The 56,270-nt window shown below is 66.0% G+C and carries 50 protein-coding genes and 1 tRNA gene (2 of these 51 only partly in view); 23 read left to right on the forward strand and 28 right to left on the reverse strand.

The features are described 5' to 3' along the window. The 6 genes from mqo to AC3D24_RS01285 all read left to right on the forward strand — a co-directional run. A protein-coding gene (mqo, locus tag AC3D24_RS01260; RefSeq protein ID WP_489027464.1) for a malate dehydrogenase (quinone) crosses the window boundary here: on the forward strand, positions 1-1,463 show its 3' portion. The gene continues 259 nt to the left of window position 1, outside the view; only the last 1,463 of its 1,722 coding nucleotides appear in the window; its start codon lies off the left edge, out of view; it ends in the stop codon at positions 1,461-1,463. Positions 1,464-1,557: 94 nt separating this feature from the next. Next, positions 1,558-2,823, forward strand: coding sequence for a M28 family peptidase (locus AC3D24_RS01265; RefSeq protein WP_489027466.1), 1,266 nt, complete (start codon positions 1,558-1,560; stop codon positions 2,821-2,823). A 258-nt stretch (positions 2,824-3,081) separates the two neighbouring features. Continuing rightward, on the forward strand, positions 3,082-4,017 hold the full coding sequence (locus tag AC3D24_RS01270; RefSeq protein ID WP_489027468.1) for a DMT family transporter: 936 nt from the start codon (positions 3,082-3,084) through the stop codon (positions 4,015-4,017). A gap of 34 nt (positions 4,018-4,051) precedes the next feature. Next, positions 4,052-5,521: a sugar porter family MFS transporter gene (locus tag AC3D24_RS01275; RefSeq protein ID WP_489027470.1), complete on the forward strand. Its 1,470-nt coding sequence runs from the start codon at positions 4,052-4,054 to the stop codon at positions 5,519-5,521. Positions 5,522-5,523: 2 nt separating this feature from the next. Continuing rightward, the gene (locus tag AC3D24_RS01280) at positions 5,524-7,356 is read left to right on the forward strand and encodes a cation:proton antiporter (RefSeq protein ID WP_489027472.1); all 1,833 of its coding nucleotides are present in this window, start codon (positions 5,524-5,526) and stop codon (positions 7,354-7,356) included. Then, positions 7,353-7,874, forward strand: a complete 522-nt coding sequence (locus AC3D24_RS01285) for an OmpA family protein (RefSeq protein ID WP_489027474.1) — start codon at positions 7,353-7,355, stop codon at positions 7,872-7,874. Before AC3D24_RS01280 ends, AC3D24_RS01285 begins: the two co-directional genes overlap by 4 nt. Here AC3D24_RS01285 and AC3D24_RS01290 read toward each other — a convergent pair. The 3 genes from AC3D24_RS01290 to AC3D24_RS01300 form a co-directional block, all read right to left on the reverse strand. Continuing rightward, complete coding sequence (locus AC3D24_RS01290) at positions 7,861-8,808, reverse strand: LacI family DNA-binding transcriptional regulator (RefSeq protein WP_489027476.1); 948 nt, start codon at positions 8,806-8,808, stop codon at positions 7,861-7,863. The two genes, AC3D24_RS01285 and AC3D24_RS01290, sit on opposite strands and share 14 nt — an antisense overlap. 283 nt (positions 8,809-9,091) lie before the next feature. Next, positions 9,092-10,018 carry a glutaminase A gene (gene glsA / locus AC3D24_RS01295; RefSeq protein WP_489027478.1) on the reverse strand — a complete coding sequence of 309 codons (927 nt, stop codon included), beginning with the start codon at positions 10,016-10,018 and terminating at the stop codon, positions 9,092-9,094. Positions 10,019-10,205: 187 nt separating this feature from the next. Beyond that, positions 10,206-10,281 (reverse strand) — tRNA-Ala (locus tag AC3D24_RS01300). Between the two features lie 293 nt (positions 10,282-10,574). On the opposite strand from AC3D24_RS01300, the gene AC3D24_RS01305 reads away from it, so the two are divergent. Beyond that, positions 10,575-11,867, forward strand: a complete 1,293-nt coding sequence (locus AC3D24_RS01305) for a DUF2171 domain-containing protein (RefSeq protein ID WP_489027480.1) — start codon at positions 10,575-10,577, stop codon at positions 11,865-11,867. Positions 11,868-12,008: 141 nt separating this feature from the next. Then, positions 12,009-12,998 carry an NADP-dependent oxidoreductase gene (locus tag AC3D24_RS01310; RefSeq protein ID WP_489027482.1) on the forward strand — a complete coding sequence of 330 codons (990 nt, stop codon included), beginning with the start codon at positions 12,009-12,011 and terminating at the stop codon, positions 12,996-12,998. 277 nt (positions 12,999-13,275) lie between these two features. Here the strand turns inward: AC3D24_RS01310 and AC3D24_RS01315 are convergent, their stop codons facing one another. From AC3D24_RS01315 to AC3D24_RS01340, 6 genes are read right to left on the reverse strand one after another with little or no spacing between them, the layout of a single operon-like run. Further along, positions 13,276-14,244 carry a magnesium and cobalt transport protein CorA gene (locus AC3D24_RS01315; RefSeq protein WP_121885960.1) on the reverse strand — a complete coding sequence of 323 codons (969 nt, stop codon included), beginning with the start codon at positions 14,242-14,244 and terminating at the stop codon, positions 13,276-13,278. Positions 14,245-14,282: 38 nt separating this feature from the next. Then, the gene (locus tag AC3D24_RS01320) at positions 14,283-15,077 is read right to left on the reverse strand and encodes a MetQ/NlpA family ABC transporter substrate-binding protein (protein ID WP_489027485.1); all 795 of its coding nucleotides are present in this window, start codon (positions 15,075-15,077) and stop codon (positions 14,283-14,285) included. 22 nt (positions 15,078-15,099) lie between these two features. Then, complete coding sequence (locus AC3D24_RS01325; RefSeq protein WP_056062682.1) at positions 15,100-15,762, reverse strand: methionine ABC transporter permease; 663 nt, start codon at positions 15,760-15,762, stop codon at positions 15,100-15,102. After that, positions 15,759-16,493, reverse strand: coding sequence for a methionine ABC transporter ATP-binding protein (locus tag AC3D24_RS01330; protein ID WP_489027487.1), 735 nt, complete (start codon positions 16,491-16,493; stop codon positions 15,759-15,761). Before AC3D24_RS01330 ends, AC3D24_RS01325 begins: the two co-directional genes overlap by 4 nt. After that, positions 16,490-17,506, reverse strand: coding sequence for an LLM class flavin-dependent oxidoreductase (locus tag AC3D24_RS01335; protein ID WP_489027489.1), 1,017 nt, complete (start codon positions 17,504-17,506; stop codon positions 16,490-16,492). The genes AC3D24_RS01330 and AC3D24_RS01335 overlap by 4 nt, the downstream gene beginning before the upstream one ends. Next, positions 17,506-18,411 (reverse strand): ATP-grasp domain-containing protein, encoded by a 906-nt coding sequence (locus AC3D24_RS01340; protein WP_489027491.1) that lies wholly within the window; start codon positions 18,409-18,411, stop codon positions 17,506-17,508. Before AC3D24_RS01340 ends, AC3D24_RS01335 begins: the two co-directional genes overlap by 1 nt. A gap of 139 nt (positions 18,412-18,550) precedes the next feature. Between AC3D24_RS01340 and AC3D24_RS01345 the strand changes: the two genes are divergently transcribed. Then, the gene (locus tag AC3D24_RS01345) at positions 18,551-19,192 is read left to right on the forward strand and encodes a peptidylprolyl isomerase (protein ID WP_489027493.1); all 642 of its coding nucleotides are present in this window, start codon (positions 18,551-18,553) and stop codon (positions 19,190-19,192) included. 194 nt (positions 19,193-19,386) lie between these two features. Here the strand turns inward: AC3D24_RS01345 and AC3D24_RS01350 are convergent, their stop codons facing one another. The 5 genes from AC3D24_RS01350 to AC3D24_RS01370 all read right to left on the reverse strand — a co-directional run bounded on the left by AC3D24_RS01350 (position 19,387) and on the right by AC3D24_RS01370 (position 24,853). Then, positions 19,387-20,103: a phosphocholine cytidylyltransferase family protein gene (locus AC3D24_RS01350; RefSeq protein ID WP_489027495.1), complete on the reverse strand. Its 717-nt coding sequence runs from the start codon at positions 20,101-20,103 to the stop codon at positions 19,387-19,389. A 1-nt stretch (position 20,104) separates the two neighbouring features. Then, complete coding sequence (locus AC3D24_RS01355) at positions 20,105-21,196, reverse strand: inositol-3-phosphate synthase (RefSeq protein WP_056050788.1); 1,092 nt, start codon at positions 21,194-21,196, stop codon at positions 20,105-20,107. A gap of 15 nt (positions 21,197-21,211) precedes the next feature. Continuing rightward, complete coding sequence (locus AC3D24_RS01360; protein WP_489027498.1) at positions 21,212-22,072, reverse strand: CDP-alcohol phosphatidyltransferase family protein; 861 nt, start codon at positions 22,070-22,072, stop codon at positions 21,212-21,214. A 54-nt stretch (positions 22,073-22,126) separates the two neighbouring features. Further along, complete coding sequence (locus AC3D24_RS01365; protein ID WP_489027500.1) at positions 22,127-24,220, reverse strand: NAD(+) synthase; 2,094 nt, start codon at positions 24,218-24,220, stop codon at positions 22,127-22,129. A gap of 195 nt (positions 24,221-24,415) precedes the next feature. Further along, a complete protein-coding gene (locus AC3D24_RS01370) occupies positions 24,416-24,853 on the reverse strand; it encodes a hypothetical protein (protein WP_489027502.1) in 438 nt (145 codons plus the stop codon). A gap of 221 nt (positions 24,854-25,074) precedes the next feature. On the opposite strand from AC3D24_RS01370, the gene AC3D24_RS01375 reads away from it, so the two are divergent. Together AC3D24_RS01375 and AC3D24_RS01380 are read left to right on the forward strand one after the other, a co-directional pair. After that, the gene (locus AC3D24_RS01375; protein ID WP_489027504.1) at positions 25,075-25,431 is read left to right on the forward strand and encodes an ArsC family reductase; all 357 of its coding nucleotides are present in this window, start codon (positions 25,075-25,077) and stop codon (positions 25,429-25,431) included. An 11-nt stretch (positions 25,432-25,442) separates the two neighbouring features. Further along, a complete protein-coding gene (locus tag AC3D24_RS01380; RefSeq protein WP_489027506.1) occupies positions 25,443-25,724 on the forward strand; it encodes a DUF427 domain-containing protein in 282 nt (93 codons plus the stop codon). A 156-nt stretch (positions 25,725-25,880) separates the two neighbouring features. Here AC3D24_RS01380 and ypfJ read toward each other — a convergent pair whose 3' ends face one another. Next, positions 25,881-26,798 carry a KPN_02809 family neutral zinc metallopeptidase gene (gene ypfJ, locus AC3D24_RS01385; RefSeq protein ID WP_489027508.1) on the reverse strand — a complete coding sequence of 306 codons (918 nt, stop codon included), beginning with the start codon at positions 26,796-26,798 and terminating at the stop codon, positions 25,881-25,883. Positions 26,799-26,899: 101 nt separating this feature from the next. On the opposite strand from ypfJ, the gene AC3D24_RS01390 reads away from it, so the two are divergent. After that, positions 26,900-27,685, forward strand: a complete 786-nt coding sequence (locus AC3D24_RS01390; RefSeq protein ID WP_489027510.1) for a 3-hydroxybutyrate dehydrogenase — start codon at positions 26,900-26,902, stop codon at positions 27,683-27,685. Between the two features lie 85 nt (positions 27,686-27,770). Then, on the forward strand, positions 27,771-28,394 hold the full coding sequence (locus AC3D24_RS01395; RefSeq protein WP_489027512.1) for a DUF4893 domain-containing protein: 624 nt from the start codon (positions 27,771-27,773) through the stop codon (positions 28,392-28,394). Here AC3D24_RS01395 and AC3D24_RS01400 read toward each other — a convergent pair. The 3 genes from AC3D24_RS01400 to AC3D24_RS01410 form a co-directional block, all read right to left on the reverse strand. Beyond that, a complete protein-coding gene (locus tag AC3D24_RS01400; RefSeq protein ID WP_489027514.1) occupies positions 28,391-29,041 on the reverse strand; it encodes a hypothetical protein in 651 nt (216 codons plus the stop codon). The genes AC3D24_RS01395 and AC3D24_RS01400 overlap by 4 nt on opposite strands. 56 nt (positions 29,042-29,097) lie before the next feature. Continuing rightward, entirely contained in the window at positions 29,098-30,084 is a 987-nt protein-coding gene (locus AC3D24_RS01405) for a cation diffusion facilitator family transporter (RefSeq protein WP_489027516.1), read from the reverse strand. Between the two features lie 171 nt (positions 30,085-30,255). Beyond that, positions 30,256-30,420 (reverse strand): hypothetical protein, encoded by a 165-nt coding sequence (locus AC3D24_RS01410; protein WP_489027518.1) that lies wholly within the window; start codon positions 30,418-30,420, stop codon positions 30,256-30,258. Between the two features lie 231 nt (positions 30,421-30,651). On the opposite strand from AC3D24_RS01410, the gene AC3D24_RS01415 reads away from it, so the two are divergent. Further along, the gene (locus AC3D24_RS01415) at positions 30,652-32,034 is read left to right on the forward strand and encodes a helix-turn-helix domain-containing protein (protein ID WP_489027520.1); all 1,383 of its coding nucleotides are present in this window, start codon (positions 30,652-30,654) and stop codon (positions 32,032-32,034) included. 10 nt (positions 32,035-32,044) lie between these two features. On the opposite strand, the gene AC3D24_RS01420 is transcribed toward AC3D24_RS01415, so the two are convergent. Continuing rightward, the gene (locus tag AC3D24_RS01420) at positions 32,045-32,971 is read right to left on the reverse strand and encodes a hypothetical protein (protein ID WP_489027522.1); all 927 of its coding nucleotides are present in this window, start codon (positions 32,969-32,971) and stop codon (positions 32,045-32,047) included. A gap of 399 nt (positions 32,972-33,370) precedes the next feature. On the opposite strand from AC3D24_RS01420, the gene AC3D24_RS01425 reads away from it, so the two are divergent. From AC3D24_RS01425 to AC3D24_RS01435, 3 genes are all read left to right on the forward strand, one after another. Next, positions 33,371-34,489 carry a lactonase family protein gene (locus AC3D24_RS01425; RefSeq protein ID WP_489027524.1) on the forward strand — a complete coding sequence of 373 codons (1,119 nt, stop codon included), beginning with the start codon at positions 33,371-33,373 and terminating at the stop codon, positions 34,487-34,489. Positions 34,490-34,646: 157 nt separating this feature from the next. Then, positions 34,647-36,134: an ATPase domain-containing protein gene (locus tag AC3D24_RS01430; RefSeq protein WP_489033008.1), complete on the forward strand. Its 1,488-nt coding sequence runs from the start codon at positions 34,647-34,649 to the stop codon at positions 36,132-36,134. A gap of 1 nt (position 36,135) precedes the next feature. After that, a complete protein-coding gene (locus tag AC3D24_RS01435; protein WP_489027526.1) occupies positions 36,136-38,112 on the forward strand; it encodes an ATP-binding protein in 1,977 nt (658 codons plus the stop codon). Positions 38,113-38,331: 219 nt separating this feature from the next. On the opposite strand, the gene AC3D24_RS01440 is transcribed toward AC3D24_RS01435, so the two are convergent. From AC3D24_RS01440 to AC3D24_RS01465, 6 genes are all read right to left on the reverse strand, one after another. Beyond that, positions 38,332-39,747: a coniferyl aldehyde dehydrogenase gene (locus AC3D24_RS01440; RefSeq protein WP_489027528.1), complete on the reverse strand. Its 1,416-nt coding sequence runs from the start codon at positions 39,745-39,747 to the stop codon at positions 38,332-38,334. Between the two features lie 175 nt (positions 39,748-39,922). Then, complete coding sequence (locus AC3D24_RS01445) at positions 39,923-40,282, reverse strand: energy transducer TonB (protein WP_489027530.1); 360 nt, start codon at positions 40,280-40,282, stop codon at positions 39,923-39,925. Between the two features lie 143 nt (positions 40,283-40,425). Further along, positions 40,426-41,631: an acyl-CoA dehydrogenase family protein gene (locus AC3D24_RS01450; protein WP_489027532.1), complete on the reverse strand. Its 1,206-nt coding sequence runs from the start codon at positions 41,629-41,631 to the stop codon at positions 40,426-40,428. A 23-nt stretch (positions 41,632-41,654) separates the two neighbouring features. Continuing rightward, entirely contained in the window at positions 41,655-42,752 is a 1,098-nt protein-coding gene (locus tag AC3D24_RS01455) for an acyl-CoA dehydrogenase family protein (protein WP_489027535.1), read from the reverse strand. Next, the gene (locus tag AC3D24_RS01460; RefSeq protein ID WP_489027537.1) at positions 42,749-44,287 is read right to left on the reverse strand and encodes an acyl-CoA synthetase; all 1,539 of its coding nucleotides are present in this window, start codon (positions 44,285-44,287) and stop codon (positions 42,749-42,751) included. Before AC3D24_RS01460 ends, AC3D24_RS01455 begins: the two co-directional genes overlap by 4 nt. Continuing rightward, the gene (locus AC3D24_RS01465) at positions 44,287-45,540 is read right to left on the reverse strand and encodes an acetyl-CoA C-acetyltransferase (RefSeq protein ID WP_489027539.1); all 1,254 of its coding nucleotides are present in this window, start codon (positions 45,538-45,540) and stop codon (positions 44,287-44,289) included. Before AC3D24_RS01465 ends, AC3D24_RS01460 begins: the two co-directional genes overlap by 1 nt. A gap of 119 nt (positions 45,541-45,659) precedes the next feature. Between AC3D24_RS01465 and AC3D24_RS01470 the strand changes: the two genes are divergently transcribed. Together AC3D24_RS01470 and AC3D24_RS01475 are read left to right on the forward strand one after the other, a co-directional pair. Further along, positions 45,660-46,214 carry a TetR/AcrR family transcriptional regulator gene (locus AC3D24_RS01470; protein WP_489027541.1) on the forward strand — a complete coding sequence of 185 codons (555 nt, stop codon included), beginning with the start codon at positions 45,660-45,662 and terminating at the stop codon, positions 46,212-46,214. Positions 46,215-46,267: 53 nt separating this feature from the next. Then, complete coding sequence (locus tag AC3D24_RS01475) at positions 46,268-47,887, forward strand: choline dehydrogenase (protein ID WP_489027543.1); 1,620 nt, start codon at positions 46,268-46,270, stop codon at positions 47,885-47,887. A gap of 235 nt (positions 47,888-48,122) precedes the next feature. Here the strand turns inward: AC3D24_RS01475 and AC3D24_RS01480 are convergent, their stop codons facing one another. Further along, on the reverse strand, positions 48,123-48,902 hold the full coding sequence (locus AC3D24_RS01480; protein WP_489027545.1) for an SDR family NAD(P)-dependent oxidoreductase: 780 nt from the start codon (positions 48,900-48,902) through the stop codon (positions 48,123-48,125). Between the two features lie 104 nt (positions 48,903-49,006). On the opposite strand from AC3D24_RS01480, the gene AC3D24_RS01485 reads away from it, so the two are divergent. Genes AC3D24_RS01485 through AC3D24_RS01500 form a run of 4 tightly spaced genes read left to right on the forward strand, consistent with a single transcriptional unit; the run spans position 49,007 to position 54,963 of the window. Continuing rightward, a complete protein-coding gene (locus AC3D24_RS01485; protein ID WP_489027547.1) occupies positions 49,007-50,377 on the forward strand; it encodes a cytochrome P450 in 1,371 nt (456 codons plus the stop codon). 42 nt (positions 50,378-50,419) lie between these two features. After that, a complete protein-coding gene (locus AC3D24_RS01490; protein WP_489027549.1) occupies positions 50,420-52,495 on the forward strand; it encodes a prolyl oligopeptidase family serine peptidase in 2,076 nt (691 codons plus the stop codon). Continuing rightward, positions 52,492-54,600, forward strand: coding sequence for a S9 family peptidase (locus AC3D24_RS01495; protein WP_489027551.1), 2,109 nt, complete (start codon positions 52,492-52,494; stop codon positions 54,598-54,600). Before AC3D24_RS01490 ends, AC3D24_RS01495 begins: the two co-directional genes overlap by 4 nt. Before the next feature lie 48 nt (positions 54,601-54,648). Then, positions 54,649-54,963, forward strand: coding sequence for a hypothetical protein (locus AC3D24_RS01500; RefSeq protein WP_489027553.1), 315 nt, complete (start codon positions 54,649-54,651; stop codon positions 54,961-54,963). A gap of 155 nt (positions 54,964-55,118) precedes the next feature. Here the strand turns inward: AC3D24_RS01500 and AC3D24_RS01505 are convergent, their stop codons facing one another. After that, entirely contained in the window at positions 55,119-56,066 is a 948-nt protein-coding gene (locus tag AC3D24_RS01505) for an aldo/keto reductase (protein ID WP_489027555.1), read from the reverse strand. Further along, positions 56,063-56,270, reverse strand: partial view of a hypothetical protein gene (locus AC3D24_RS01510; RefSeq protein WP_489027557.1) — the 3' portion only. 17 nt of this gene lie beyond the right edge of the window; 208 of the gene's 225 nt are visible here — the last part of the coding sequence; its start codon lies beyond the right edge, outside the window; its stop codon occupies positions 56,063-56,065. Before AC3D24_RS01510 ends, AC3D24_RS01505 begins: the two co-directional genes overlap by 4 nt.

The raw sequence follows: 56,270 nt of genomic DNA on the forward strand, positions 1-56,270 counted from the left end.
AACGGCTCGACAAGGTCGCCGAGGAGAGCTCGAACGGCTGGAACAACGCAGGCACCGGGCACTCGGCGCTTTGCGAACTGAACTATACGCCGGTCAACGCCGCCGACGGACTGGTCGAGATCAAGAAGGCGATCGAGATCAACGAGCAGTTCCAGGTCACACGCCAGTTCCTGAGCCACCAGGTAAAGGCCGGGACGCTGCACGATCCGCGATCATTCATCAATTCGACCCCGCACATGAACCTGGTCTGGGGGGATGCGAACGTCGCCTTCCTGCGCAAGCGGTACGAAGCGCTCGGCGCGAGCCCGCTGTTCTCGGGGATGGAGTTCTCGAACGATCCCAAGCAGATCACCGAATGGGTTCCGCTGATGATGGCGGGTCGGGATCCGAGCATGACACTTGCCGCGACCCGCTCGCCGCTCGGGACCGACTGCAATTGGGGCGAAGTGACGCGGCAATATGTCGCGGTGTTGCAGAAGCAGCCCGGTTTTGCGCTCAGCACCGGCAAGGAAGTGCGGGATCTGGAGCGCAATCCGGATGGAACCTGGCGCGTGACGTACCGCGACATGAAGACCGATGAAAAGCAGATCGTTACGGCGCGTTTCGTGTTTGCGGGCGCCGGCGGCGGTGCGCTGCCGATCCTGCAGAAGTCGGGCATTCCGGAGGCGGACAATTACGCCGGCTTCCCGGTCGGCGGGTCATTCCTGGTCAGCGATACGCCCGGCGTCGCGACGCGGCATCTGGCCAAGGTGTACGGCAAGGCCGCGGTCGGATCGCCGCCGATGTCCGTTCCGCATCTCGACACGCGCTATCTCGACGGCAAGCAGGCGCTGCTGTTCGGGCCGTTCGCGACCTTCTCGACCAAGTTCCTGAAGGAGGGGTCGTATTTCGACCTGCCCGCGTCGGTGACGATCGACAATTTCCGGCCGATGCTGGCGGTCGGCTGGGACGATTTCGCGCTGGTCGAATATCTGGCGGGGCAGTTGATCATGTCCGACGCGGACCGGATGGCGGCACTGCGCGAGTATTTCCCCGGCGCCAAGGATGCCGACTGGCGGTTGTGGCAGGCGGGCCAGCGCGTCCAGATCATCAAGCGCGATCCGGAAAAGGGCGGCGTCCTGAAGCTGGGTACCGAGATCGTCGCGTCGAAGGACGGTTCGATCGCGGCGCTGCTGGGCGCGTCGCCGGGCGCTTCGACAGCGCCGTCGATCATGCTCGACATGCTGAAGACGGTGTTCGCCAAGAATCTGGCGACGCCCGCATGGCAGGCGAAGATCCGGCAGATCGTGCCGAGCTATGGCCTCGCGCTCAACGACCATCCCGAACTGCTGGCCGAGCATTGGGCGAGCACGGCGGACACGCTGCAACTGAGCGTGCCGTCCCCGGCGGTCCATATCGCGACCCAGCCGCGGCCCGCGGCAACGCGCGTCAAGGTCGATCGCAGCCCCGATCTGGCGCTGTAGGCGTGCCCTAGGCGCTGGCGGGGCCGGTGCGCGATCGCTGCGCCGACCCGCTATGAGCGCTTGAGCAGGGGGGCAGGCTGCGGCACAAGGCATCATGCCTGTCCTCATTGCGCTCGCCGCGGCTGCCGCCGCCACCTCATCGCCCTCGACGGTCCGGTTGAAGGCGGACGTCGCGACCATGGTCGGCTTCGGCACTCGCCATACCGCCTCCACGACGACGGATGCCAAACGGGGCATCGGCGCGGCGCGCAACTGGGCGCAGACGCGCTTCGAACAGATCGCGCAGACCTGCGGCGGATGCGTGCGGGTCGAGCGGATCGAGCGCAGCTTCACCGGTCCGCGTGCACCCGGCGGCGTGATCGTGCAGGACGTGCTGGGGATCCAGCCCGGGCGCGACCCCAACCGCGTCGTCATCGTCGGCGCGCACATCGACAGTCGCGTCACCGACGTCATGAACACGACCAGCGATGCGCCCGGCGCCAACGATAATGCCTCGGGCGTTGCGCTGGTGCTGGAAGCGGCGCGCCTGCTGTCGCAGCGCCGGTTCGACGCGACGATCGTCTACGCTGTGTTCTCGGGCGAGGAGCAGGGACTGTGGGGCGCGACCTTGCTCGCCGACACCGCCAAGGCGCGCGGCTGGACCGTATCGGCGATGCTCAACAACGACATCGTCGGCAACACGATCGGGCAGGGCGGCGCGCGCGAGGCAGGCTGGGTCCGCGTGTTCTCCGAAGGCATTCGCGCGTCGGAGGACATGGCCCAGCAACAGGCCCGGCGCGGCAATGGCGGTGAGGACGACGGCCCAAGCCGCGCGTTGGCCAAGGCGATCGACGGTATCGCGGGCCAGCGTCGGCAGGGTCTGGACGTCATGATCGACCGGCGACCCGATCGCTTCGGCCGGGGCGGCGATCACGAGCCCTTCCTGAAGCTCGGCTATCCCGCGGTGCGTTTCTCGGTGGCGAACGAAAACTGGGACGCGCAGCATCAGGACCTGCGTACCGAAAAGGGAGTCGTCTACGGCGACACGATCGACCGGATGGACTTCGGCTATCTAGCCAAGGTGACCGCGATCAACGTCGCCACGATCGATCGGCTGGCTGCCGCACCGGCTGCACCGACGACGGTGACGATGGCCGGCGCGCTGTCACGCGACACGACGGTCAAATGGGCCAGCGTTCCAGGCGCGGTGCGATACCGGGTGCGGTGGCGCCGTAACGATACCGCCGACTGGACGCAGAGCCGCGACGTGACCGGTACCGAGACGGTACTGACCCAAGTGCCGGTCGACGATCATTTCGTCGGGGTATCGGCGCTGTCCGCCGGCGGCGCGGAGAGCCTGGTGACGTTCGCCGGACGCTAGGCGCGCGCGTAAGTTTCTGCGGTATCTGGCGGGCCGGCCTTCACGGGTCGGCACGTCGCGGTTCGCAACCATAAGCTTCTACTGAAAACGTTTTCTGTTGAAAATGGCGTGATCAGCGCCTATTTCCGGAGTCGATAGCCGGCACGTGATTCTCGGGCCGTACAGGTCCCGCGAACGCGATGCAGAACCGGTGTCGCCGTGCCGTGATGTGGTCCTGAGGGCCGCGTGCCTGCCCACGCAAACCCTGAGAGTTCCCCTTTGAGCACCGACACTTTCTCCCGCGGCCATGGCGCGCGCCTGATGGCGATCGGCGGCGTCCCGCTGGCGTTCCTGGCTTACGCGGCATTCGCGTTCAGCGACGCGTCGGTACGGCTGCTCGACGGAGCGCTCAGTCCTTTCCAGCTGACCTTTACCGGTGCGCTGCTCGGGTTGGTGGCGTTGCCGTTCGTCCGCACGCCGAGCGATCGGATGCGCGACGTATTCAGCGCCACGCGGCGGTCGCTGTGGCTGGCGCGCGCGATCGGATCGTCGATCAGCGGCATTTCGAGCGTGGTCGCGTTCACGCGGCTACCCATGCCCGAGGCGTTCGCTCTCATCTTTCTCATGCCGTTGCTGGTGACCCTGTTGTCGATGCTGTTCCTGCACGAGCAGATCGGGCGATTCCGCTGGGCTGCAGTGGGGATCGGCTTCGTCGGTGTGCTGATGGTGTTGCGGCCTGGGCTGCGCGCCTTTCATCTCGGGCATGCCGCGGCGCTGACCTGTGCCCTGTCGAGTGCAATTGTCATCGTCCTGTTCCGTGCGGGTGGGGCGGGCGAGAAGCGCATCTCGATGCTGGGCGCAGGGCTGGTCGGGCCGTTGGTGATCAACGGCGTGATCCTGTTGTGGCTACAGGCGTTTCGCTGGCCCGACGGGCACGAGATGCTGCTGCTCGTCAGCTATGGGTTGCTGGCGATCCTGGGGCAGGCGCTGCTGATGCTGGCCGCGCAACGCGTCGAGGTCAGCCGGATCGCGCCGCCGCAATATAGCCAGATGATCTGGGCAGTCGGGCTCAGTTATCTCGTCTTTCACCAGCACGTCGACGCACCGACCTTTGCCGGCATCGCCGTCATCATCGGTGCGGGGCTGCTGACCTGGGCGCGCGAGCAGGTTCGCCTGCCGTCGTGGCGTCGTCGCTTTGCGCTGCGCCCGCGCTGAAACCTCATTCGACAACCACGGAGATCCTCACGTTTTGACAGATACCAGCCTCGCGACGTCGTTTACCCGACGCAGTCTCAGCGCGCGCAACGAACCGCGCATTCCGGAGCCGCACGCCAATGGCGACCGCGTGCTGCGCACGGCGGCGTTCGTCGCAGCGGTCTGCGGCGCGCTGTACGGCTATGACACGGGGATCATCTCCGGCGCGTTGCTGTCGATCACCGACGAATTCGGGTTGAACCACCAGATGCAGGAGATCGTCACTGCGGCGATTCTGGCCGGCGCGGTCATCGGCGCGCTGGCGACAAGCTGGCTGTCCGAACGGATTGGACGGAAGCTTTCGGTGATGGCGGTCAGCGCATTGTTCACGGTCGGTGCGGTCGCGTGCGCAATGGCGCCGAGCGTCGGCGCGCTGATCGCGGCCCGCGTGTTGTTGGGGATCGCGGTCGGTGGATCGACTCAGGTCGTGCCGATGTACATTTCGGAACTCGCACCGCAGCATCGCCGCGGCAATCTCGTGACGATGTTCAATGTGGCGATCGGCGTCGGCATCCTCCTGGCCAGCGTCGTCGGCTTCGGGATGCACGACGTCTGGAGCTGGCGGACGATGGTCGCGGTGGCGGCGATCCCAGCTGCGATCATCTTCGTCGCGATGGCGTTCATGCCGCGCAGCCCGCGCTGGACCGCGGAGAACATGGGCATGGAGGCGGCGATCGACGTGTTGCGCCACGTCCGCACCACGCGCCGGGAAATCCGCCACGAGGTATCGCAGATCCGCGAGGCCGCCCGCGAAGGCGATCCCGCCGAAGCGGGCTGGCGTGGCATCCGCCAGGCCTGGGCACGGCCTGCGCTGATCGCTGCGCTCGGCGTTGCGTTCTTCACCCAGTGCGGCGGGTTGGAGATGATGATCTACTACGCACCGACGTTCCTGTCGGGCGTCGGGTTCGGCAAGGAATCCGCGCTGCTCGCCAGCCTCGGCGTGGCGATCGTCTATGCGGTGATGACGCTGCTCGGATGTCTGTTCGTCGACCGGATCGGACGTCGCCGATTGATGCTGGTGATGATCCCCGGTTCGGTGGTCAGCCTGATCGGGCTAGGCATCATGTTCGCGATAGGCGCGCATGGCGGCTGGCAGGGATGGCTGACGATCGCGTTCCTGCTCGCGTTCATGCTGTTCAATTCGGGCGGCATCCAGGTGTGCGGCTGGCTGCTCGGCGCGGAAATGTTTCCGCTGGCGATGCGCGGGCCCGCGACCGCCCTGCATGCGGCGATGCTGTGGGGCAGCAACCTGATCGTGACCGGGACCGCGCTGTCGCTGGTCCATGCGATCGGGCTCGGCTTGACGATGTGGGTCTATGCCGGCGTCAACCTGGCGTCGTTCGTGTTCGTGTTCCTGTTCGTGCCCGAAACCGCGGGCGCCAGCCTGGAGGACATCGAAGCATCGCTGCGTAGCGGAACCTTCCGTCCGACACCCGGGCACACGACGATCGCCGCGGCGGCCTGACGATGGAGCATGCCGCCTTCGCGATCGCGGTGATCGGCCTGCTCGGGATCGGTGCGCAGTGGACCGCGTGGCGGACCGGCTGGCCGGCGATCGCCCTCATGCTGGCCGCGGGTATCCTTGCCGGGCCGGTCACCGGGCTGGTCGATCCCGAGCGCGATTTCGGTGCCTTGCTGAAACCCGCAATCTCGATCGCGGTCGCGCTGATCCTGTTCGAGGGCGGGTTGAGCCTCAACTTCCGCGAACTACGCCACGCGGAGGGATCGCGCGGCGCGGTCGGGCGGCTGTCGCTGATCGGTATTCCGGTCGGCTGGGCGCTGGGTGCGCTCGCCGGCTTCTACGTGGCCGGACTGGTGTGGCCGGTGGCGATCCTGTTCGCTGGCATATTGGTCGTAACCGGGCCGACCGTCGTCTTGCCGCTGTTGCGCCAGAGCAGCGTCGCTGCGCGACCGCGCGCGATCCTGAAATGGGAAGCGATCGTCAACGATCCGTTCGGCGCATTGTGCGCGTTGGTTACCTACGAATATCTGCGCCGCTCGGCACAGGGCGTGTCGATGGCGCAGATCGCGGGGTCGCTACTCGGTGCGGCGATCGTCGCGGGGCTGATCGGGTTCGTGGTGGCACGAGCGATCGCCTGGGCGTTTCCGCGTGGCCACGTGCCTGAATATCTGAAGGCACCGATGCTGCTGGTCGCGGTGATCGGCACGTTCGTCGGATCGAACCTGATCCAGCAGGAAACCGGGTTGCTCGCGGTCACGGTGATGGGCGTCGCGCTTGCCAACATGCGGATGGCCGGGCTGCGCAACATCCGGCCGTTCAAGGAGAACGTGACCGTCCTGCTGATCTCGGGTGTGTTCGTGCTGATGTCGGCATCGCTGAACTTTGCCGTGCTAGCGCGGTTCGAATGGCGGTTCGTCGGCTTCCTGTTCGCGCTGCTGTTCCTGGTGCGACCGATCACGGTGCTGCTCAGCCTGGCATTCAGCAGCGTGCCTTGGCGCGAGCGACTCTTCGTCGCGTGGATCGCGCCGCGCGGTATCGTCGCGGTGGCGATCTCGGGGCTGTTCGCGCTGCGGCTGGACGAGCTCGGCTATGGCGACGGCGAGACGCTCGTGTCGCTGTCGTTCGCGGTGGTGGTGGCGACGATCGTCGCGCATGGCTTCAGCATGAAGCCGATCGCGCGCTGGCTGAAGGTGACCGGCCCCGGCGACCGCGGCCTGCTGATCGTCGGCAGCACGCCGTGGAGCCTAGCGCTGGCGCGACTGCTCCGCGAACTCGACGTGGCCGTGACGATCAGCGATACCAGTTGGCTCCGGCTCAGCGCGGTTCGCCAGGCAGGCATCGCCTTCTATCACGGTGAGATCCTGTCGGAAGCGGCGGGGGACGAACTGCACATCGGCGATTTCCAGCTCGTCGCCGTGACCACGGAGAACGAAGCCTATAATGCCCTGGTGTGCAGCGAACTGGCATCCGAACTCGGCCCCGACGCGGTCTATCAACTCGGCGATTCGCCCGATGAGGATCGCCGCCGGCTCGCAGGATCGCTTCGCGGCGAGGCGCTGTTCGAAACGGGCTGGGGTATCGACGACGTGACCGAGCGTACGCAAGGCGGCTGGACGTTTCGCCGGACGCTCCTGACCGAACGCTTCGACTATCTGGCGGCGCGTGCGGCATTGCCAGATGGGGCGGCCCCGTTGCTGCTGCTGCGGCGGAACGGCAGGGTCCGCTTCTTCACGCACGCCGCGCCGCCGAAGCCGGTGCTGGGGGATACGGTGGTGTCGTTCGTCCCGCCGCGCGCGCTCCGGCAGGTCCATCTTGAACTCAGGGAGCAAGACGCATGACCCGGATACTGCACGGCGTCGCGCCGCTTCTCGCTTTGTGCGCCGTGGCCTGCGACTGCCCGAGCCCATCGGAGCCGCAGATCGCGCAGGCCGCACCAGCGATCGCGGCGAAGTCGATCATGCGCCCGGCAATTCAGGCCGAGGCCGCACCGGTTCCGGCGGCACCCGCGGCGCAGACGATGGTGACGATCGCGTTCGCGTATGACGGCGATGCGCTCGACGATGCCGCACGCGCGCGGCTCGACCGGCTGGCGCAGGCGCCGACCACCACGACCGCGACGTCCATCGTCATCCGCGGCCATACCGATGCGTCGGGCAGCGATCGCGCCAATCTGCGGATCTCGATGGCCCGCGCGATCGCGGTGCGCGACTATCTCGCCGCGGCGAAGGTGCACGTGCCGATGACCCTGGTGGCGCTGGGCGAGCGTCGCCCGGTCCGTCCCGGCGCAACCCCGGATGGTGCCGACGACCCCGCCGGCCGCGCCGCGAACCGGCGCGTGGAAATCACGCTCCGCTGACGATCGTCCCGTCGAACATTCGCTGCACCGGATCGCCGTCGCCGCCCGCCATCCGGCCGACCAGCAGCGCAAGCGCGGCATGGGCCATCGCATCGACCGGTTGCGCGACGATCAACGGGTTGGCATCGAGCAGCCGCAACCACGGCGCGCCGTCGAAGCCGGCGAGGCGAACCGGCGCAGCCGGCGGTCGGGTCTTCAACGCGACGGCGACCTCCAGCATCGTCAGGCTGTCGCCGACCACGATCGCGTCGCACCGATGCTCGGTCAGGGCCGTGCGAACCGCCGCGGCTCGGCGCGCGGTCTCGTGCGGCACGCGGGCGATGTGGACCGGCAGGCCGAGGCGATCCAGCGCCTCGGTAAATCCCTGGCAACGCTCGACCGCGGTACTGCCATGGTCGCCGAACAGGCCGAGTATGCGGGTGCTCCCGGCTGCCGCCAGCGCGTCCACGAGTGCGCTTGCGGCCGCCACGTTGTCGAGCCGGACGCTGTCGACGCGCGGCGTCCCCTCGACGCGATCGATGACGACCAGCGGGGTGGGGATCGCCGGGACGCCCCCCGCCTGCGTCGGTGCGAGCAGGATGCCGGAGACGCGTTCCTCCGCGAGCAGATCGAGCAGGTGCGTCTCGCGCTCGGGATCCTCGGCGCTGTTGCACAGGATCACCCGCAGGCCCTCGCGCCACGCATAGGTCTCGACCGCTTGGACGAACCGCACGAAGAACGGATTGGCGATGTCGGGCACGATCAGTCCGACGACGCTGGCACTGCGCGACCTTAGCCTTCGCGCCGCGAGATTGGGGCGGTAGTCGAGCGTTGCCAGCGCGGTCTCCACGCGATGGCGATAAGCGGGGCGCACGCTCTTGCCCGACAGGACGCGCGATACGGTCGCCATCGAGACGTCGGCGAGCGCGGCGATGTCCTTGATCCCGATCGCCACGTCGCTCACCTCTCGCCAAGACACGGCGCCGTCCGGTGCGGATCATCGGCCGTGACGGGACCGCCCCTTACCGTCGTGCGACCGTCCTTGTCGACCGCGAGGTGCCGGAAGGCTGCCGGGCGCAGAGCGCAGGTCAGGCGCAGCGGGTTGCAGCACTACGCTCCGGCCCAACCTGCGACATTCCAGGGCGGTGGAGGATGCGGGCTTGCCTTGGGCACTATGGCGCGCGCGGGCGGGTGGGACCGTGTCGAGCGCGCTACAACCGGACTCGTCTGCGATCTGTTCAGGCGATCGGCGGGCCGAAGACGGACCAACCGGTCCGCGCGTTGAGCATCTCCAGCGCGCGGACACCAAGCATCGAGTTGCCGTGCTGATCGAGATTGCGCGACCACACCGAGATCGAAGCGATACCGGGAGCAATCGCCAGAATGCCCCCGCCGACGCCACTTTTTGCGGGAAGACCGACACGGACCGCGAAATCCCCCGAGCCGTCGTAATGGCCACATGTCATCATCAGCGCCAGGATCGTCCGCATCCGCCCGGCACGGTCGTCGCCGGTATCGGCGGACATGCGCGTGTCGGCCAGATACCGTCCGGCCTGCGCCAGGCCGACGCAATCGACGCGTACCGCGCACTGCCGCGCATAGGAGTCCATGACCGAGTCGATCGACGAACGGACGTTGTCGTGATGCTTCATGAAATGGAGCACGGCCCGGTTGAGGTCGCCGCCTTCGTTCAGCACGTCAGGATCGAGAGTTATCGCCGTCTTCGATGCGGCATCGTCGATCTTGCTACGGACAAGGCCAGGCACGGCATCCAGCGCGGAATCGCCGAAGTTTTCGACAAGCATGTCGACGATGGCGAGCGCGCCGGCGTTAATGAATGGATTGCGCGGAATACCGCGGGTACGCTCCAGGTCGATCACCGAATTGAACGGATCGCCGGACGGCTCGCGCCCAACCCGCTCGAACACCAGGTCGGCGGAAGTTTCCAAAGCCAGGCTCAGCGCGAACACCTTCGATATGCTCTGGATGGGGAAGGGGGCGCTCGCTGCTCCCGCCCGGGCCAGTGAACCATCCGCCATCGCGATCGCCATCCCAAACGGGCCTGGAGCGAGCCCCGGCGTCTTTGCATCCGCCGCGTTCTCGATCTCATGCGCATCGGCTGTGATCGTATCGGCGATTTCGGAGACGATCCGGTGAATGTCCATTGGTGTGTGGCTCCCTGTCATGGCCCACAACGGTTCCGCACCGTTCCGTCTCCCTTGGCCGGTAGCAAATGCGCGATGACCCCGCTGGCCAAGTATAGTCGCCATAGGCACGCGGATTACCGCTGTGTTACCGCACCAGTTGGATCGCATGGGGCGGAAGGATCATAACCATTCCAGTACGTTGCGCTGGTGGAGCCGAAGGGAATCGAACCCTTGACCTCTGCAGTGCGATTGCAGCGCTCTCCCATCTGAGCTACGGCCCCGCGCGGTTGGCCATAGGCCATTATCGCGCCTTAGCGGGTCGGTTTGGGCGATGCAACCGGCTTGGCTGGCGGGCTTTTCCGCGGCTCTCGGGCCGTTCTACTTTCAGCGCAGCGCGGGTTCGATACCCGTCCGGCCCGTCGTCGCAGCGTTGCGTCGTGTCGCCGTCAAGCTACGGCAAACACAGGAACAATCGACCGGCTTGGCGTTTGTAGTCTTCGGAATGTACGGACTTGCGATCGACTAGGGCGATCGACGAGACCGGCAGCCGCAGGACAGCAATTAGGAGGTTCCTATGGTCTACGAACGCAATACCCGGGATCGTCAATCGGGCGATTATTACGGTCGGCCGAACTCGCAGGATTATGGCCGCGACTTCCGCTCCGACGGGGGCGATTACGGTCGATCCAGCGCGCGCGATTACGCAGCAGCCGGCGAATTCGATCGCGACGGCAATCGCGGGCGCGATGACCAGGGGAGCCGCGGTCAATATGGTCGCGAGCAGAACCGCGACCAGGGCAGCCGCGACTATTACGGCGGTCATAACGATCGCCAGCAGCCATCGGGCGGCGATCGCTATGGACACTCGCGATACGGCCAGGGTTCGGGTCAGGGCTACGGTCAGCAGGGCTATGGCCAGCAGGGCTATGGTCGCCAGGATTCGGGCCAGCCCTATGGTCAGCAGAACCAGCGCAGCCAGGGTTCGGGCGATACCGACTATCACGGCAGCTATGCGTCGGACGGTCGCCGCTTCGAAGACGTTGGCCGCAACCGTCATGCGGACGACGACAATCGTAATGCGCCGCGCGGGAACGATCGTGGGTATGGCCGCCAGCCGCAGGGCTACGACTATGACGATCGCGGGTTCATCGCGCGTGCAGGCGACGAAGTTCGTTCGTGGTTCGGCGACGACGAGGCCGAGCGTCGCCGCGAAGCCGATGCGCGCTATGACGAGCGCTCCTACGGCAATTCCGACAACCGTGCGTTCGGCAATCGCTCGTCGAACACGCATGACGACCATTACCATAGCTGGCGCAGCACGCAGATCGCGGCGCTCGACCGTGACTATGATGAGTATCGCAACGAGAACCGCTCGAAGTTCGAAAACGAGTTCTCGTCGTGGCGCAATGAGCGCCAGGGCCAGCGTAGCTCGCTGTCGCAGGTTACCGAGCATATGGAAGTCGTCGGGTCTGACGGCAGCCATGTCGGCACGGTCGACAAGGTGAAGGGCGACCGGATCCTGCTGACCAAGAACGACCGCGATGCGGGCGGTGTGCACCATTCGATCCCGTCGCGCTGGATCAAGACCGTCGACGGCAAGGTGACGCTGTCGAAGTCGGCCGACGAAGCCAAGGCGGCGTGGAAGGAAGAAGAGCGCAACTCGGCGATGTTCGAGTACGGCGATCGCACGGGCGGCGACAAGAAGGATGCCGGCACCAGCGGTTATGCTTCGAGCTCGCAGACGGGCAGCACGCAGACGGGCAGCACCGGGACCGGCACGGCATCGGGCACCGGCACGACGACCGGCGGCACCACCACTGGCACGACGTCGGACACGCTCGGCAAGTCGGGTTCAACCACGTACTAACTGGTTGAAAGCGTTGGCTGGCGTCGCATGATGTCAGCCGAACAGGGGCCCGGGCGGAAACGTCCGGGCCTTTTTGCAGGTTGCGTTGGGTGTGCGTTTCGCCATACCCGCAACACGAATAATCAAGACAGGAGCAAGTTTATGGCCCGTGCATGGAGCCTGAAGGCACGTCCGCAAGGCATGCCGAAGCATACCGACTTCGCCATGATCGATCTCGACCAGGCGGCGCTCGGCGCCGGCGAGGTGCGGATCGCCAATCGCTGGCTGTCGGTCGACCCGTACATGCGCGGGCGGATGAATGACGTGAAGAGCTACGTCCCGCCGTTCGCGCTGGGCGAGGCGATGCAGGGCGGCGCGGTCGGCGAAGTGGTCGAGAGCAACGACGAGGGCATCAAGGTCGGCGACATGGTGCTGCACATGGCGGGCTGGCGCGACGAGGCGGTGGTGCCGGCCGCGCAGGTGCAGAAGCTGCCTGCGCTCGACGTGCCTCCGCAAGCGTTTCTGGGTCAGCTCGGCATGCCGGGGATGACCGGGTATTTCGGCCTGCTTCAGGTCGCCGAAGCCAAGGCGGGCGATACGGTGTTCGTGTCGGCGGCGGCGGGTGCGGTCGGATCGACCGTGGTGCAGGTCGCCAAGGCCAAGGGCATGACGGTGATCGGTTCGGCTGGCGGCGCGGAGAAATGCGCTTGGGTAAAGTCGCTCGGTGCGGATGCGGTGATCGACTATAAGAGCGACGTTCCGGTGGTGAAGGCCTTGGGCCAAGCAGCTCCCAAGGGCATCGACGTGTATTTCGACAACGTCGGCGGCGAGCATCTCGACGCGGCGCTGGCGCATGCGCGGATGCACGCGCGGTTCGCGGTTTGCGGGATGATCGACGTGTACAACAGCGGCGCGGCGACGCAGCTGAAGTACCTCGCGCGACTGATCGGTAACCGCGTGCAGATCCGCGGGTTCATTGTGAGCGACTACATGAATCGCGCCGAGGAGTTCTACAAGGACATGGGCGGGATGCTGGCGGCGGGGACGCTGAAGCGGCAGGAGACCGTGCACGAGGGGCTCGAGACGATGCCGGATGCGTTCCTGGGGCTGTTCTCGGGTGGGAACACGGGGAAGATGCTCGTCAAGGTTTGAGCTGCTCTTCGATCCTCCCCCGCCAGGGGGAGGTGGCACCGAAGGTGACGGAGGGGGAGGAACGCGCAACCACGGTTATCCCTTACCTCCCCCTCCGTCTGGCAAGGGCCAGCCACCTCCCCCTGGCGGGGGAGGATGCAGTAGAGGGACGGCTGCATCCCCGCGTCACCCCGGACTAGTTCCGGGGGGCACCGTGCCGCGTATCGACGGCTGGCGAGTATGCGGATCGGTGGATGCCGGAACGAGCCCGGCATGACGGAGTGGGTGATCGGTTCCGCTACAACCACTTCGCCTGCTTGAACTTCACGTATAGCGCGGCGCAGACGACACCGATCACGCCCAGTACGACGAAATACCCGTATTCCGTTTTCAGCTCGGGCATGTTCTCGAAGTTCATGCCGTAGATCCCCGCGATCGCGGTCGGGACCGCCAGGATCGCGGCCCAGGCGGCGAGCTGCCGGGTGATTGCACCGGTCCGTTGTTGCTCCAGCAAATTGCTGAATTCGAACACCGAGGTCAGCACTTCGCGCAAGCCCTCGACCATCGTCTGGACACGTCGGACATGGTCGAGCACATCGCTGAAATACGGTTTCGCTTCGGTATCGATGCAGGGAAGGTCGAGGCGGACGATCTTGCCCGCGACCTCGCCCATCGGCCCGAGGATACGCTGGAAGCGGATCATCTCGCGCCTCAGCCCGAAGATGCGGACGATCTCGTCGCGGCCGAGGAACGCGTCGATCGTGCGCTGTTCCATCGCCAGCACCTCGTCCTCGATGCTCTCGACGATCGGGAGGTAGCCGTCGACGACGTAGTCGAGGATCGCGTGGAGGACGTAGTCGACGCCGTTGATGAGCAACGTCGGCGCGGCTTCGAGCTGTTCGCGGAGCGCCTTGTGCGAGCGTGCCGAGCCGTGGCGGACGCTGATGATGTGGCTGTGGCCGACGAAAATCGCGGTTTCGCCGTACGCGATCTTGTCCTGCTCCAGCTGAGCGGTGCGGGCGACCACGAACAGCTGGTCGCCATAGACGTCGACCTTGGGCAGCTGGTCCGCCTTGATCGCGTCCTCCACCGCCAGTGGGTGGAGGTTATACTGGTCCTTCAGCGTCCGCATCTCGGCGTCGGTCGGGTCGCAGATGCCGATCCAAACGAACTCGGAGCGATCCGCGGGGCAGTCGACCTTTTCGTCGATCGAGACCGCGCGGACGCGCTTGCCATGGCGATAGAGATACGCGGCAACGACCGTCATGGAGCCTCAGGGATTACGCTAACGAGGCCGCGCCGGTATCAGAACGCCGGGAGGACCGCACCCCGATAATGCTGCTCGATAAAGGTCTTGGTCGCCGGGCTGCGCAACGCGGCGATCAGTTTCACGACCCGCGGGTCCTTCTCGCCACCGGGCAGGCCGACGACGAAATTGACGTAGGGACTGTTCTTGTCCTCGATCGCGAGCGCGTCGCGGACCGGGTTGAGCTTCGCGTCGAGCGCATAGTTGGTGTTGATCAGCGCGAGATCGACCTCGCCGAGCGTGCGGGGCAGGGTGGCGCCCTCCAGTTCCTTGAATTGTAGGTTGCGCGGGTTGGTGGCGATGTCGTTGAGGCTCGACAGCGGATTGGTCGGGTTCTTGAGCGTGATCAGCCCGGCCTTTTGCAGCAGCAGCAGCGCGCGGCCGCCGTTGCTCGGCTCGTTCGGGATCGCGACGGTCGCCCCGTTGGGGATTTGCGCGATCGACTTCCACTTGCGCGAATAGGCGCCGAGCGGTTCGACGTGGACGCCGGCATAGGTCACCAGATGCGTGCCGCGCGAGGCGTTGAACTCGTCGAGATACGGCTTGGTCTCGAAATAGCTGACGTCGATCTGCTTCTGCTCGACCTGGAGGTTGGGCTGGACGTAGTCGTTGAAGACGCGGATCTGGAGGTCGACGCCTTCCTTGGCAAGCGTCGGCTTGATCGATTCCAGGATCTCGGCATGCGGCACGGCGGTCGCGGCGATCGTCAGTGTCTTGCCGTCATTGGTCTTGGTGCCACCGCAGGCGGCGAGCGCGAGCAGCGAGAACGAGGCGAGCAAAATGCGGCGGTTCATGCGAATTCCTAGCGGCGTTAAATCAGCGGCGGGTGAAGTGGCGGGCGAGCGCGTCGCCGGCATATTGGATGATCTGGACGAGCACGACCAGCAGCACGACGGTGACGACCATGACGTCGGTCTGGAAGCGTTGATAGCCAAAGCGGATCGCGAGATCGCCGAGCCCGCCCGCGCCGACCACGCCCGCCATCGCGGTGAACGAGACGAGCGCGACCGCGGTCACGGTGGCGCCGGCGATCAGTCCGGGCAGCGCCTCGGGAATCAGCGCGCCGGTGACGATCTGACGCGTGGTAGCGCCCATCGCCTGGACCGCCTCGATCGTGGTGCGGTCGACTTCCTTGAGCGATCCCTCGACGAGGCGCGCGTAGAACGGCGCCGCGCCGACGACGAGCGGCGGGATCGCTCCGGCGACGCCGAGCGAGGTGCCGACGAGCATCACGGTGAGCGGGATCATCACGATCAGCAGGATGATGAACGGCACGGAGCGGAGGATGTTGACGATGATCCCGAGCACGGCGTTGGCGACGCGGTTCTGCGACAGCCGGCCCCGGTCGGTGAGGTAGAGCAGGACGCCGAGCGGGAGCCCGAACGCGATCGTGAGGATCAGGGATCCGCCGAGCATGATCAGCGTGTCGAGGCAGGCCTGGCCGATGTCCGACCAGTCGATGTTCGCAAAGAAGCTCATGTCGCCAGTGCCGCCAGCATGCGCTGCGTTGCCGGGTGGGCGGCGTTGGCGAAGATGTCGGCGACGTCGCCGGTCTCGACGATGCGGCCGCGATCGAGGACGGCGACGCGGTCGCAGACGTAGCGGACGACGTCCATTTCGTGCGTGATCAGGACGATCGTCAGGCCGAGGTCTCGGTTGAGCTCGCGGAGGAGGGTGAGGACCGAGCGGGTGGTCTCGGGATCGAGTGCGCTAGTGGCTTCGTCACAGAGCAGGATGTCGGGGTCGGTGGCGAGCGCGCGGGCTATGCCGACGCGTTGCTTCTGGCCGCCGGATAGCTGGGCTGGATATTTGGTGGCGTGATCGGCGAGGCCTACGCGGTCGAGCAGTGCGGCGACTTTCGTCTCGCGCTCGGCCTTTGATACGCCCGCGAACACCAGCGGGAACGCGACGTTGGCCGCGACCGTGCGCGACGACAGCAGGCCGAAGTTCTGGAAGATCATGCCGACCCGGCGGCGTAGCGCGCGCAGGTCCGCCGCCGACAGCGCGGCTACGTCGACACCATCGACTTCGACCCGGCCCGAAGTCGGGCGTTCGAGCGCATTGATCAGGCGGATCAGCGTCGACTTGCCCGCGCCGGACTGGCCGATGACGCCGAATACGCCGCGCGCGGGAATTTCGAGCGATACGCCGTCGAGAGCGGACGCGTCGCTTGCCGGGTAGGTTTTGACGACGTCGGTGAGACGGATCATGCGGTGCCCATGACCTGCGCGGCGAACCGCTCCATTTCCTCGGCCTGCGGGCTCATCTGGAGCAGCAGCAGGTCGAGACCGGCCGCCTCATACTCCGCGACGCGCTCCTTCAACTGCTCGGGTGTGCCGACCAGATTGGGGCGCAGGCCGCGGTTGGAGACGGAGTATTCCTGAATCTTCAGCTCACGTTCGAGCTGCGTGCCCGATAGCCACTGGTCGAAATTCGCGTAGCCGGCGGGGAGTTCGGTGACGCTGGTGATGCGGTCGAGCTCGCGCTTGGCCTCCGCCTCGCTGTCGCGGACGATCGCGTAGGCGGCCATGCCGTATTGCATCGGCGCGCCGCCAGCTGCTTCGCGTCGCGCCGCCATGTCGGCGATCTTCGGGGCGATCGCGTCGGCGGGGTCGCCGTGCATGACGTACGCGTCGCACTGCGCGGCGATCATCGCCTTGGCCTTCTCGCTCTCGCCGCCGGCATAGACGGTCGGGCGCTTGGCGGGCTTGGGGGAGCAGATCGCCTGTTCGGTTGTGTAGAACTGGCCCGCGAAGTCGAATCGCTCCTCGGTCCACAGCCCATCGACGACGGTCAGCCACTCCGCCGTCCGCGCGTAGCGATCGTCGTGCTGGTCGAACTGGAGGCCGTATTGCTTCGCCTCGTCCGCCCACCAGGACGACACGACGTTCAGCGCGAGCCGTCCGCCCGAGATCCGGTCGATGTTCGCCGCGGCCTTGGCGAACAGCGCGGGGTGGTGGAAGTTCGGGCGGACCGCGACCATCAGCTCGATGCTATCGGTCACCGCCGCCAGCGCCGCCGCGGTCGACCACGCATCGAGTGCGGGCTGTTCGATGCCCTTGATGTCGTTGAGGTTCAGCTCGGCGATCAGCGTCAGGTCATAGCCCCAGCGCTCGGCATTCTGCGTCAGCGCCTTGGTGTAGGCCCAGCTTGCCTCCATCCCCTCGTTGGGGACGTTGCGAAGCCAGCCGCCGAAGACGGGAGTCCAGTAACCATAGCGCATCAGCGGGCCTTCTCGATCTGTTCGACGAGGTAATCGACGAGGCGGTCGTGCGGATCCCAGCCGAGCACATCCAATGGCTTGGCGACGAAGTTCGACAGCGCGTTGATGTCGTAGAAGCGCGCGACGCCGTCGCGGTCGTCGATCATGACTTCCACGCCGCCGACGTCGAGATCGACCGCGCGGGCGATCGCTTCGGCGGCGTCTTTCAAGGTCTGCGAAGGCTCGACTGCGGCCATCTTGATTCCTGAGCCGGGAACGACGCACGCGTCCGCCGGGCAGAGATCGAACGCGCCGCCGCCCGCGACCTCGATTGCGTAGAGGTATTTGCGGTTGAGCGTTTCGATCCGGGTGATCGCGCCGTCGCGGACGGGGACGTATTCCTGGACCAGCAGGACGCCGTCTACGCTGCTTGGTAGGCCGGCATCGGCTACGGCGGTGCGGAGTTCGTCGAGGCTATCGAACCGGACGATGCCCGCCCCCGATCCGCCTATGTTCGCCTTCACGACCAGCGGAAAGCGGAGCGTCTGCGCGGCGGGGACGACGTCGGCGGCGCGGTGGACCACGCGTGTCTCGGGGATCGCGAGGCCGAGCGAGGCGATCAGCGACAACTGCCGGGCTTTCGACGCGTCGATCGCGAGGACGTCGGTGCCGTTGATCACGCGCGCGCCGGTGCGGCGCCAGTGATCGAGCATCGCCATCGTGTAGAAGATCGGATGCTCGTCGTTGCGCAGGAAGCTCGACATCGCGATGCGGTTGAAGACGACGGGGGCGGGGGCGCTCTGGTCGGCGGGGTTCCAGAAGCCATCGGGCTTGGCGCGGGTGAACGCGACGCCGCGGCGATCGAGGGCGGCGAACAGTGGTTCGAACCAGAGCGGGTGCTCGTAGATAATGGCGAGGTCGGTCATCGCTCTCCGGATACGCATTGCGCGCGGGCGTGCAAACCCAAGCAATAGTTTGCGCCACGCAATTTCGCATCGTGACCGGCTGACGTTCTCGGCTGACGTTCTCGGCTGACAGGGCGCGTTTGCCGCGGTAGCCTTGGTCATGATCTTAAAAACGCTTGGCGCTTCGCTCGTCCTTCTCTGTGCCGTTTCCGGCTCGGCGCAAACCGTCGCTCCGGTCGCACCGGCTACGCCTGTTCCGGCCGAGGCGGTGCCGGCGGCGACCGTCTCGATCGTGATGACGACCAGCGAGGGGCCGATCACGCTGGCGCTGGAGAAGGAGCGCGCGCCGCTGACGACCGCGAACTTCCTGCGGTATGTCGATCAGAAGCGGCTGGACGGCGTGACGTTCTACCGCGCGATGAACCTGGGGCAGGGGACCGGGCTGATCCAGGGCGGGCCGCAGAACGATCCCAAGCGCATCCTGAAGCCCGTCGCGCATGAGGCGACCAGCAAGACCGGCCTGTCGCATGTCGATGGGACGATCTCGCTGGCGCGGTTGGCGCCGGGGACGGCGACGGCGGATTTCTTCATCACTGTCGGGCCGGTGTTGTCGCTGGATGCGAACCCGACGGGGAGTGGGGATGCCGCGGGGTATGCGGCGTTCGGGCATGTCGTCGAGGGGATGGACGTGGTGAAACGCATCCTTGCTGCGCCGATTTCGGCGACCGCTGGGGTCGGGGTGATGAAGGGGCAGATGATCGCCGCGCCGGTTAAGATTTTGATGGTTCGGCGGGCGAAGTAGCTCGCCCGTCTTTTCCACCCCGGCGAAGGCCGGGGCCCAATTGGTAAGGTCGCAGTGAGGTTGGACTGCGCTTCGTTATAGCTGTCCCCCAATTGGGCCCCGGCCTTCGCCGGGGTGGTAATGAGGGTCGGGTAGATTGAGCGGAAACTTGTCTGCTTCCCCGCGGACACGGTGAAACAGAAGACGGCTAAGCCTCAGGCGGCGACGGCGTCCGCTCTCGTCGCCATCCATGCCTCGGCCTTCGCCAGAGCAGGGGCGTCGTCGACATCGATCCAGTCGATGTCGCTGCAATCGACGATCCGGGCTAGGCCTTGCGCGGCCAGCAGGCGGACGCCTTCGGTCAAAGACGGGCTAGCGAGCGTTGCCAGCGCATCCGACAGCGCAGGGCCGATCGCGAAGACGCCGGTGTCGTAGCAGTCGTGGGGTTCGAGGCCCTTGCCGATCGCGACGATGCGGTCGCCTTCGGTGGCGACGCAGGTGACGTCCTCGGGGTCAACCCAGTCATGGCCGAGCCGTCGGTCGATGCCGAGGCGTAGACCACCGCCAGCGCCGGCTTTCGCCATGCGCGCGTAGAGGTCTGGGCTGACGAGGTGGTCGCACATTGCGAGGACTGCTTCGTCCCCGGCCAGGGCATCGCGCGCCGCCAATACCGAGACGCCGTTGGGTTCGCGGTGATCGGCGAGCACAGTCTCGACTGCCAGCGGCCAGCGCCGGCTCGCTAAATACGCTTCGATCGCCTCACGCCCATAGCTCACCGTCACGATCGCGCGTGTGAACCCAGCTTCCGCCAGACCTTCGAGCGCATGCGCAATGAGCGGCCGCCCCGCCACTGCGCAGAGCGGTTTGTACGGAGCGGAGGTGCGAAGGCGGCTGCCTTCCCCGGCGGCGAGGAGGACAGCCGTCTCGATCATCTCAGGCAGCCTTGATGAACCGCTCGACTTCGATCTGCGCGAGATCGTCGGTCATCTGCGTGCGGGGATGCTTGCAGAAATAGGCCGATGCAGGGTCGATCACGCCGGCGATGCCGCGATCCTTGGCGATCTTGGCGCAACGGATCATGTCGATCGCGACGCCCGCCGAGTTGGGGCTGTCCTCGACCGAAAGACGCAGTTCGATGTTCATCGGCACGCCGCCGAACAGCTGGCCTTCCATGCGCAGGAAGCAGACCTTGTTGTCGTTCTGCCAGGGCACATAGTCCGACGGACCGATATGGACGTTGTCGTCGTCCATGCGCTCGGCCGCGACCGACTGGACGGCTTCGGTCTTCGAGATCTTCTTCGATTCGAGACGGCGATGGTTCGACATGTTGAGGAAGTCGGTGTTGCCGCCGGTGTTGAGTTGGTAGGTGCGATCCAGCTTCACGCCGCGCTTGGCGAACAGGTCGGTCAGCACGCGGTGGACGATCGTCGCGCCGAGCTGCGCCTTGATGTCGTCGCCGATGATCGCGACGCCGGCGTCCTCGAATTTCTTCGCCCAGACCGGGTTCGACGCGATGAAGACGGGGATATTGTTGACGAACGCAACGCCTGCTTCGATCGCGCACTCGGCGTAGAATTCGGTCGCTTCCTGCGAACCGACCGGCAGGTAGTTCATCAGCACGTCGGCGCCCGATGCCTTCAGCTCGGCGATGACCTCTTCACGGGTCGGCTCGGCGGCGTCCGAAACGAGGAACGTGCGGTCGTCCTTGAAGTCGGCCATGTGGTCGGCAACGCCGTCCAGCTTCTTGCCCATCTTCACGATCGTGCCGGTGTTGCCGACATTGGGTGCGAACACCGCGGTGCAGTTGGGCTTGGCGAAGATCGCCTCGGCGACGTCCTTGCCGACCTTGCGACGATCGACGTCCCAGGCCGCGACGACCTTGATGTCGCTCGGCTTGTAGCCACCCATGTCGAAATGCATCAGGCCGACCTGGTCGTTGGCGCCCTCACGGTAGTGCTCGAGGCCTTGCACGAGCGAGCTCGCGCAGTTGCCGATGCCGACCACGGCGATCCGAATGCTATTCATTACTGACCCTGTTCCTTACGAAAGATGCATGCGCGACGCGGTCTTTGGTCGCGTTGCGGAGGTATTACGAACGAAAGCCCGCTCGACACGACGGTGCCAGACGAGCCCGACGATGGCCACGAGCGTCAAAGGGACGATCTCGAACCACCAGAAGATGCGTGGGTTGCCCGCGAAGCAGGCGACGAAGATCGCCCATACCCGGACATTCGCGGTAAGCAAGGCCATGAAGCGCAACGGGGCGACGGCGCGAGCCCCGTACAGCGTACCGAGCGCGACCGGATCGCTCGATTGGCCGAGCGTCCGTTCGAACGGCATCGCGATCCGATCGATGCTGCTCGCGACCCCATCGTAGAAGCGGACGAGCGGGTTGCCGGTCGGGACGGGGGGCGCTTCGAGCGCGACGCCCTTGATCCGGCGATGAAAGCGTGAGCGCTCACCCTCGTACATGTTCGACTGCACCGCGTGGGCGCCGCCGGCGGCAAAGGCGAGGATCCAGGCTTCGGGCGTATCGATCGTCAGTGCGAGCGAGACGTAGATCAGTGCGAACACGCCGTGATCGCACAGACCGTCGAGCATCCGGCCGAGCGGGCTGGCGGTCTTGGTCGCGCGCGCGACCATGCCGTCGAGTCCGTCGGCTATGAGCCACCCCATCGACAGCACCAGACCGACCAGCGCAAGCGCCCAATTGCCCCATTGCGTGTAGGCGAGCGCGGCTGCTCCACCGAGGCAAAGCCCCGCCACGGACACCGAATTCGCGGAAATTCCACGCGCCAAGGCGAGCGGCAGAAGCGCACGGCCCGCCGGGTGAATTAGCCAAAGATTCGATGGGATCTCGATCCGGCGATCGCGCGATCCATCCGGTGGAGCCACTGTCATAGGATTTTCATAATGCGCCCGACACGCGGTTTATGCAAGATGGCGCGGCTAACCCTACGGAACGCTTGACCGCAATTCTTCGATCCAAGCGGTTGCAATTCCGTCCGAAGGCGCACGCCAATCGCCGCGCGGCGACAGCGCGCCGCCCGCCGAGACCTTCGGTCCGTTGGGCATTGCGGACCGCTTGAACTGGCTGGTCGCGAAGAAGCGGAACAGGAATTTCTCCAGCCAGTGGCGGATCGTTGGCAGGTCGTAGGCGACGCGTGCATCGGTGGGCAGGTCCTCGGGCCACGCGCCGACGCTCGCGTCGCGCCATGCATGCCAGGCGAGAAACGCGATCTTCGACGGTGCGAGACCGTGGCGGATCACGTAATGCGCGAAGAAGTCGTTCAGCGCGTAGGGCCCGATCATCGACTCGGTGCTCTGCAATTCGCCGTCCGCACCCGCTGGCACGAGCTCGGGTGAAATCTCCTGCGCGAGGATCGTCGCCAGGATGGCGTCGGTCGCCGCGTCATACTGGTCGGTGCGGATACACCAGCGGATCAGGAACTGGATCAGCGTCTTCGGCACGCCGCTGTTTACGGCGTAATGACTCATCTGGTCGCCGACGCCGTACGTGCACCAGCCGAGCGCCATCTCGCTGAGGTCGCCGGTGCCGAGCACGATCCCGCGCCGCTGGTTGGCAAGACGGAACAGGTAATCGGTGCGCAGGCCGGCCTGCACGTTCTCGAACGTGATGTCGTAGACGGGCTCGCCCTCGCTGAAGGGGTGGCCGATATCCTCCAGCATGCGTGTCGCGGCAGGGCGGATGTCGATCTCTTCGGCGGTGATGCCGAGCGCGCGCATGAGCGCCCACGCGTTCGCCTTGGTGCCCTCGCCGGTTGCGAAACCGGGCATGGTGAAGCCGAGGATGTTGGCCCGCGGGCGGCCGAGCCGGTCCATCGCCTTGGCTGCGACGATCAGCGCATGGGTCGAGTCGAGGCCGCCGGAGACACCGATCACGATCGTCTCGGCGTTTGCGGAAACGAGCCGCTTCGACAGCGCCTCCACCTGGATATTGAACGCTTCGTAACAATCGTCGTCGCGCCGTGCCGGGTCGTTGGGGACGAAGGGGAAGCGACGAATGGCGCGCTCCAGCCCTCTCGATCCTCCCCCTTGTGGGGGAGGATCGTACGCTTCAGTCTCGATCTCGGCTTCACGCCCAGCCATGTGATCGAACGCAATCCGTCGGAACCGCGTCTCCGGGTTGCCGGCGAACACCGCAGCGTCGTTGAACGTCCCGAACCGCAGGCGCTCCTGCGTGATCCGCTCGCAATCGACGTCGGCGACGACCAGTTCGGGCTCGGTCGCGAACCGTTTTGATTCCGCCAACTGTTCGCCAAGTTCATGGATCAGGCCCTGGCCGTCCCACGCGACTTCGGTGGTGCTTTCGCCCGGTCCCGCGGCGGAATATACGTACGCGCAGACTGCCCGAGCCGACTGTGCCGCCGCCAGCATTGCCCGTTCGCGGGCCTTGCCGATGACGATATTGGAAGCGGAGAGGTTGCAACAGATCAGCGCGCCCGCGAGAGCGCCTGCCGTGGAGGGCGGGGTGGGCGCCCAGTAATCCTCGCAGATCTCGGCGTGGAACACGAAGCCGGGCAGGTCGCGCGCGGCGAAGATCAGGTCGGTGCCGAACGGGACCTCAGCACCGTCGAGGTCGATCGTCAGCCCGGTCAGGCCGGCGCCGCTCGCGAACCAGCGCTTTTCGTAGAATTCGCGGTAGTTGGGCAGGAACGTCTTGGGCACCACGCCGAGCACGCGGCCCCTGGCGATCGCCAACGCGCAATTATACAGCCGCCCGTTCCGCACCAGCGCCGCGCCGACCAGCAACACGGGCCGTAGCGTCTCGCTCGCCGCCACGACGGTGGAAATTGCCGCGAGGGTCGCCCGTTGCTGCGCCGTCTGCAGATGCAGATCGTCGATCGCGTAGGAAGTGAGGTTCAGTTCGGGAAACACCACGAGGTCGACGCCGCGATCGTCTGCATCCCGCGCGAGCGCGATCGTCGCCTCCGCATTGGCGGCGGTATCGCCCACCGATGCCCTTGGCGTGGCAGCGGCAACCCGGATCAGGCCGTGGCTATGGATGGCGTAGAAAGGATGCGTCATGGTCAACCGATAAACGCCGTCGTCGTGCGGCGCTACCGGCTTGCTGAAAGTGCCGCGTTAAAGCGGTGGTCGACATAGGACAGACGATACGGCACCGGAGTGTGCACCCCGGGTCCTGGACTTGGTGGACTGCGGTCGCACCGTTTCTACCAAGGCGATACGGCCCCCGCCAGCGGCGCGTCGGCGTCGGCGCGTTTACTGTCGAACCTCGGATCGACAGGTCGTCTTGGTGCCCGCAACCGATATGGTCGCACGCTCACCGAGGGCCATCGGCGTGATGGTCCTGCGTCCCTTCCAGGTGAATTTGAAGTTGACGGGGCCGACGAGCTTGCACACCGCGCCCTTGCCTTCAGGCAGGCACATGGTGTCCAGTCGACGATAATCATCCACCGTCGCCGGCTCCACCGGAGACACGCCGACGCCCGTCGCGGCTGAACCACCAACAAGGAAACGCTGGCCGAAGTTCATGGCGTTGACCGTCCAGGAGGTTGGCCCAGCCGGTGTTGGAGCTCGATCGATCCCATTGTCGGCGGCCAGCCTCGCACAGAAATCACCCGTGGCGGCGGAGGGTGACTGTGCTGGAGCGCCGGTCGAAACGAAAACGATCGCAAAATATGCCAACAGCCTCATCATTCTCAATTCTCCGAACCGCATCGCTATCGACAAGGGGATACCATGCGTGAGGACGTCCGCAATCGGGCAAGCTTCGAACGTGGACGACCGGGGAGCGATAAGCTTAATGTGTCTCCGCCGCCGTCCCTGCGAGCTAGTTGTCAACCGCCTCCATCTCGCGGTCTCCGTAGCTCCAGGCTAAGGGGCGGGGCTAGCGTTACGTACGGTTTCGGGAGGCGATTTTGACGATCACGATGTTCGGCATCAAGAATTGCGACACGATGAAGAAGGCCCGCGCCTGGCTCGACGAGCACGGCGTGGCGTATGCGTTCCACGACTACAAGGTCGCCGGGATCGATCCTGCGCATCTGAACGACTGGATCGGCCGGGTTGGCTGGGAGGTGCTGCTCAACCGCGCGGGAACGACGTTTCGCAAGCTGCCTGAGGCGGATCGCGCAGATCTCGATGCGGAGAAGGCCACCGTGCTGATGCTGGCGCAGCCTTCGATGATCAAGCGCCCGGTGCTCGATACCGGCGAGACGCTGCTGGTCGGGTTCAAGCCCGAGGCGTATGACGCGGCGGGTTTGGGACACGCCTGAAGGAGATCGATATGCCTGTCGCTACATGGAATGGCCACGAGATCGCGCGATCGGACGATACCGTCGTCGTCGAGGGTAACCACTATTTCCCCGCGGACAGCGTCGATCCGGCGTTGCTGGAGGATAGCGCGACGCACTCGAACTGCCCGTGGAAGGGTGTCGCGAGGTACAAGACGCTGGTGGTGGACGGGAAGCGCAACGTCGATGCGGCTTGGTATTATCCGGACCCGAAGTCGGCGGCGGCGGAGATCAAGGATCGCTATGCGTTCTGGAAGGGCGTCGTCGTCGCGTAAGGACGCGCGCGTCATTTTGCATCCTCCCCCGCAAGGGGGAGGTGTCGCCGAAGGTGACGGAGGGGGAGGACACGGAGCAGGTGTGACCCTTTCCTCCCCCTCCGTCTGGCAAGTGCCAGTCACCTCCCCCTGGCGGGGGGGATTGAGACGCCCAGTTCAGATCGCGCCCGAGAACGTGTCGCACTGCTGCGGATCGCCGCTCTCCAGCCCGCGCTTCAGCCATGACTGGCGCTGCGCCGACGTCCCGTGCGTGAAGCTGTCCGGGACCACGCGCCCCTGCGATTCCTTCTGCAGCGTATCGTCGCCGATCGCCTGCGCGGCGGTCATGCCCTCCTGAATATCACCCGCCTCAAGCCGCGACTTGTTCGCCGCCGCCCACACGCCGGCATAGCAATCGGCCTGGAGTTCGAGCCGTACCGACAGCGCATTGCCCTCGGTCTCGCTCGCCTGGCGCTGCGCCTGCTGGACCTGCGCGTTGGTGCCCAGCAGCTTCTGGATGTGATGGCCGAACTCGTGCGCGATCACGTAATCCTGCGCGAAATCGCCCTCCGCCTTGAAGCGGGTCGACAGCTCGTTGAAGAAGCTTGTGTCGAGGTAGATGCCTTGGTCGGTCGGGCAATAGAACGGCCCCATCGCCGATTGCGCCGCGCCGCAGCCCGACCGGCCGTTGCCGTCGAAGAAGACGAGCTTCGGCGCTTCGAACCGCTGGCCGTTCTTCTGGAAGATCGCTTCCCACGTGTTGTCGGCCGAGCTGAACGCGTTGCAGGCAGCCTTGCTTTCGGCATTCAGTGAGCAGCTCGACTTGGTATCGGTGCCTGCGCGCGGCGACCCGCTCTGCGTGGTCGGCGCGGAGGATTGCCCGCCGCCGAGCAGGCCGCCAAGGCCGCCCATGCCGCCGAACACCGCCATCAGGATCAGCACGACGACGATCCCGCCGCAGCCAAAGCGGCTGCCGATCATCGGCAATAGCCCCATTAGCAGCCCGCCGCCGCCACCGCCAAAGCCGCCGCCTCCGCCGCCCGAGCCGCGCTGGTCCTCGACGTTAATGTTCGGATCGTAGTCGTCGAGCCGCATGATATGCCCCTTTTCGTTTCTGCTTGGGAACGAAATGCGCAAGGTGGCGGTAGAGTTGCAAGGGCGCAGGCTCGGCCGTGCGATAGCGATAAGGAGGACGCATGTTCCTGAAGGGCAAGACCGCGGTCATCACGGGATCCACGTCCGGGATCGGGCTCGCTTATGCCAAGGCGTTTGCTGCCGAAGGCGCCGCGATCGTCTTCAACGGCTTTGGTGACGCAGACGCGATCGAGCGGGAGCGGGCGGCGTTGGCGGGCACCAGCGGCGCGGTCGCGCTGTACGATCCAGCCGACATGACCAAGCCCGACGAGATTGCGGCGATGGTCGCGCGCGCCGCGGCCGAGACCGGCAGCGTCGACATCGTCGTCAACAACGCCGGCATCCAACATGTCGCGGGGATTGCGGATTTCCCGATCGACAAGTTCGACGCGATCATCGCGATCAACCTGTCCTCGGCCTGGCACATGATGCGCGCCGCGGTGCCGCACATGCGCGCCAAGGGCTGGGGGCGGATCATTTCGACCGCGTCCGCGCACTCGCTGGTCGCGAGCCCGAACAAGTCCGCCTACGTGATGGCCAAGCACGCGATCGCCGGGCTTACCAAGACGATCGCGCTGGAGACCGCGACCGACGGCATCACCGTCAACTGCATCTCGCCGGGCTATGTCTGGACGCCGCTGGTCGAGAACCAGATTCCCGACACGATGGGCGCGCGCGGGCTGACGCGCGACCAGGTGATGAACGACGTGCTGCTGGCCGCGCAGCCGACCAAGGAATTCGTCACGCCCGAACAGGTGGCGGCGTTCGCGCTGTTCCTGTGCCGCGACGAGGCGAAGGCGATCACCGGCGCGAACCTGTCGATGGACGGTGGCTGGACGGCGGCCTGATCAGGCATCGGGACCGGCGGCGGAAAAGCGTTGCCGATCATAGAGATACAAGCGTAGCTTCGGCACGCGGACGAGGGCGAGGGCGATGCGAATTTCAAGAATTGCGGCCTGCGTCATGGTGATGGAATGCTGTGCAAATGCGACGGCTGGGGCGGCACCGTTTCGGAACGACAGCCGGGACAAGGACTGGCGCCAGGTCGCGACCTCGGCGGACCGTGGTCGATTGCGCGGCTGGCGCGGCGCGTGGGTCGATGCGCTTGCCGAAGTCGATCCGCGCGAGATCGCGAAGGAGCCGCAATTGTTCGATCCGGACCATGCGCTCACCGATGCCGTGCCGCCGTCGGGTGCCTATCGATGCCGGACCTTCAAGCTCGGGGCGCGCGCCGGGATCGGCCCGACGTTCGCGGCGTCGGCCGCGTTCGCCTGCCGGATCGACGGCAGCGGTGAGGGCGATGTCGTCAGTCTGGTCAAGCTGGATGGATCGCAGCGACCGGTCGGGACGATCTTCGCTGATACCGACTCGCGCGCCGTGTTTCTGGGCACGATGGAACTCGGCGACGAGAAGCGGCCGATGCGCTACGGCCGAGACGCCAACCGCGACATGGCGGGGCTGATCGAACGGATCGGGCCGAAACGCTGGCGCGTCGTGCTGCCGTATCCGCGCTTCGAATCGGTGCTCGACGTGGTGGAACTGGTGCCGGCGCCCTAGCGCGGCGCAGAGGCGCGCGGTGCGGTCATCTGGACGGGGCGCGCGACGCGGTCGGGCGCAGTAGTGGCGATCGTCGCGACGGGCGTGAGCGGGGGGAGGCTTGCGAGATAGTCCTTGCCGTGTCGGTCGACGATCGTGATGCGACCCGTGTTCGCCGCGGCCACCGCCTTCAGGAACGACCGCGGTTTCTTCATCAGTTTCGGCTGGTCGAGCCCGGTCAACCCGACGCGCCGCGCCGCCTCTTTCACGAACGTAACGCAATTATGATCGGCCAGGCGGTAGACGCTGTCGGGCTTGCCCTCGCTCCACGCGTCGACCAGCGCGAGCACGGCGGTATATTGCGCGTCCGTCATCACCACCGAAAAGTGGGCGTTGCTGCCCGCGACGTAGAATGGCTTGGCGATGTCGAGCTTGCCCGCCACAGGGCCGAACAGCAGCGCCGGCGAGACCGACTTGGCGGTAAACCCGAAGTTCGCATCGACCGGCGCACCGCCGGCATCGGGCACGCCGCGCACCGTGAAGAACGCGTGCGGAAAGCTGTTGCCGAGTTCGTGGCTCCAGAAGGTTATCGTGACCGCAGCCTGCGCGGGAAGGGCGAAAATGCTGCACAGACACAGCATGGCGAGCAGGCGCAGCAACGGTCTCATGCCGAGAAATTATCGAGGAATAACGAGCCTTACCAGCGCTCTAACCGTGATTTACATCAGTTTTGCATGGTATTTTCATCGGTGTGTTGCGCAAATGTCGATGTGGGGGACAGTGTCGCATTCTCGCGCTTTTCGGGGCGGATGTAGATTGACGACAGAGTCGGCACGGCGGTCCGCAACTCGGCCTCCATCGCCTCGATCATCGTCTCGCCTTCGCCCATCGTGACGGCGTCGTCGAAGTCCGCGCTGATTGCCGCGAAGATGCTGTCGGGGGCGGTGTGGATCGTGCGGACGTGATTGACCGCGACGATCGCCGGGTGCGCGGCGACGATTCTCCGGATCGTCGCGATGACGGTCGGGTCGGCACGCTCGCCGATCAACAGGCCCTTCGATTCGCGCGCGAGCAGGACCGCCACCAGCGCGAGGATCACGCCGATCGCGATCGATGCGGCGCCATCGATCCGCGCGTCGTTGAAGGCATGGCTTGCCCAGATGCCGATCCCGGCGATGACCAGACCGGCGAGCGCGGCCGAATCCTCGAACAGCACGATGAAGCCGGCCGGGTCCTTCGAGCGGTGGATCGCAGACCACCAGCCCATCTCGCCCTTGGTCTTGGCGAATTCGCGCATCGCGATCGTCCAGCTGCTGCCCTCGAGCGCGAACGAAATCGCCAGCACGACATAGTTGATCGTCGGGCTGGACAGCGGCTCGGGCGACTGGATATGGCGCCACCCTTCGTAGATCGACACGCCGGCGCCGATCGCGAAGATCAGGATTGCGACGACGAACGCCCAGAAATACAGCTCGCGGCCATAACCGAACGGGTGCGCTTCGTCGGCGGGGCGCTTGGCCTTGCGCTGGCCATAGAGCAGCAGTACCTGGTTGCCGCTGTCGACCACCGAGTGGAATCCCTCGGTCAACATCGAAGACGATCCGGTCAGCCCGGCGGCAACGAATTTCGCCACGCCGATCCCGAGATTTGCAGCGAGTGCGCCATACAGGACGATGTCGTCCTTGATGCGAGCGGTCAGTGTCTTGGCCATCCCGCCGTCCTACACGAGGAAATGGGGTTGGAAAGGGCGGCATAGCAACAGGTTGGCAAAGACCTTGCTAGCCTCCTCCTGACGGGGGAGGATAGGGACTCGCAGGAATGCCCGCCGGTGGACGAACCACCGGCGGGCACCTTTCCTCCCCAGGAAACTGCGTAAGGCGTGTCAGCCGAGCCGGCCGAGGCGGTGGTACAGCGCGCTCATCCGCATCAGCCGCGTGTCGTCGATCGAGGTCCGGCTGATCATCTCGCCGAGAACTTCCTTCATCAGCGCGAAATCGTTGGTCGAGAAGACGGCACGGGCGCGGGGTTGTTCGGTGGTCGTCTGCATGGCTTGCCTCCTTCGATGGTGTAACGTGGCTTGCAGGGTCGCCTTCAAGGCGCCGGCAAGATCATGTTGTCTCTCTCTTTACAGTGTCTGCGTGCCGAGAGAGGCGATGCACGTGTAATAACGAGCAATGTCGGTTATCTGGAATGCTCGCCGGCGATCGGTGAGCGTCGCGCTGTAGGTCGTTCTTGTTATTCAGCTGTCGCTCTGTAAAGATCGTGACAGGAGGCGGCGATGGCAGAGCGGAAATTGCTGGCGGGGCATGCGATCCGCCGATTGCGGCGCGGTGCCGGCCTGACGCAGGCGGCGATGGCCGACATGCTCGCGATCAGCCCGAGCTATCTGAACCTCGTCGAACGCAACCAGCGTCCGGTGTCCGCGACGCTGCTGGTCAAGCTCGCCGAGAATTTCGACTTCGATCCGCGCTCGCTGGCGGCGGCCGAGCCGGGCGGCGGTGCGGAGGGAATCCGACGGCGGCTGGCCGACCCGATGTTCGCCGACCTCGAGATCGATCGTAACGAAGTCGAGGAGTGGCTTGCGAGCGCGCCCGGCGGCGCTGCGGCCTTCGCGCGCGTGTTCGACCGGATCGGCGGTGGTGCGGTGGTTGAGGCGGGCGACGATCCCGTCACGCTGGTGCGTCGCGAAATCGAGCGCTGGCGCAATCACTTCGCCGATCTCGATGCTGCCGCCGAAGCACTGGCGGACGAATTGCGGCTGGGCTCTGGCGATCTGTATGGCGCGATCGCCGAGCGGTTGCGCGCCAAGCATGGCCTGACGATCCGCGTGCTGCCGGCCGACGTGTTGCCCGATACGCTGCGCCGGCTCGACCTGCACGCGCGGCAGTTGCAGCTCAGCGAGGTGCTCGATCCGGCGTCGCGCACCTTTGCCGTCGCGTTCCAGCTTGGCCAGATCGAGGCGAAGGTTGAGATCGACGCGCTGGCGAAGGGGGCGGGCTTTGCGGATCGGGCTGCCGAACGGCTGTATCGACGGCATCTGCTCGGCTATTTCGCGGCGGCGCTGATGATGCCTTATGCGCGGTTTCTGCGCGGCTGCGAGTCGACCGGCTACGACATCGAACTGCTGCAGCGCCGGTTCGGGGCGGGCTTCGAACAGGTCGCGCACCGCCTGACGACGTTGCAGCGCGTCGGCGCGCGCGGGCTGCCGTTCTTCATGATCCGGATCGATCGCGCGGGGCAGGCCTCGAAACGCTATCCCGGCGCGAGCGGCGCGGCGCTGGTCGAGGCGGATGGCCGCTGTCCGTTGTGGCGTCTCCACCACGCGTTCGACCGGCCCGGCAGCCTTACCGTTCAGCTCGTCGAACTGGAAGATGGCGCTCGCTGGCTGACGATGGCCCGCACGGTGAGTCCGCAGGGCCGACTTTATGGTGCGATTCCAGCGGAGTTCGCGATCGGTCTGGGGGTCGCGGCTGCGCAGGCGGGCGTGCTGGCGGTTGCGCGCGGGATCGACCTGACCGGCGAAGCGATGCCGATCGGTCTCGGGTGTCGCGCCTGTTTCCGCAGCGATTGCCCGCAACGCTCGACCGCGCCGGCAGGTCGTGCGCTGCTGATCAACGAGCGCGAGCGACGGACCTCGGCATTGACGTTTGCGGGCGACTGAGGGGAGTTTCCTAAAGCGTCACGTGGTGGTGAGGCGGGTCGGGGGGGCGCGTCGTGGTTCCGGGAACGGTCTTCTTTTCGACTTCGTGGAGCGCCTGGGTAGGCGCACCGATCACCGCGGCGCGGGCGCGCAGGCTCGCGCGCAGGAACACGGTTTCCCCGCCGATGAACCGGCGCGGCGTGGTGCCGAGGAACGTGGCAGCGTCGCGCAGGAAGTGCGACGCATCGAAATAGCTGCTGTCGATACCCGAATAATCGCCAAGACCTTCGGCACGGATCAGGCCGATAAACGAGCGCAGGAATCGCGACCGACGCAGCAGCAGCTTGGGTGGCATGCCGAAATGTCGGGTCGCCATCCGGCGCAATTCATGCGTCGGAATCGCGAGCCGGTCGGCAACGTCCTTCATCTCGATCACGCCGTCGGTCACCATCAGCGTCGTGAACGCGCGAATATTGTCCTCGTGCGGCGACCGTCTTGCAAACATCGGCGCCAGCAGCGAATCCAGGAACGGCTTGATCATCGTGTCGGTATCGAGCGCGTCGAGCCCGTCGGTGAACCGCTGGGAGACCTGCGGCCCGAGAATGCTGCCGAGCGAGGCGACGCGGTTGTGATAGTCCGCCGCGGGGCGCCCGATCATCCGCGCCCAGCCGAGCGCGCTCAGGCCGATGCCGACCGCCACGCCGCCATGCGTAACGGTCCGGAATGCGCGACTGGTCGGGCCGTAAAGGCTGGCGCGGTCGAGCGGCCCGAACCGGTGGTTGCCGATCGAGACGTCGATCGCGCCGGCATCGACCGTGAACGAGAGCATCGCCGGCGCCGGTAGATACCAGTTGACCATCGGCGCGCGATCGTCGGCGGCGTAGATCGCGTAGCCCGTCACATACTCGGCGAGCGACGCATCGGGCAGGTCGTAGCGCATCCGCATACCCGGGGGCATGGCGAACGCCGCCGAGGGAGCGCCGATGCCGTTCGTACCCCCCAGAACTTGCCCCACGAGCATCGTGCAAACCTTAACATTTATTTAGAATTTCGCGCGACTGCCACATCGGCGGCGGATTGGCTATAAAAACTTAAATGACTGTAGTTACGGTCGATTTGGAAAAGCTGAAATGCCGTTCGATATCGAAAAGTTACATTATCGATGATCGTGATGTCGGACGTATGTATCGATTGTAAAGATCGGATGCTGACATACCAGAGCCGTCATGATCGTGCACGTTCGCACCCGACCCTACCCAGTTGCCCAATACTATGGCCGTATTACTGCCACTTAGATTGGCATCATTGTCTCTTGCATGAGCGTGACGCATGGCGGCGCGGCAGATAAGGGATCGAGATGAGCGACTGGACCACGACACGGCGGACTGCCCTGACCACCATCGGGGCAACTATCGGCGCCACACTGACATATTCCGTCGCTGCGTCCGGTCGCGTGGTGCGGCTCGTCGCCGGGACGTATGCGCGCGAAGGCGGCAAAGGGCTCTACCCGGTCGTCTATGATACCGGCCGCGATCATTGGTCGATCGGCACGCCGATCCAGGGGATCGACGATGCGTCGTTCGGTGTCGGTGGTGGTCCGGGTGGCGCCTATTACCTGGTTCGGGAAAAGACGGAGGGTGAAGTGTCCGCTTATGCGCCGGGGTGGGCCCGGCGTGGCACCGCTGCCACCGATGGCGCAGACCCCTGCTATCTCGCGCTCGACCGGCAGTCCGCCTGCCTGGCGGTCGCAAATTATTCGAGCGGGAGCGTGGCCTTCCACCGGCTCGATACGCGCACCGGCATCCCCGCCGCGCCGATGCTGTTCCGCCACAGCGGCGCCGGCCCGAACCCTGATCGGCAGGAGGGGCCGCACGCACATTGGGTCGGCTTCAGTCCGGATCGGCGCTGGCTGCATGCGATCGATCTCGGCGCGGACACCATCTTCGCCTACCGGTTCGATCCACAGGCGCGGACGTTGGCGCCACCAGTGGTCGCGTGGCGTGCGCCGGCCGGGGCGGGGCCGCGACACATGGTTCGGCACCCCCGGCTGAAGCGCGCCTATGTCGTCAGCGAACTGTTGAACGCGCTCTTCACGCTGGACGCGGCGAGCGACGGGACGTTTGCGACGCGGCACAGCGTGTCGACCTTGCCCGCGGGCCATGCCGGCGCGTCGCAGGCCGCGCACATAGCGATCGATAGCGGGGGGCGTCGGCTCTACGTGTCCAATCGCGGGCATGACAGCCTTGCGGTCTATGCGCTGGATGCCGCGGGAACGCCGACGCTGCTCCAGCATGTCGCGAGCGGTGGCAACTGGCCCCGCATGTTCCTGCTGCTCGACGGCGAACGGCGGCTGATCGTCGGCAACGAGCGATCGGGTACGCTCGTCGCGTTCCGGGTCGCCGCGGACGGTCGGCTCGCACCGACTGGGCAGACGCTGGCGGTGCCGGGCGTCGTCTTCCTGGGACGGCCCGACTAGCCGCGTTTCGCGCAGGCGGACTGCAGGCGGAGCGGCTGTCGATCCGCAGCTTTGCGATTGCGACGGGATCTCCTATGATCGCTGGGGCTTGGCGCCCGATATTGGCGCGCCGGGCGAGAGGAAGGAGTGCCAATTGGCACAAGACGACGACCTGCCCATGCTGGCACGGACAGGAATCGCAGGACTCGACGACATTCTCAACGGCGGCCTTACGCCTGATCGAATGTATCTGGTGGAAGGAACGCCGGGCACCGGCAAGACCACGCTGGGGCTGGGCTTTCTGCTCGCCGGAGCGGAGGTCGGCGAAACCGGGCTGTACATCACCCTGGCCGAGACCGAGGTCGAACTGCGCGCGGTGGCCAAGACGCATGGCTGGTCGCTCGATCCGCTGATGCTGTTCGAGATGGTGCCTGCCGATGGGCTCGGCGAGGATCATGAGCAGACGTTGCTGCATCCGAGCGAGGTCGAGCTGGGCGAGACGATCCGCGACGTGATGGCGAAGATCGACGAGATACGGCCGGTCCGCGTGGTGATCGACAGCCTGTCCGAACTCCGCCTGCTCGCGCAGAGCCCGATCCGCTATCGTCGCCAGATCCTCGCGCTCAAGCACTTCTTTTCGACGCGCGACTGCACCGTGCTGTTCCTCGACGACAAGAGCGGCAGCGGCAGCGATCTCCAGTTGCACAGCATCGCACACGGCGTGATCTCGCTCGAGCAGACGCTGTCGGGCTTCGGCGCCCAGCGCCGCCGACTGCACGTCGTCAAGATGCGCGGCGTCCGTTACCGCGGCGGTTATCACGACTTCGAGATCGAGCGGGGCGGGCTGTGCGTCTATCCGCGGCTGGTCGCCTCCGAGCACGGCGAACCATATGACGACGAGGCGATGACGACCGGATCGAGCGAACTCGACGCATTGCTCGGCGGCGGGCTGATTCCGGGCACGGCGACGCTGCTGACCGGCCCCGCGGGCGTCGGCAAGACCACCGCGTCGGTGCAGTGCATGGTTGCGGCACTGAAGCGCGGTGAGCGGGCGGCGTATTTCCTGTTCGACGAACGCCTGCCGACGTTGCTGAAGCGGAGCGCGTCGCTGGGCATGGACCTGGCGCCGTTCGTCGCCAGCGGGATGCTCGAACTACGCGCGATCGACCCTGCCGAAATGTCGCCTGGCGAGTTTTCGAACGCAGTTCGCGCGGCGGTCGAGACGCACCATGCCAAGGTCGTCGTGATCGACAGCCTCAATGCGTATCTGCAGGCGATGCCGAACGAGCAGTTCCTGATCCTGCAAATGCACGAGATGCTGACCTATCTCGGCCAGAAGGGGATCGTCAGCCTGCTGATCCTCGGGCTGCACGGGATTACCGGCGACGTTCGCTCCGATGTCGACCTAAGCTATCTCTCCGACACGATCGTCCAGTTGCGCTATTTCGAGGCGCATGGCGAAGTCCGTCAGGCGATTTCGGTCATCAAAACGCGCACGGCACGGCACGAACGGACGATCCGGGAGTTTCAGATCGGTAGCAGTGGTTTGCACGTCGGCGAACCGTTGCGGCATTTCCAGGGTGTGCTGACCGGCGTGCCGACATTCTCCGGCGAAGGAAAGACGCTCATGGCCAGCCGGATGGGAAGCGAGGACGCTCGGACCTAGCATGGAAAATCGGGTCCTTATCCTCGCGCCGCGTGGTCGCGATGCCGCGATCGCGGCGGACCTGCTCGACAGGAACGGCATTCCGGCGACGATCTGCAAGGACCGCGCGGATCTGCTCGCGCACCTACAGGCCGCGGCGGGGGTGGTGTTGCTGACCGAGGAAGCGCTGACGACAGATGACCCGACGGTGCTGGCGGACTGGGTCGCGGGGCAGCCGAAATGGGCGGATATTCCGTTCGTCGTGCTGGCAAACGGGACCAAGACGCCGCGGACCTTGCGCGCGACGCAGCGCCTGCGCGATCTGGGCAACGTCGTATTGCTGGAGCGGCCATTGCACGCCGAGGCGATGCTGGGCGCGATCCGATCGGCGCTGACCGCTCGTAGCCGCCAATATGAGTTGCGCGACGTTGCGGTGACGCTGGAGCGCGCGGTGCAGGACCGCACCGCCGAACTGCAGTCCGCGCGCGAAAGTCTCGAAATCGCGCTCGAGGCTGCGGGCATGGGCAGTTGGGATATCGATCTGGCGACAGGCGAAGCACGGCGGACGCCGCGACATGACGAGATCTTCGGCTACCCGAACGGTACGGCGCATTGGACGGTCGACAGCTTTCTCGATCATGTCGAGCCCAAGCAGCGAACCGCGGTGAAACAGGCCTTCGACGAAGCGTTGCAATCGGGCACGCTGGATCTGGAGTGCAGCATCGACGCGGCGGACGGAGCCCAGCGGTGGATCGTGGTCAAGGGCCGCGTGCGTTACAATGACGAGGGCGCCGCGACCCGAATGACGGGTGTGGTATCCGATGTCACGGATCGCAAAGAAGCCGATGCGCAACTCGCACAGGCACAGAAGATGGACGCGATCGGCCAGTTGACGGGCGGCGTCGCGCATGATTTCAACAATCTGCTCACCCCGATCGTCGGCAGCCTCGATCTGATGCGGCGGCGGCACAAGGACGACGAACGGACGCAGCGGATGATCGGTGGCGCGCTGCAGGCCGCCGAGCGTGCCGCGACGCTGACGCAACGCCTGCTCGCATTCGCACGGCGGCAGGCATTGCAGCCGCGCGCGGTCGATATCGGCGCGCTGATCGACGGGCTCGTCGACCTGATCCGCCGCTCGCTCGGGCCGTCGATCACCGTCGTGCTCGAAGTGCCGCGGCATCTGTCGTCGGCGCGGGTGGATCCCAACCAGCTCGAACTCGCGCTGCTGAACCTCGCGATCAACGCGCGCGACGCGATGCCGGGGGGCGGGCGGCTGACTCTGTCGGTCAACCAGGCGGTGGTCGACGATCGCAACACCGTCGGGCTCGCCGCGGGCAGCTATCTGCGGCTGGTGTCGGCGGACACCGGGATCGGCATGGACCGCGCCACGCTCGCGCGGGCGACCGAGCCGTTCTTCTCGACCAAGGGCGTCGGCAAGGGCACCGGGCTGGGCTTGTCGATGGTCCACGGGCTGGCCGCGCAATCGGGTGGTACGCTGCGCCTGACGAGCGAACCGGGGGCGGGGACCGCGGTGGAATTGTGGCTGCCGGCCACTGCCGAAGCGCCCGCGGACACGGTCGAGACCGCGTCGGAACCGGTCCAGGCGCGACGCGGTGCGAAGGTGTTGCTGGTCGACGACGAGGATCTGGTCCGCGCGGCTACCGCCGACATGCTGCGCGACATCGGCTATGTCGTGGTCGAGATTGCGTCGGCGAGCCAGGCGCTGGCGGCGATCCGATCCGGCGTCGACGCCGATATATTGGTCAGCGATTACCTCATGCCTGGGATGACCGGAGGGCAGTTGATCAGCGAATTGCGGTCATCCGGAAACCGGATGCCGGCACTGTTGGTCACCGGCTATGCAGCGGCAGGCGAAGACGTACCCGACGATATCATCCGCCTCGCCAAGCCGTTTCGCCAGGTTGATCTGGCCGCTCGGGTCGATGAGCTGCTGAGACAGTCGCCGGCGGGACGACCGAAGCTGCGCGCGGTCTAATAGGCCTATCGGAATTCCGTCTTGGTCGAGCAGCGTTACGTCTGCAATCCGACCTTACCAGGCCCCTCCTTGTTCTCCCGCGAAGGCGGGAGCCCGGTCTGGATCCCCGCCTTCGCGGGGAAGCAGGCTTTTTCCGAAGGGATATCCGGCGAACCAGTCCAGGATAGGGGAGCAAGTTTCAGGAAATGCGTCATATCGGATTTCGATCGGCCTCAAGCTTTAGCGCATCATCCGCGCGATCGTCTTGGCCGCCGCCGCACCGTAAGGCGGCTTGAGTCCGGCGAGTTTGGCGACGTCGAGCTTCGATTGCTTGTAGACCGCGCGGCCATGGCTGAACGTGCGGAAGCCGTCGAGGCCGTGATACGCGCCCATCCCCGACGGGCCGCTACCGCCGAACGGCAGGTCCTCCATCGAGACGTGGAAGATCACGTCGTCGAGCGTGACCCCGCCGGATATCGTCCGGTCGAGCACGCGACGGCGCTCCGCCTCGTCGCTGCCGAAATAATAGAGCCCGAGCGGGCGGTCGCGGCGGTTCACCTGCGCGATCGCGTCGTCGATGCCGTCGTAGCGGCGGATCGGCAGGACGGGGCCGAAGATTTCCTCCTGCATCACGATCATGTCGTCCGTCGCGTCGCGGACGATGTGCAGCGGCATCTTCCGCGAATTTGCGGCGCCGAAATCCTCGTTGGCGGGGTTTACGACCTCGACCGTCGCACCCTTCGCGCGGGCGTCGGCGATCCAGTCCGTGAGGCGCTGGTGATGGCGATCGTTGACGACGGAGGTGTAGTCGGCGTTGGCGAGCAGGGTGGGGTACATGGCGCTGGCGGCGGCCTTGATGCCATCGACGACCTTGGCCTCGTCCGCCGAGGGGACGAGCATGTAATCGGGCGCGAGGCAGATCTGCCCCGCGTTCATCATCTTGCCGAGCGTCACGCGTTCGGTGGCCTTCGCGATATCTGCCGAGGCGCCGAGGATGACCGGCGACTTGCCGCCGAGTTCGAGCGTGACCGGCGTCAGATTATCGGCGGCGGCGTGCAGGATGTGGCGGCCGATCGCGGTCGCGCCGGTGAAGACGAGATGGTCGAACGGCAGCGCGGAGAAGTCCTTGCCGACGTCAGCGCCGCCGGTGACGATCGCGAGTTCGTCCTGCGCGAAATACTGCGGCGCGATCTCCGCGAACAGTGCGGCGGTTGCAGGGGTGTATTCGCTGGTTTTCGCCATCGCGCGATTGCCCGCCGCGAAGACTCCGGCAAGCGGCGCCATCAGCAGGTTCACGGGAAAATTCCACGGCGCGATGATGCCGATCACGCCCTTGGGTTGGTATTCGACCCACGCCTTCGCACCGAGCAAGCCCAACGGAAACTGCACCGGGCGGCGATCGCGCTTCATCCAGCGGTCGAGATGCTTCGCCGCATGCGCGATCGGCGCGAGCGACGCGCCGATATCGGTGATCATCGTCTGCTCGCGGCTGCGGTGGCCGAAGTCCTCCGACACCGCGTCGCAGAACCGCGCAGCATTGTCCTTCACCATCGCCGCCGCGCGCTTGAGCCGATCGAGGCGGACGGCCTTGGTAACGGGCAACTCGGCCATGAACGCATCGCGCTGGGCGGCGAGGATGGTGTGCATATCGGTCATTGGGGCATCCTCGAACGGGGGACAAACGCGAATACGCATGCAAGACGCTAGGAAGAGGGCTCACCGCCAATGGTTCGGTCGAGAGCGATATGTCCGTTCTCGACAAACAACATCCGATACTCTGCCCTCAGTTAATCATGTAGCCGTTGATAGCCTCTGACCACATGGTCGCAATCTATTGCGGAGCAGCAGCCGGCACTGCTTCTGGTAGTAAACTTGGCAGCTTCCAGCGCAATCGGCCTGCATATGTCGCTGCGACAGGCTTGCCCGCCACGTCCAGCGCTGGTTTGAACTCCGCGGTTTTTCGTAGCTGGCTGCAAGTCTGCTGGTCGAGATCGGCATGATCGCTGGTTTGCGTGACCCGGCATCCGGTGACCTTGCCATTCTTCGCCAGTTTCACCTCGAACGCGACTACCCCTTCCGAACGGGCACGCAGCGCGGTCGGCGGGTAATCCAGCTGGACGGAAATCAACCGCGCCGACGTCGCTGCCCCGGCGGAGGCCAGCAAGGCGAATGTCAAAACCGCTTGCAACATCGTCGTCACCCCTTGCTTGCCACTGTGCGCTATCGAAAGCGCCACAGACCATTGATGACAGCATTGCTCAATGAATCCCTGTAATCAATCGGGTAGCGCGGATTACGTTTTCACGGGTTTCGCCCGTTGCACGATACCCATCATCACGCGCCGACCGGCAAGTCCCGGAATGCCTGATCCTTGTCGACGCGGATTTCGCCGGGCAGGCCGAGGACGCGTTCGGCGATGATGTTCTTGAGGATCTCGTCGGTGCCGCCGGCGATGCGCAGGCCTGGTGCCCACATCGTCGCGGCGTGGAACGCGCCTTTCAGCGGGGTCAGCGCGGGATCGGATATGATGCCGTATTGATCGCCGGCCTCGACCGCGGTGTTGCCGATCGCCTGTAGCTGGTTGGCGGCGACGATCTTGCCGATCGAGCTTTCGGGGCCGGGCACCTGTCCCTTCGACAGCGCGGTGATCGTCCGCATCCGGGTGTTGCGCAGGCCTTCCGCTTGCACCCACCAGTCGGCGAGCGTCTGGCGGAACGCGGCGTCCTTCAGCAGCGGGCCGTCTCCGCCATTGGCCTGGGCGGCGAAGGCGAGGATGTCCTCGGGGCCGACGCCGCCGCTCGTCCCGATCGCGAGACGCTCGTTCATCAGCGTGAACAGCGCGACCTTCCAACCGCCGTCGACCGGTCCGAGGCGTTGCGCGTCGGATATGCGGACATCCTCGAACCAGACTTCGTTGAAGCTCGACCCGCCGGACATCTGGTGGATTGGGCGGATCTCGATCCCCGGCGCCTTGAGGTCGAGCCAGAACATCGTCAGGCCCTGGTGCTTCGGCACGTCGGGATTGGTGCGGACCAAAACGATGCCGTAGTCGCTGTAATGCGCGCCCGAGGTCCAGACCTTCTGGCCGTTGATCACCCAGTCGTCGCCGTCGCGGACGGCGCGTGTGCGGATTGCGGCGACGTCCGACCCGCCGGCGGGTTCGGAGAAGAGCTGCGACCAGATCTCGTCGCCGCGGACCGCGGGGCCGACGAAGCGGTGCTTGGTCGCGTCGTCCGCATAGGCCATCACGGTCGGCACGCACATGCCGAGGCCGATCGTGAAATAGCTGCCGTCGACTGCGTGGCGCGCCTCTTCCTGGCTGAAGATCACGCTTTCGATCGGGGTACCGCCGCCGCCACCCCATTCCTGCGGCCAGGTGATGCACGCATAGCCGCCGGACGCCTTGCGCGCCTGCCATGCCTTCGCCTTGGTCATGTCGTCCGGGTAATGGGCCGCGTCATGCTCGGCGATGTTCGCGTCGAGCCAGTCGCGCGCGGCGGCGCGATACGTGGCTTCGGCGTCGCTGTCCTTGAAGTCCATGCTCGTCCTTTCAGGCGGCCCAGCTAGGCGGCGTTGCGCATTTCGAGTTGGCCGACGAGGCGTTCGCGCCAGGCCGCGGGGCTGCCGGCGACGAGTGCGAGCTGGCGCGAGCGGCGGTAATAGAGGTGGCAGTCGGACTCCCAGGTGAAGCCCATGCCACCATGCGTCTGGATGTTCTCCTTCGACGCGAACCAATAGGCGTCGGACGCGGCGACACGCGCGGTGGCGGCGGCGAGCGGCAGTTCGGCGGCGCCCGCGTTCAGCGCCCACGCGCCATAATAGGCGTTCGAGCGCGCGAGTTCGTTCTTCACGTACATGTCGGCGAGCTTGTGCTTGATCGCCTGGTAGCCGCCGATTTGTCGGCCGAAGGCGTAGCGATCGAGAGCGTAGCCCTTCGCCATCTCGAGACAGCGATCCGCGCCGCCAAGCTGCTCGAACGCGAGGAGGACCGCCGCGCGGTCGAATACCGCCTGCATCGCGGCGATGCCGTCGTCGCTGCCTAGCTTCTCGCAAGGCGCGTCGGTGAAGGTGAGGCGGGCGGCGCTGCGCGTCGGGTCGAGCGTTTCGAGGACTTCCGCGGTGACGCCTGCGCCCTTCTCGACGAGGTAGAGGCCATCGCGCGCGAGGACGACGATCAGATCCGCGACGTCGCCGTCGGTGACGGGGATCTTCTCGCCGGTGAGTGTGCCACCGGAGACGGTGGTGCGGACCGATCGTGCGGTGACCGGGCCGGCGCCTTCCGACGTGGCGAACGCGCCGATGACGTCGCCCGCCGCGATCCTCGGCAGCCATCGGACTTTCTGGGTGTCACTGCCGTAGAGCGCGAGCGCTTCGGCGACGAAATAGACGGTCGAGGCGAACGGGATCGGTGCGCAGGCTCGCCCCAGTTCCTCGGCGATCGCGCAGAGTTCGATATGGCCGAGCCCCAGTCCGCCGAATTCCTCGGGGATCGCTGCGCCGAGCCAGCCTTGTGCGCCGACGGCTTTCCATAAGTTTGCGTCATACGCTTTAGCGGGATCGTCGAGCACCGCGCGAACGCGGTCGCTGCCGCAATGCGCCGCAAGGAACTTGCGCGCTTCGTCCTTCAGGAATTTCTGGTCGTCGGAATAATCGAAGTTCATGCGGACTCCTTGGCTTGCGCCCAATATTCGTCGCGGAGCAGGCGCTTGTAGAGCTTGCCCGTCTCGTGCCGCGGCAACGTCTCGCGGAAGTCGATCCGGCGCGGTGCCTTCACATGGCTGAGGTTCGCACGAGCGAATGCGCTGAGCTCGGCGGCGAGTTGCGCGCGATCCTCGGTCGGGTCGGCGGGGCAGACGATCGCCACCACCTGTTCGCCCATCTCGTCGTCCGGCGCGCCGATCACCGCGACGTCGGCGACCTTCGGGTGCGTGACGAGCAAATTCTCGATCTCGGCGGGATAGATGTTCACGCCGCCCGAGATGATCATGAAGCTCTTGCGGTCGGTGAGGTAGAGATAGCCCTCCTCGTCAAGCCAGCCGACGTCGCCGAGCGTGGTCCAGCCATGTGCGTTGGCGGCCTCCGCGGTCTTGGCGAGGTCGTTGTGATATTCGAACGCGCCACCGCCCGCGAAATAGACATCGCCTTCGGAGCGCGCGGGGAGCGCGTTGCCGTCCTCGTCGCAGATCATCGTCTGTGCGGTCAGGTTGCGGCCGACCGAGCCCTTGTGCGTCAGCCATTCCGCGCTGGAGATCGCGCAGAACCCGTTGCCTTCGGTGCCGGCGTAATATTCGCCGATGATCGGCCCCCACCAGTCGATCATCGCCTGCTTGACCGGGAGCGGGCAGGGCGCGGCGGCGTGCCACACCGCCTTCAGCGACGACACGTCGTAACGCGCGCGGACCTCGGGCGGGAGTTTGAGCAGGCGGATGAAGTGCGTCGGCACCCATTGCGCGTGCGTGATCCGGTAGCGTTCGATCGCGGCGAGCGCAGCCTCGGGGGCGAAATGCTCCATCACGACGACGGTGCCGCCGACCTGATGCACCGCCATCGACCAGCGCAGCGGCGCGGCGTGATAGAGCGGCGCGGGCGAGAGATAGATCATCTCGGGGGTGAAGCCGTACAGCCCCTTGCCAAGCATCACGAGCGGCGAGACGTTCGTGCCGAACGGCTCGTCCGACAGCGCGTGCTTGACACCCTTGGGCTTGCCGGTGGTGCCCGAGGAATAGAGCAGGATGCCGCCGGGGGACGGGTCGGCGATGGGCGTTTCGGGCTTAGCGTCGCGCGCGGCTTCGTACGCCGCGTACCCGTCGATCGCGCCGTCGACCACATAGCGCCGCACGTCGTCGAGCATCGGTACCAGCGCGGCAGCAACCTCTGCGCATCCCCTGCTCACGATCAGCACACGGCAATCGCCGTCGCGGATGATGTACGCCGCCTCTGCCGCGGTCAGTTTCGACGAGAGGCAGGTGCAGTAGACGCCGGTGCGCTCGGCTGCCCACATCACCTCCAGATAGCGCGGCGAATTGTCCATCAGCACCGCGATCCCGTCGCCGCGCTTCAACCCTAGCGAGCGGAGCAGGTGCGCGCCTTGGTTCGCCCGCGCATCGAGATCGCGATACGTCACCGTCTCGCCCGTTGCCGCCATGATGTAGGCAAGCTTGTCGGGCGTCGTCAGCGCGTGCGCGACGGGGTGCATCAGACGCGCTCGATGATGATCGCCGGCGCCATCCCGCCGCCCGCGCACATCGTCACGAGCCCGCGCTTCAGGTCGCGGCGTTCGAGCTCGTCCAGGATCGTGCCGATCAGGATCGCGCCGGTCGCGCCGATCGGATGGCCCAGCGCGATCGAGCCGCCGTTGACGTTCACCTTGTCACGGTCGAGCTTCAGGTCGCGGATGAACTTCTCGGCGACCACCGCGAACGCCTCGTTGATCTCCCACAGATCGATATCGTCGACCGTCAGCCCAGCCTTTGCGAGCACTTTTCGTGCGGCGGGGACGGGAGCGTTGAGCATCAGCGTCGGGTCGTCGCCCATGTTCGCCATTGCGACGATCCGTGCGCGGGGCTTCAGGCCGTGCTTGGCGGCGTAATCGGCACTCGCGAGCAGTACGGCCGCGGCGCCATCGACTACACCGGAGGAATTGCCGGCGTGATGGACGTGCTTGATATCGACGTCGGGATAACGCCGATTGATCTGCTTGCGGAAGGTCGTGCCCTTGTCGTCGAGCGGTATGTCGGCGATCCCGGCGAACGAGGGGCGCAACGCGGCGAGACCCTCGGCGGTCGTATCGGGCCGCGGATATTCGTCCTTTTCGAGGACCAGCGCGCCGGTGGCGTCGGTGACGGGGACGAGGCTGCGATCGAACCGGCCTTCGGCGATCGCCACGGCAGCACGCCGCTGGCTCTCGAGCCCGAGTGCTTCGAGCGTTTCGCGGTCGATCCCCTCGATGCTGGCGATCGCGTCGGCGCAGATACCCTGGTTCGATTGCGGATGCGCGGCGTCGAGTCTGGCGTTGCCCGAGCCGATCCCGAGCGGCCGTTTGCCTGCCGCCATGTCGTCCTGCATCATAGTCGTGGTCAGCGACATCATCTCGGTCCCGCCGGCGATGACGAGGTCCTCCATCCCGCTCATGATCTGCGCCGCGGCGAAGTTTACCGCGGTAATCCCGCCGCCGCAGAACCGGTCGAGCGTCGTCCCGCTCGCCTTGACGTCATAGCCCGCATCGAGCGCTGCCATCCGCCCGAGATCGCCACTCTGCTCGCCGCGCTGCGTCGAGGTCGACCAGATGATGTCGTCGACATCGGCGGTATCCAGCTTGTTTCGCTCGGCAATCGCCTTCAGGACGGTCGCGGCGAGATGTTGGGGGTGCATGTGCGCAAGCGCGCCCTTGCCGGTCTTACCGATCCCACGCGGGGTACGGACGGCGTCGATGATCAGTGCCTCGGCCACATCGCTCTCCTGTTGCACCCGTCGGTCTGCTCCGATCGTGATGCCTGATGCCGGATTGCGTCCGGCTTCGTTACGACGTAACATTCGTTATGGGGAATGGCTTGTCAAGCAGGGTATTGGTGGAAGAGGCGACGGCACCGCGTGGCGATCTCGCGCCGCGCGACTGGCTGGAGATGGGTCTGTCGTCGCTCAAGACCGGTGGCCTTCGCGCGCTGAAGCTGCGCAGCCTGGCGCAGGCGCTGGGTGCCTCGACCGGTAGTTTCTATCATCATTTCAAGGATTTCGACGGCTATCACGCGGCGCTCGCGGGGTATTTCGTCGAGGCGCATATCGATCCGCTGGTGGCCATGCTGTCCGCATCGGACTTGTCGCCGGTCGAGCGGATCCGGGCGTTCGCCGATCATGTCCGCGATCATGACATGGCGCAGCTGGCGCTGGCGATGCGCGCCTGGGCGAGGAGCGACGCGCGTGCGGCGGCGGCGATCCGCGAGCATGACGACACGGTGATGGCGTTTCTCGTCGCGCAATTGTCCGCGCACGGGTTCGACTCGGTCGAAGCCGGGATCCGTGCCTATGCGCTGCTCGCGATCGGTCTCAGCGAACTGCATCCGGACGAGGCGATCGACCGCGACGTGCTGCGCGGAGGGTTGCTAACGCTGCTGTGCGAGCGCTAGCCTGATACCGCGACTCCGTAAGAAAAGCGGAGCGTGAACAAGAGGATGCGGGCATGCAGACGTATGACTACGTAATTATCGGCGCGGGCTCGGCCGGCTGTGTGCTCGCCGCGCGGCTGACCGAGGACCCCGATGTGTCGGTGCTGCTGCTCGAGGCGGGTGGGCGCAACGACGGCGTGCTGGTGCGGATGCCCGCCGGGGTCGGCGAACTCATCAAGAGCAAGAACCCGAGCAACTGGGGCTTTTCGACCGAGCCCGAGCCGCATCTCGACAATCGCCGCCTGTGGTGGCCGCGTGGCAAGGGGCTGGGCGGGAGCTCGTCGATCAACGGCATGATCTACACGCGAGGGCATCCGCAGGATTACGACGAGTGGCGGCAGATGGGGCTGCCCGGCTGGTCGTTCGACGACGTGCTGCCGTATTTCAAGCGGCTTGAGGGGCATCATCGCGGCGATTGCGAACTGCACGGCGGCGGCGGGCCGCTGACGATCTCGGGCGGCGAGTCCGACAGTCCGTTCTACGATGCGCTGGTCGAGGCGGGACGGCAGGCGGGCTATCCGGTGACCGAGGATTTCAATGGAGCGAGCCAGGAAGGGTTCGGGCGCTACGACCTGACCGTCGCGGACGGCAAGCGCTGGAGCACCGCGGCAGCGTATCTGCGGCCGGTGTTGTCGCGGCGTAACCTGACCTGCGTGACGGGGGCGCGGACGACGCGCATCCGGATCGACAAGGCGCGGGCGGTCGGCGTCGACTATGTGCTCGACAAGGGCGCGCGGGCAGAGTCGGTGACGGCGACGCGCGAAGTATTGCTATGCGCGGGGGCGGTGCAGTCGCCGCAGATCCTCCAGCTATCGGGGATCGGAGATCCCGATCGGCTGACCGCGGCGGGGGTCGGCGTGGTGCATGCGCTGCCCGGCGTCGGGGAGAATCTCCAGGACCATCTCGACGTCGTGATGAACTGGAAATCGCGCGGGCTGCGCACCGGCTATGCGATGACCAAGGGTGTCGGGATGATCGGCGTCGGGCTGAATTATTTGTTGCGCGGCAAGGGAGCGGGGCGGCAGCAGTTCCTCGAGGCAGGCGCGTTCGTGTCGTCGCGCGAGGGGCTGTCGCGGCCGGATGTTCAAATCCACGCGGTGCTCGCGATCATGCAGGATCATGGCAAGGTGAAGGCGACCGAGGATGGTTTCACGTTGCACCTGTGCCAGTTACGGCCGGAAAGTCGGGGTCGGATCGGGCTAAGCTCGGCGGATCCGTTTGCCGATCCGGTGATTGCTGCGAACTATCTCGCGACTGCGGAGGATCGACGGGTGATGCGGGCGTGTGTCGGGATCGGTCGCGATGTCGCGCGGCAGGCGGCGCTCGATCCGTACCGGGCGGGGGAATTGTCGCCGGGTGAGGACGTGCGCACCGACGACGAGATCGACGCCTGGGTAAGGCGGACCGCGGAGACGATCTACCACCCGGTGGGGACGTGCAAGATGGGCACTGCGGACGACGCGATGGCTGTTGTCGATGCGACGCTGACGGTACGCGGGTTGCAGGGGTTACGGGTGGTGGATGCGTCGGTGATGCCGACACTGATCGGGTCGAACACCAATGCCCCGACGATCATGATCGCGGAGAAGGCGGCGGATATGATCAAGGGCCGGCAACTGGCGCGGGCGGCCTAGCGCGGTCGGTATTTGCATCCTCCCCCGCTAGGGGGAGGTGGCACCGGAGGTGACGGAGGGGGAGGACACGGAACAGGCGTTTCCCTTACCTCCCCCTCCGTCTGGCAAGAGCCAGCCACCTCCCCCTTGCGGGGGAGGATACGTTTCCTCTTATCCCGCACCCGACCATCCTCACCAACCGCCCTCCCCGAGGTCTCTGGTCGGGTGGGAAGGGTGAGGACAGCTCTTTAAATTATCACCGTGGCGCCATCCGGATCGCGCCGTCCAGCCGCACGTCCTCGCCATTGAAGTACCCGCACTCGATCATCGTCAGCGCCAGCGCCGCGAACTCCTCCGGCCGCCCCAGACGCTTCGGAAACGGCACCGACGCCGCTAGCGCATCGCGGACCTGCTGCGGGGCCGCCGCTAGCAACGGCGTGTCGAAGATCCCCGGCAAGATCGTGTTCACCCGGATCCCCTCGCTCATCAGATCGCGCGCGATCGGCAGGGTCATCCCGACGACCCCGGCCTTCGAGGCGGAATACGCAGCTTGGCCCATCTGGCCATCCTCCGCCGCCGCGCTCGCGGTGTTGACGATCGCCCCCCGCTCGCCGTCTTCCCCCGGCTCCAGTGTCAGCATTCCCGCCGCCGACTTGGCGAGGCAGCGAAACGTGCCGACGAGGTTGATCTGGATGATCCGGTCGAACGCATCGAGCGGAAAATGCTTGATCGAGCCGTCCTGCTTCGAGCGCCCCGCGGTCTTCGCCGCATTCCCCGTGCCCGCACAATTGACCAGGATCCGCTCCTGACCATGCGCCGCGCGTGCCGCCGCGAACCCGGCATCGACGCTGTCGTCGGATGTGACGTCGACCTTGCAGAACACCCCGCCGATCTCGTCCGCGAGCGCTTCGCCCTTGTCCGCCTGGAGGTCGAAGATCGCCACCTTCGCGCCTTTGGCGGCCAGCGCCCGCGCGGTTGCCGCGCCCAATCCCGACGCACCGCCGGTCACCACGGCAGCACTGTTTGCGAGGTCCATGCATCTCTCCTGTCAAAGCCCCGGAGTCCGCGCCCCGGTTGCAGAACATTAGTTATGCCGGTATTCGAGGCTTGCCAAGCCGGCATGTCGCTGAGGATCCGCCGATGAGCCACGCCATGTTGCAGAACGCCAGTCCGCACTGGCTCCCGCGTCAGCGAAAGGACGCGCTCGATCATATTCCGGGGAGCAACGGCCTGCCGTTCGTCGGCAACACGTTCAAGTTGCTCGCCGATCCAATCGCGTTCTCGGAAGGCATGGCGGCGCGATACGGCCCGATCTATCGCAATCGCGCGCTCGGCGGGACCGGCGTCAACCTGCTCGGTCCCGATGCGAACGAACTGGTGTTGTTCGATCGCGACAAGATCTTCTCGTCTGAGCAGGGGTGGGGCCCGCTGCTCAACATGCTGTTCCCGCGCGGCCTCATGCTGATGGATTTCGACAAGCACCGTGCCGACCGGAAGGCGCTGTCGGTGGCGTTCAAGCCCGAACCAATGCGGCATTACGCCACCGAACTCGACGCGGGCATCGAGGCGGCGGTCGGCGGCTGGGCCGGGCAGACCTTGCGCTTCTACGACGCGGTCAAGAAGCTCACGCTCGATCTCGCCGCGACCAGTTTTCTTGGCGTGCCGCTCGGCGCGGAGGCGGATCGGATCAACCAGGCGTTCGTCGACGAGGTGCAGGCGAGCGTCTCGCCGATCCGCAAACCCTGGCCCGGGACGCAGATGCGCAAGGGGGTGAAGGCGCGCGCGTATCTGGTCGACTTCTTCGAGCGTGAAATCCCCGCGCGGCGGACCGGCAACGGCCAGGATTTCTTCTCGCAATTCTGCCGCGCGACCGATGACGACGGCGCGCCGCTGTCCGCGCTGGCGATTGCCGACCACATGAATTTCCTGATGATGGCGGCGCACGACACGATCACGTCGTCCGCGACGAGCCTTGTCATGCTACTCGCGCGCAACCCGGATTGGCAGGAGCGGTTACGCGAGGAGGTCGCCGCGCTCGACCCGCACGTGCCGCTGACCGAGCAACTCGATCGGCTCGTCCTCACCGAATACGCGTTCAAGGAATCGCTGCGGATGATGCCGCCGGTCCCGTCGATCCCGCGCCGCGCGCTGAAGGATTTCAGCTTCGGCGGGTATGATATTCCCGCCGGGACGAACGTCGGCACGGGCATTACCTATACGCACCGGATGGCCGAGCATTGGCCCGATCCCGACAAGTTCGACCCGCTCCGCTTCACGCCCGAAGCGTCGAAGGGCCGCCACCGGTTCGCGTGGGTGCCGTTCGGCGGCGGCGCACATATGTGCATCGGTCTCCACTTCGCGACGATGCAGATGCGACTGCTGATCGCGCATCTGCTTACGCGCTACCGGATCGAGGCGGCGGCGGGCAGTGGCGATGCGTGGCAGGTCTTCCCGATCCCGCGCCCGAAGGATGGTTTGCCGGTGACGTTCGTACCGCTTGCCACCCCGTAATAGTGTGTCATCTTCGCGCGGTTCATTCGAAGGAGCCGTTCGTTGCGCTTGACCCTTGCTCTCCTCCTGCTCGCGGCGACGCCGGCCTTCGCCCAGCAACAGCCGGTTGCGCCGGTACCAGACGGCCCGACGCGCAGCTTCACCGGGAGCGACCTGTTCGGCCTGACGATCGCGGCCGATCCGCAGATCAGCCCGGACGGCAAGACGATCGTCTATGTCCGCCGCACCGGCGACGTGATGACCGACAAGATGCAATCGTCGCTCTGGCTGATCGACGTAGCGAGCGGACGGCAGACGCCGTTCGCGACCGACGGCAGCAGCCCACGCTGGTCGCCCGATGGTGCGCGGATCGCCTATGCCGCGCGCGACGGCGAGGGATCGCAGCTGTTCGTCCGCTGGATCGGCGGCGCCCAGAGTGCGCGCGTAACGAGCTTCCCCGGGGATCCGCAGGCGCTCGCCTGGTCGCCGGACGGGACCAAGCTCGCCTATATCGCGACGGTAGCAGGCGAGGGGACCAAGCTCGGCACGCAGCCGCCCAAGCCCGAGGGCGCGAAATGGGCCGAGCCGCTGACGATCATCGACCGCGTCAACTACCGAAACGACGGGACGGGCTATGTAAAGCCGGGCTACGACCATCTCTTCGTGGTGGGCGCGGACGGGGGCGCGGCTCGGCAGCTGACCTATGGCAAGTTCGACGATGGCGGCCCGCTGTCTTGGACGCCCGACGGCCGCAGCATCGTCTTCGCCGCGATCCGCGGGCCCGCCGCCGATCGCCAGGTGATGAATTCCGACGTGATCGCGGTCGATGCCGCGAGCGGCACGATGCGGACGCTGACGACGCGCGACGGCCCGGACGCGCAGCCGCGCGTGTCGCCCGACGGCGCGAAGATCGCGTGGCTCGGCTTCGACGACAAGCGCCGCAGCTACGAGAACACGCAGCTCTATGTCGGCGACCGCGATGCCGCCTCGCCGCGCTCGCTCACCGCCACGCTCGACCGGGCGATCGAAGACGCGGTGTGGTCCGCCGATGGCCGTAGCCTGTATGCGAGCTATGACGACCGCGGCCAGCGCCGTGTCGCCCGCGTCGGTGTCGATGGCCGCGTCACGCCGCTGATCGACAATGTCGCGGGCGGCGGGCTCGATCGGCCCTATACCGGCGGCGAGTTCTCCGTCTCGAAGGGCGGCACGATCGCCTATACCGGCGGCGATGCGAGCGCCCCCGCCGACGTCTGGGTGCTGGCGGGCGGGAAGCCGCGTCGCCTCACCACGCTCAACGCGGTGCTGACCGGATCGAAGGCGCTCGCGCAGGTCCGGAAAATCGCGGTGACCGCACCCGATGGTCGGCCGATCGACGCTTGGCTCGCCACCCCGCCGGGGCGTGTCGCGGGCCAGCGCGTGCCGCTGATCCTCGAGATCCACGGCGGTCCCAACGCCGCCTACGGCCCCGGCTTCGCGACCGACATGCAGCTCTACGCCGCGGCCGGTTACGCGGTGCTCTGGACCAACCCGAGGGGCTCGACCTCCTATGGAGCCGAGTTCGCCAACCTCATCGACAAGACCTATCCCGCCGCGGATTACGACGACCTGATTGCCTCGGTCGACGCGGCGATCGCGGACGGCACCGCTGATCCGGACAATCTGTTCGTGACCGGCGGATCGGGCGGGGGGCTGCTGACCGCCTGGATCGTCGGCAAGACCGACCGGTTCAAGGCCGCCGCGACGCAGAAGCCGGTGATAAACTGGATCAGCGAGGCGCTGACGATGGACAACACGCTGTTCACCTCGCGCTACTGGTTCACCAAGCTGCCGTGGGAGGATCCAATGAGCTATTGGAACCGCTCGCCGCTGAGCTTGGTCGGCAACGTCAAGACGCCGACGCTGGTGGTGGTCGGGGGCGACGATTACCGGACCCCGGTGAGCGAGTCCGAGCAATATTATGCGGCGCTCCAGATCCGCGGCGTGCCGACCGCGCTGGTCAAGGTGCCGGGCGCGAGCCACGGTGGCCTTGCCGCCCGCCCATCGCAGTCTGCGGCAAAGGCGTCGGCGATCATCGCTTGGTTCGATCGATACCGGAAGCCGACGGTCGCAACGACGCCGGCGCAGGGAGCAGCACAGTGACGATACGGTACATGATGCTTGCTGGCGTGGCGCTGGTGTCGACCGCGGCGGTCGCGCAGGTCGAGCCGCCGCACGTCGCGAAGAAGCCGTTCCAGGTGATGTCGCCCAACGGCGCGCGCGCGGACGACTATTACTGGCTGCGCGACGACACGCGTAAGAACCCCGAGATGCTCGCCTATCTCGCCGCGGAGAACGCCTATGCCGATGCGCAGCTCGCGTCGCTCAAGCCGCTCCAGGCCAAGCTGTACGAAGAGACCGTCGCGCATATCAAGCAGGACGACAGCTCGGTCCCGTATGCGAAGAACGGCTATTATTACGGCTCGCGGTTCCAGACCGGCGCCGATTACCCGATCCTCGAACGCCGCAAGGGGAGCCGCACCGCGCCTGCCGAAACGCTGTTCGACGAGCCGGCGATGGCGAAGGGCCACAGCTTCTTCGCGCTGAGCGACTGGGCGGTAAGCCCCGACAACGCCCGCGTCGCCTGGGCCGAAGACACCGTCGGCCGCCGTCAATATGTGCTCAAGGTGAAGGACCTCGCGACCGGCGCGACGGTGGCCGACACGCTCTCGAACATAGAGCCCAACGTCGTCTGGGCGGATGACAACAAGACGGTCCTGTACGTCGAGAAGGACCCGGTCACGCTGCGCGGCTACCGCGTGAAGGCGCACGTCCTCGGCACCCCGGTCGCCAGCGATCGGCTGCTGTACGAGGAGAAGGACGACACCTATTCGATGGGCGTCTCGCGCACCGCCGACGACAAGTTCGTCTGCATCGGCGTGAGCAGCACGGTCAGCGACGAGCAACGCTGCGCACCGGCCGCCGCGCCAACGAATTTCACGATCGTCGCACCGCGGGCGCGCGAGTTCCGCTACGGCGCGGATCATATCGGCAATCGCTGGATCATCCGCACCAACAAGGACGCGAAGAACTACAAGCTCGTGACTGTCGCCGATGCCGATCTGGCGAAAGGAACGACGGCATGGCGCGACCTGACGCCGGCCAGCGACACCGTCTTCATCGAGGGGTTCAAGCCGTTCGACGGGTTCGTCGCGATCGACCAGCGCGAGGGCGGCAACCGGATGATCCGCGTATTGAGCAATGCCGGCAAGTCGACTGCGGTGACCGCCGACGAACCGGCCTATCGCATGTCGCTCGACGTCAACGAGGAGACCGCGACGCCGTGGGTCCGCTACACCTATGGCTCGCTCGTCACGCCGACGACGACCTACGAGGTCAACGCGAAGACAGGCGAACGACGCGTGCTGAAGGTCGCGCCGGTGCCAGGATACGACCCTGCGAAATACGTCACCGAGCGAGTCTGGGCGCCTGCGCGGGACGGCACGCGCGTGCCCGTCTCGCTGGTCTATGCCAAGGGCACCAAGCGCGACGGCACCGCGCCGCTCTTCCAATACGCCTATGGCAGCTACGGCATTTCGAGCGACCCGGGCGTCGATCCCGGGCGCATCGGCCTGCTCGATCGCGGCGTGGTCTATGCGATCGCGCATATCCGCGGCGGGCAGGAAATGGGCCGCGGCTGGTATGACGACGGCCATCTGCTCAACAAGAAGAACAGCTTCACCGACTTCATCGATGTTACCCGCTATCTCGTCGCGCAGAAATACGCGGCGAAGGACCGCGTCGCGGCGATGGGCGGCAGCGCGGGCGGGCTGCTGATGGGCGGCGTCGCGAACATGGCGCCGCAGGATTACAAGCTGATCATCGCGCAGGTGCCGTTCGTCGATGTCGTCACGACGATGCTCGACGCGTCGATCCCGCTGACGACGTTCGAATATGACGAATGGGGCAACCCCGCGCAGAAGGCGTCGTACGATTACATGCTGAGCTATTCGCCGTACGATAACGTCAAGGCGAAGGCGTATCCGGCGCTGTATGTCGGCACCGGGCTATGGGACAGCCAGGTCCAATATTACGAGCCGACCAAGTGGGTCGCCAAATTGCGCGAGCTGAAGACCGACACGAACCCGCTGCTGTTCCGGGTGAACATGGAAGCCGGCCACGGCGGCAAGTCCGGCCGGTTCGAGCGCTATCGCCAGAATTCCGAGTGGCAGGCGTTCATGCTGCAACAACTTGGGCTGGCTAAATAACGGCCCGGCACTCGGAGCGGTGCCGGATCGAAACGAGAAGGTGCGCGGATGCTGGTTCGGATTTTCATGGGCGCGAGCTGGGCTACGGCTGACCGGCAGGAGGATTACGAGTTCGATGCGCTGCCGGCGGTCGGTCACAAGCTGGCGATCGCGTATGACGATGGTTGGGAAGTGGCGACGGTGCGGGACATCGTCCACCGGCTGACCGATCCGGAGACGGCGGCGGATATCGCGATATTGGTGTCGGTGCCGGTTGCGAGCGGGAATGCGGCGGATGCGCTGCCGCTGGCCGGGCTGGATGGCGTTTCCGCGAAGACGCCGGGGGTTTCGGTGCCGAAGACGGCCAGCCCTTGGGGCTCGTAACGAGCACTACGCGCCAGACCGTCGATCCTCCCCCGCAAGGGGGAGGTGTCGCCGAAGGTGACGGAGGGGGCGGATACGGAACAGTCGTTTCGCCTGCCTCCCCCTCCGTCTGGCAAGCGCCAGCCACCTCCCCCTGGCGGGGGAGGATCGTTGGGTCAGGCGCCGGCTTCGGTGAGGGAGTCGAGTTGGTCCTTCGACAATTCGAGCGTCATCGCGGGCAGCAGGTCCTCGATCTGTTTCACGCTCGTGGCGCTGGCGATCGGGGCCGTCACACCGGGTTGCGCAATCAGCCAGGCGAGTGCGATCTGCGCGTGCGTCGCATTGGTGGCCTCGACGACCGCGTCCATCGCCTCCAGGACGGCCTTGCCCTTGCCCTTGAGCAGTTCGCCCATCCGGCCGCCGCGGACGCTCTGGCCGAGATCGTCCTTGGTGCGGTATTTACCGGTGAGGAAGCCCGAGGCGAGGCCATAATAGGGCAGCACCCCGATATTCTCGGTGACGCAGTAATCCTGCAATTCGCCTTCGAACTTGGTCCGGCTGACGAGGTTATATTCGGGCTGGAGGACGTGATAACGCGGCAGGTCCGAGGTCTTGGCGGCCTCGACCGCGGATTTCAGGCGAGCGGCGTGGAAATTCGATGCGCCGATGACGCGCACTTTACCCGCGTCGACGAGCTTGCCGAAGGCTTCGAGGACGGCGTCCTGCGCCACATCCTCGTCATCCTGGTGCGCGTAATAGAGGTCGATGCGATCGGTGCCGAGGCGCTTGAGCGAGGCTTCGGCGGCAGCCGCGATGCGCGCGGGGGCAAGCTTCTCGCCGCCTTCGCCGGGGAGCATGCCGACCTTGGTCGCGATCAGCACGTCGTCGCGCTTGCCGCTGGCCTTGAGCCACTCGCCGATCATCGCCTCGGATTCACCGCCCTTGTGGCCGTCGACCCACGCCGAATAGACGTCGGCGGTATCGATCATCGTGCCGCCGCCCGCGACGAACGCGTCGAGCACGGCAAAGCTGGCGGCGCGGTCGGCCGTCCAGCCGAAAACGTTACCGCCTAGAACGAGAGGTGCGATCTTGAGATCGGTCGAGCCGAGGCGGCGAAGGGTCATTGGGTCTGATCGCTTTGGTTCGAGAGGGGATTCGAGGGTGTTTCGGTATCCGGCGCGGCGTCGTCGGGAGCGGCGGCGACTGCGTTCAGATCGACGCTGTTCGCATCGAGCATCGCGGCGGCTTCGTTCAACTGGTGTGCTTCGTCGGCGGTGACGGCGCCGGGCTCGCGGGCCGGTGAGCAGGCTGCCAACGAAGAAATAGCA

This window comes from Sphingomonas sp. SL1004, assembly GCF_057815015.1.

Excerpts from the sequence above, each read along its gene's own strand:
- AC3D24_RS01265 (WP_489027466.1), top strand. The coding sequence starts at position 1,558 with ATGCCTGTCCTCATTGCGCTCGCCGCGGCTGCCGCCGCCACCTCATCG.
- AC3D24_RS01280 (WP_489027472.1), top strand. The coding sequence starts at position 5,524 with ATGGAGCATGCCGCCTTCGCGATCGCGGTGATCGGCCTGCTCGGGATC.
- AC3D24_RS01285 (WP_489027474.1), top strand. The coding sequence starts at position 7,353 with ATGACCCGGATACTGCACGGCGTCGCGCCGCTTCTCGCTTTGTGCGCC.
- glsA (WP_489027478.1), bottom strand. The coding sequence starts at position 10,018 with ATGGACATTCACCGGATCGTCTCCGAAATCGCCGATACGATCACAGCC.
- AC3D24_RS01305 (WP_489027480.1), top strand. The coding sequence starts at position 10,575 with ATGGTCTACGAACGCAATACCCGGGATCGTCAATCGGGCGATTATTAC.
- AC3D24_RS01310 (WP_489027482.1), top strand. The coding sequence starts at position 12,009 with ATGGCCCGTGCATGGAGCCTGAAGGCACGTCCGCAAGGCATGCCGAAG.
- AC3D24_RS01315 (WP_121885960.1), bottom strand. The coding sequence starts at position 14,244 with ATGACGGTCGTTGCCGCGTATCTCTATCGCCATGGCAAGCGCGTCCGC.
- AC3D24_RS01320 (WP_489027485.1), bottom strand. The coding sequence starts at position 15,077 with ATGAACCGCCGCATTTTGCTCGCCTCGTTCTCGCTGCTCGCGCTCGCC.
- AC3D24_RS01325 (WP_056062682.1), bottom strand. The coding sequence starts at position 15,762 with ATGAGCTTCTTTGCGAACATCGACTGGTCGGACATCGGCCAGGCCTGC.
- AC3D24_RS01330 (WP_489027487.1), bottom strand. The coding sequence starts at position 16,493 with ATGATCCGTCTCACCGACGTCGTCAAAACCTACCCGGCAAGCGACGCG.
- AC3D24_RS01335 (WP_489027489.1), bottom strand. The coding sequence starts at position 17,506 with ATGCGCTATGGTTACTGGACTCCCGTCTTCGGCGGCTGGCTTCGCAAC.
- AC3D24_RS01340 (WP_489027491.1), bottom strand. The coding sequence starts at position 18,411 with ATGACCGACCTCGCCATTATCTACGAGCACCCGCTCTGGTTCGAACCA.
- AC3D24_RS01345 (WP_489027493.1), top strand. The coding sequence starts at position 18,551 with ATGATCTTAAAAACGCTTGGCGCTTCGCTCGTCCTTCTCTGTGCCGTT.
- AC3D24_RS01350 (WP_489027495.1), bottom strand. The coding sequence starts at position 20,103 with ATGATCGAGACGGCTGTCCTCCTCGCCGCCGGGGAAGGCAGCCGCCTT.
- AC3D24_RS01355 (WP_056050788.1), bottom strand. The coding sequence starts at position 21,196 with ATGAATAGCATTCGGATCGCCGTGGTCGGCATCGGCAACTGCGCGAGC.
- AC3D24_RS01360 (WP_489027498.1), bottom strand. The coding sequence starts at position 22,072 with ATGACAGTGGCTCCACCGGATGGATCGCGCGATCGCCGGATCGAGATC.
- AC3D24_RS01365 (WP_489027500.1), bottom strand. The coding sequence starts at position 24,220 with ATGACGCATCCTTTCTACGCCATCCATAGCCACGGCCTGATCCGGGTT.
- AC3D24_RS01370 (WP_489027502.1), bottom strand. The coding sequence starts at position 24,853 with ATGATGAGGCTGTTGGCATATTTTGCGATCGTTTTCGTTTCGACCGGC.
- AC3D24_RS01380 (WP_489027506.1), top strand. The coding sequence starts at position 25,443 with ATGCCTGTCGCTACATGGAATGGCCACGAGATCGCGCGATCGGACGAT.
- ypfJ (WP_489027508.1), bottom strand. The coding sequence starts at position 26,798 with ATGCGGCTCGACGACTACGATCCGAACATTAACGTCGAGGACCAGCGC.
- AC3D24_RS01390 (WP_489027510.1), top strand. The coding sequence starts at position 26,900 with ATGTTCCTGAAGGGCAAGACCGCGGTCATCACGGGATCCACGTCCGGG.
- AC3D24_RS01395 (WP_489027512.1), top strand. The coding sequence starts at position 27,771 with ATGCGAATTTCAAGAATTGCGGCCTGCGTCATGGTGATGGAATGCTGT.
- AC3D24_RS01400 (WP_489027514.1), bottom strand. The coding sequence starts at position 29,041 with ATGAGACCGTTGCTGCGCCTGCTCGCCATGCTGTGTCTGTGCAGCATT.
- AC3D24_RS01405 (WP_489027516.1), bottom strand. The coding sequence starts at position 30,084 with ATGGCCAAGACACTGACCGCTCGCATCAAGGACGACATCGTCCTGTAT.
- AC3D24_RS01410 (WP_489027518.1), bottom strand. The coding sequence starts at position 30,420 with ATGCAGACGACCACCGAACAACCCCGCGCCCGTGCCGTCTTCTCGACC.
- AC3D24_RS01415 (WP_489027520.1), top strand. The coding sequence starts at position 30,652 with ATGGCAGAGCGGAAATTGCTGGCGGGGCATGCGATCCGCCGATTGCGG.
- AC3D24_RS01420 (WP_489027522.1), bottom strand. The coding sequence starts at position 32,971 with ATGCCCCCGGGTATGCGGATGCGCTACGACCTGCCCGATGCGTCGCTC.
- AC3D24_RS01425 (WP_489027524.1), top strand. The coding sequence starts at position 33,371 with ATGAGCGACTGGACCACGACACGGCGGACTGCCCTGACCACCATCGGG.
- AC3D24_RS01430 (WP_489033008.1), top strand. The coding sequence starts at position 34,647 with ATGCTGGCACGGACAGGAATCGCAGGACTCGACGACATTCTCAACGGC.
- AC3D24_RS01435 (WP_489027526.1), top strand. The coding sequence starts at position 36,136 with ATGGAAAATCGGGTCCTTATCCTCGCGCCGCGTGGTCGCGATGCCGCG.
- AC3D24_RS01440 (WP_489027528.1), bottom strand. The coding sequence starts at position 39,747 with ATGACCGATATGCACACCATCCTCGCCGCCCAGCGCGATGCGTTCATG.
- AC3D24_RS01445 (WP_489027530.1), bottom strand. The coding sequence starts at position 40,282 with ATGTTGCAAGCGGTTTTGACATTCGCCTTGCTGGCCTCCGCCGGGGCA.
- AC3D24_RS01450 (WP_489027532.1), bottom strand. The coding sequence starts at position 41,631 with ATGGACTTCAAGGACAGCGACGCCGAAGCCACGTATCGCGCCGCCGCG.
- AC3D24_RS01455 (WP_489027535.1), bottom strand. The coding sequence starts at position 42,752 with ATGAACTTCGATTATTCCGACGACCAGAAATTCCTGAAGGACGAAGCG.
- AC3D24_RS01460 (WP_489027537.1), bottom strand. The coding sequence starts at position 44,287 with ATGCACCCCGTCGCGCACGCGCTGACGACGCCCGACAAGCTTGCCTAC.
- AC3D24_RS01475 (WP_489027543.1), top strand. The coding sequence starts at position 46,268 with ATGCAGACGTATGACTACGTAATTATCGGCGCGGGCTCGGCCGGCTGT.
- AC3D24_RS01480 (WP_489027545.1), bottom strand. The coding sequence starts at position 48,902 with ATGGACCTCGCAAACAGTGCTGCCGTGGTGACCGGCGGTGCGTCGGGA.
- AC3D24_RS01485 (WP_489027547.1), top strand. The coding sequence starts at position 49,007 with ATGAGCCACGCCATGTTGCAGAACGCCAGTCCGCACTGGCTCCCGCGT.
- AC3D24_RS01500 (WP_489027553.1), top strand. The coding sequence starts at position 54,649 with ATGCTGGTTCGGATTTTCATGGGCGCGAGCTGGGCTACGGCTGACCGG.
- AC3D24_RS01505 (WP_489027555.1), bottom strand. The coding sequence starts at position 56,066 with ATGACCCTTCGCCGCCTCGGCTCGACCGATCTCAAGATCGCACCTCTC.